We start from the raw sequence: 57671 nt of genomic DNA, 5'->3' as shown, positions 1-57671 counted from the left end.
AGCTCCAGAACGCCTACGACGTCGAGACGCTGGCGAAGCTGCCGATTATTGTCACGGCCCAGGGCGGTGATTACACCTCAGAGGTCTATCCCAAACTGCGCGACGCCGGCTGGAACGGCCTGTGGATCGACGCCGCGTCCACGCTGCGGATGGAGCAGGACTCCATCATCGTCCTGGACCCGGTAAACCGGGACGTGATCGATGCCGGACTGGCCCACGGGATCCGGAACTTCGTGGGCGGCAACTGCACCGTGTCCTGCATGCTCATGGGGCTGGGCGGGTTGTTCCGCAACGGCCTCGTGGAGTGGGGCACCTCCATGACGTACCAAGCTGCCTCCGGCGGCGGAGCCCGGCACATGCGCGAACTGCTCAACCAGTTCGGCTCGCTGAACTCCGTGGTTGCGGACCAGCTGGCAGACCCGGCCTCCGCCATCCTGGACATTGACCGCGCGGTGCTGGCCCAGCAAAAGAACCCGGCCATGGATTCCTCGCAGTTCGGCGTACCGCTGGCGGGTTCGGTGATCCCCTGGATCGACGCAGATCTGGGCAACGGACAGTCCAAGGAAGAGTGGAAGGCCGGTGCCGAAACCAATAAGATCCTGGGCCGGGAGGCTGCCGGGCGGATCCCGTTTGACGGGCTCTGCGTGCGCATCGGTGCCATGCGCTCACATTCGCAGGCGCTGACGCTCAAGCTCACCGAAGATCTTTCGGTAGCGGAAATTGAGCGGATCATCGACACTGACAACGAGTGGTCCAAGGTGGTTCCCAACACCAAGGAAGCCTCCATGGCGGAGCTGACCCCCGTAGCCGTCAGCGGCACCCTGGACATTCCGGTGGGCCGGATTCGCAAACTGGAGATGGGTCCGCAGTACATCAGCGCCTTCACCATCGGCGACCAACTGCTGTGGGGTGCAGCGGAGCCGCTGCGCCGCATGCTCCGGATTGCTACCGGCAACCTCTAAGCCCTGAAGGGCCGGTCAGCACCCGGCTCCGCCCAGCGGATCCGTTCCCCCCGGGACGGGTCCGCTTTTGCGTGTGCTGCGCAGTGTCGGTGGCAGGTGGGAGGGTGCGCTTATGGACAAGTTCAGCGTGGAAGAGATCCTCCGCACCTTCTTCACCCTCAGCGCCGAGGGCAAACAGACAGCCACGGCAGCGCGGTATGCCAGGGTCCTTGCACAGCTGCGGCTGTACCTGGAAACGGACGGCTGGATGTTCCTGACGCCGGACCGTGCCGCCCTGCTGGACCTGGAACGGGACTTCCTCGCGGAGAACGCCTTTGCGCGGATCTTCGACGCCGAGGACCTGCTCTATACACTGCACGGTTTCCTGGCCCCGAAGTGGCTGCTGCCCGGGCTGCAGGACCGGCGGACCCAGGTGAGCCTGACGTCCCGCCTGGTGCAGTGGCTGTGCAGCCGGGCGCTGGTGGACCGGTCCTGGCACAGCGGACAGGTGCGCGAAGTCCTGGCCGCCGCCGAGATCATGCGCCGGAACCGCGGCGGGGCAGCCTGACTACAGCGAGCAGTTGATGAGCAGCGGCTCCGGGTGCAGGCGAAGGCCAAAGGCTTCGTACACGCCGTCTGCCACTGCCCGCGCCACAGCCAGCAGGTCCTCGGCCGTGGCGTTGCCGCGGTTGGTTACCGCCAGGGTGTGCTTGGTGGAGAGCGAAGCCCGGCCACCGGCCAGCTCAGCTCCCTGACCGGTCTCCGGCAGGCCGAAGCCTTTGGGGAACCCGGAACGGTCAATGAGCCAGGCGGCGCTGAGCTTGACCATGCCGGGCTCTGCCACCGGGTAGCGGGGAGCCTCGGGCGGCAGATGCGCTGCTTCCTCCTCGGAAACCACGGGATTCGTGAAAAAGGACCCTGTGCTCCATGTGTCGGGATCCTCCGGATCGAGGACCATGCCCTTGCCTGCGCGCAGCCGCAGCACCTCGCGGCGGACGTCTTCGGCAGCGGCCCGCTCCCCCGCCTCTATGCCCAGCGCCCGGGCGAGCTCGGCGTAGCGCACGGGTGCGCTCTCCATGCCGCGGGTCAGGCCGAAGTCCACGGTCAGGACCACGTAACGCGGTGAGCCGTTCACCGTGGTGCGCTTGAGCACCGAGTCCCGGTAGCCGAACTGCAGCTCGCCGTTGGTGAACTGCACAATGCTGCGCGTTTCCCGGTCCCAGGCCCGGACGCCGGTAATGCTGTGCGAAACATCCGCACCGTAGGCACCGACGTTCTGCACCGGCGTCGCACCGGCCAGCCCGGGAATGCCGGAGAGTGCCTCGAGCCCGGAGCAGCCCCGGCGCAGGGTTTCACCCACCAGCTCATCCCACGGGTGCCCGGCCTGGGCCCGGACGGTGACCGTGTTTTTATCTTCGGTGAATTCCAAGCCGCGGGTGGCAACGTGGACCACTGCGCCGTCGAACCCCGCGTCGGAGATCAGCAGGTTGGAACCGCCGCCCACAATCAGCAGCGGTTCCTTCGCCTCATCGGCGGCACGGACCGCTCCGATGAGCTCGTCCTCGGTTTCGGCGTTGAGGTAGCGGCGGGCTGGCCCGCCCACGCGTGAGGTGGTCAGGGAAGCCAGGGGTAAAGAGGTCAGCGCGCTCACCAGATCCGTACAACCGCCTGCGCCTTGACCAGCACCTTCTGGCCGTTGAAGGTGACGGTGAGGTCCACGCGTGCGGTGGAATTGTCTGCGTCCAGGGCTCCAATGACTCCGGTGACTTCCACGACGGCGCCTGCTTTCCCGTCAATGTCCTCGACCGGTACCGGGCGGGTGAAGCGCGTCTGGTAGTCGATGACGGCACCGGGATCGCCGATCCAGTCCGTCACCAGCTGCACGGCCGCGCCCATGGTGAACATGCCGTGGGCAATGACTCCGGGCAGGTCCACACTGCGCGCAAACCGTTCGTTCCAGTGGATGGGGTTGAAGTCTCCGGAGGCTCCGGCGTAGCGGACCAGGTCGGCACGGGAAATTTCCAGCGTCGACGAGCCGATGTCCTGTCCGGTGGCGAGTTCACTCAATGCAATGGACACGGCGTTTACTGCCCTTCTCCGCGGACGAGGATGGATGACACGGCGGTGGCGACCTTTTCGCCCTCGGTGGTGGAGATTTCCGAGCGGGTGGTGAGGAGGGCGCCGTCGCCCATGGCCCGGACGGAATCCACATGAAGTTCTGCAATCAGCTCATCACCGGCGACGATGGGCCGGTGGTGGGTGAAGCGCTGGTCGGCGTGCACCACGCGGGTGAAATCGATGCCGGCCTCCGGGTCGGCGATCAGCTGCGCGTCGGCGCGCTGGGCCACGATGACGGCGAAGGTGGGCGGAGCCATCAGGTCGGCGTAACCCAGGCGCCCGGCTTCGGCGACGTCATAGTGGGCGGCGTGGGTTGCCTTGACCGCACGGGCGAACTCGCGGATCTTTTCACGGCCTACCTGGTAGGGCTCGCTCGCGGGATAGCTGCGCCCCTGCAGTTCGGGATTGATGCTCATTTGGTTCCCTTCATCCGGCGACGGGCGTCCCGGGCTCGAACCACCATACCGCTCAGGTGCAGGCACATGCCCGCCACAATTACGGGTGCGGCAATGTACATCAGCAGCGGAGAATCTCCGATGGCGCCGAAAACGACCATCAGCACGCCGGCTCCGGAAACCACCAGGGCGGATACCACCAGCTTTCGGTACAGGGCGGAACCGGTTTCCCACGGGGTGTTTAGCATGCCCCCAGAATACAGGCGGGGCGCCTCCGGCCGCGAAACGGTGCCCGGAGCCGGGCATCGGCTCCGGCCCTAGAAGAGCGCTGTCTGCAGGGCGGGAAGCCTGGTTTGGTAGGAACCGAGGTGGAGGCGGCGGCCCTTCAGCCGGGCCAGATCGGCGAGGAACGGGGTATCCGTGCCTTCCACCGCCACCAGCGCCGCTGCGCCCACCATGGCCTGAATGACCATGGCGTGCTCGCCGCTGCCCGGATCCAGCGGATAGGCAATGGCTCCGGCGGCGCCCAGGACCGTTTCGGCCTGATCCGGGCGGTGAAAGGTTTCGGCCGTCACGGTGAATCCTGGGATGTCCGTCCCGGCCAGCAGATCCCGGGCTGCCGCCGCATGCACGGAGTTGGTCCGGTCCAGGACGCCTGCTTCCAGCGGCTGCGCCAACGCAGCGGCCTTGACGCCCGAGCGCACCGCCTGCACCAGCCCCGCTTCATTGGTGACCAGGTCTTCCAGGACGCGGACCACCCGGCCGTTGTCCGCCCGGGCAACATAGCGCGCGGCAACCGCGCCCTGTTCAACGAGGCGCAGGTGTTTGCGTCCGTCGGCGGCGGTGCCCACTTTGGTGCTGCCGTCCGCAAAGGTGGCAACGTACAGCCAGTGCGGCTGCTCCAGGTACAGCTTGAGTCCCGGCGGCGCGATGCCTGAGCGGTGAACGTTGTGCACCAGCCGCCAGTCATCGCGGGCGAAGCAGGACCCGCACTGGTAGCCGCGCTCGGCTGCGCAGTGGCCCGGGCAGGGTTCGGCGGTACGGGTGTACCGGTCCTGCACCTTCACCGATCCCAGGCAATGCCGCAGCGCTCCGTCTTCGCCGGGAAGGACCCGGTAGGACAGGACCGTGCCGGCGTCGAGCCGCATCTGCCGGGTCTCGCCTGCGGGAGAGCGCAGCGCAAGGCAGGGACCGGCGTCGTCCCATGAAACTCCGGCACTCAAATAACGGCCGGTGTCAGTTCTCACGTGTATCTCCAGGGGCAGCAGCAGGCTCGGGGCGGAAAAAGGGCGGGAAAACGCTTCCGCGCTTTCCCGCCCTATTATCCCTTCGCCGTTAGGCGTGCTGGCCCTCATGCTCGCCCTCGGCGATTTCCTCCAACAGCTTGTCATTGAAAGCCGGCAGGTCGTCCGGGTTGCGGCTGGTGACCAGGCCCTGGTCCACCACCACTTCCTCGTCACTCCAGTTGGCGCCGGCGTTCATCAGGTCCGTGGCCAGCGTGTGGTACGAGGTCAGGTCCCGGCCCTTCACTACGCCGGCCTCGATCAGCAGCCACGGTCCGTGGCAGATGGATGCCACCGGCTTGTGCGCTTCGAAGAAGGCGCGGGTGAAAGCCTGCGCGTCCTTGTCCACGCGCAGGAAATCGGCGTTGACGACGCCGCCGGGGAGAACCAGGGCATCGAAATCATCCGCGCTGGCATCTGCCACGGGCAGGTCAACGGTGAACGTTTCGCCCTTTTCCACACCGTCAAAACCCTGGACCGTGCCGCTGGACGGCGAGACGAGAGTGGGGACGCCGCCTGCGGCCTTCACGGCCTCCCAGGGGCTGGTGAGCTCAATCTGTTCCACACCGTCGGTAAGGAGAAAAGCGACCTTCTTGCCGGAAATATCATGTTCGGACATGTTGCCTCCGTTTCGCAGAACTTCTGAGGGGCGGCTGCATGCCGCCTGGAATCGAAAGATTCCGTTGCCTCCACCCTAGAAAAAACCGGCAACAATAAGCAAGCTGACAATATTTTTCAGGCGGCGGTCCACCCGCCGTCGACATTCAGCTCGCTTCCCGTGATGAAGGTCGCGTCGTCACCTGCCAGGAATGCAACGGCCGCCGCGACGTCGGCAGCCCGGCCGAGCCGACCCATCGGTGTGTTTGCCACCATTGACGTGTGCCGGTCCGTGCCTTCGTAGCGTTCGAGCAGCTGTTGTGTTTCTATGAACCCTGGATGAACCGAATTCACCCGAACGCCCTTCTTCGCCCAGTACAGAGCAGCATTTTTCGTCATCGTGCGTACGGCACCCTTTGCTGCTGCGTAGGCAAAGCTGTTCCCCATCCCACCAACCGTTCCCAAGATCGAGCAGATGTTGACAATCGCGCCGCCGCCGGTCTGCTCGATCAGGGCCCCGCCGTGCTTCATCCCGAGCCAAGTACCGGTCTGGCTGACCTCAATGACCCTGTTGTACCGTTCCAGGTTTTCGTCGACGACCGTTCCTATGCTTCCTATCGCACCGTTGTTGATCACCGCGTCCAGTCGCGAGAGCTTTCGGTCGATAACAGCGACAGTCTCAATCCACTGCCGCTCGGAGGCAATGTCCAGGCCGGCCGCATGATGCCGTGCCGGCTCGTCCAGTCCGGATATCAGGTCCTCGCACGCTGCGGCATCGAGATCGGTGACGACCAGTGAGGCGCCTTCGGAAGCCAGCCGGCGTACGATTTCAACGCCGATTCCTCCGGTCGCCCCGGTCACGAGGACAACTTTGTCCTGCAACCTCAAATCTGCTCCGCGAACCATCCCAGCCGGCCTTTCGATCGTCACAGTTTGCTGAGCACGTTGCGGCCGCCGATCAACATGGCAACGCCAACGCCTGCCGTTGTCACAGCTGTCATCAGCAGTGCCATTGCGGCCACCAGCGGATAGGTGCCGTTCTGCCACATGTCGTACAGCAATGTGCCCATCACCTGGGTGGTCGAGGAACGCACCAGCAGTGATGCGGCGAACTCGTGTGTCAGCAGGATGAACATCAGTGCGACGGCGCTCAGAATAGTCGGGCGCATCAGTGGGAGCATGATCCTGATGTTCGTCACGAACGGGGACGCTCCGCTGGTTGCCGAGGCCTCCGTATAGGTGTTGCCCAGTGCAAGCATCGAGGTCATCTGCATCCGTGTTGCGAAAGGCAGCATCAGCACGATGTAGACCAGGACGATGACTGTGCGGGTGCCATACAGGATGAACGGCGGTTCTGTGTAGGTCAGCAGGAACCCGACACCAAAGATAACCGCCGGGACGGACAGCGGCAGGGCCGTGATCAGGTCGGCGATCATTGCAAGGATCCTAAACCGCCGCCCGCGGACGAGCAGATTGGCCATCAGATATCCGATGGGTACGCAGATGGCCACCGCTCCCAGGGATGTCAGGACGCTGGTCACCACGGATTCGACGATCGCATCCGTGGCAAACAGCACGCGAAAGTTGTCCAGGGTGAGGAGGCTCCAGGAGAGTGATCCAGACCAATACGGCGTCAGCGAAACGATGATGAGGCCCACCATGGGGATCACCAATGAAACCAACGCGAACAATGAGATGGTAATTGTGGCCCATGTACCTTTGCCTGTCGGGGGCGCAAAAGCCTTGCCGCCGTGCGTGACAAACCGGGTCTGATCACCGAGCATCGCCTTCTGGATCAAAACCAAGGCAATGCCGAAGATGACCAGCGGCGAGCCGGCCGCTGCCGCTGCCGCGAAATCGGACGGTGATTCCGAGACCCGTCGGTACATTTCGGTTGTCAGTACCTTCACACCGCTGTTTTGTCCGAGCAGCAGCGGGCCAGTGAACTGCCCGAGTCCCAGGAGGAACGCGATGCCGCCGCCGTAGATCAGGGACGGCCGAAGCAATGGCAGCAGCACCCTGAAGAACACGCCGAGGCTTGATGATCCACTAACCTGGGCAGCTTCAAGATGTTCTGAGCTGATACTTTCCATCCCGGAGTTGACGAACAAGTAGACGAACGACGTCAAGCCGAATCCAGTCAGGATGATGATCCACGGCAAGGTATAGACATCGATGGGTCCGGTGTCGGATCCGTTCCACCACGGGAGCATTCGCAGCAGGACGTTAAGGTAACCTGGCCCCGGCGAGAGCAGGAACGCCCAGCCGACGATATTGGCCACCGAGGGCATCACGATCGGCAGAATAGGGATAACGCGCAAAAAACCCGCCTTGGCTGGCAGCCTGCTCGCCGCAAACGCCAGCAGTGTGCCCAGCACCATTGCGATAACCAATGATCCAAGCGCAAAGGCGACCGTTGTTCCGATTGTCTGGGCGATGTCATAGCGGCCGTACTGGGTACGGTAACCCTGGGCATCGTTCTCGAAAGCCAGCAGCTGCAACCGGACCATCGGCAACAGGACCAAGTAGGCAAGAACGACCAACAGAGCCCCATACCAAATCCGTGCCCGCCAATGTACAGGGATCCCCTTGTGCCGGTGCGCCGGTGTCGTCGACGCCGTCGACGGCCGTTCCGTGGACAGGATTGCCATCAGGCTGCCGCCTCGGCAGGCACTGCTGTGAGCTGCCTTGCCGCGGCAGCGTCCCCCGTGTTGGCAGCGAATACCCGCAACGCCGACGGGGAAAAGCTCACGACCATCGGTTCACCTGGTTTGCTCGCGCGAAGGGCTGCGCTGTGTTCATAAGCATTCGCGCGCAGCGTCAATTCCTCGGTGCCGGTTTTCACGGTGACGTCAAAATGCCTGCCGCCGTACTCATACGTCACCAATTCGGCGTGAAGCGAAACGTTTCCAGCTGGGACCTCATTCATGGACCGGTGCAGCGTCAGGTCATCCGGGCGGAAACGGGCCACTGCAGTGGCGCCCTCATCTGCCAGTCCACGAACGGCGGCCCGCTTCAAATCAATCGGATCGCTTGCCGATGTCATCCAGCCGTCGTGACCGTTCCGCAGCTCGAGCCGGTTACCCATCCCGATGAATGCCGCAACGTATTCAGACACCGGATTCTCGAATACATGCTCCGGAGCATCGTATTGCTCGATCTTTCCGGACTTCATGATTGCGAGGCGGTCTCCGAGAGCGAAGGCCTCGGACTGGTCATGAGTGACAAAAACGGCAGTGAAGCCAAGTTTCTGGTGCAACTGATGAATTTGTGACCGCACCTGGTCACGCAGCCGGGCATCAAGGTTGCTGAGCGGTTCGTCGAAGAGGACCAGATCCGGACGGGACACCAGCCCGCGGGCAACGGCTACACGCTGCTGCTGGCCGCCGCTAAGTTGGGAAGGATAACGGTCGAGCAGCTTACCGCAGTCCACCATCTCGGCTGCTGCTTCAATTGCACCGCTGTCGATGTCCTGTTTCATATTCCGGACTTTGAGTGGATACCCGATGTTTTTCCGCACCGTCATATGCGGCCACAGCGCATACGACTGAAAGACCATGCCAATGTTCCGTTTGTGCGCCGGCACGTTCAGGTGGCTTTGTCCGTCAAAGACCATCCGGTCCTTAAACGTTATGGTGCCGTCCTGCGGGGTCTCCAGACCGGCCAGGCAGCGCAGCGTCGTCGTCTTGCCGCAACCGCTGGGTCCCAGCAGAACCAGGAATTCACCCTCTTCAATTTCCAGGTCGAGCTGGTCGACGACGATGTTCGATCCATAGGATTTCGTGAGACCGGAAACTCTGAATTTGGAGGTCATCTCATACCTTCTGGGTTGATTTTTTCGGAGTACGGGCGCCGGCGGCGGTGCCGCCGTCCACGAGGATGTCGGTCCCTGTGACATAGCCGCTGTCCTCTCCTGCCAGGAAGAGAATGACTTTCGCCACTTCCTCGGGCGTGCCCCGGCGCTGCATGGGGATGGTTTGGATATAAGCCTCGACGTCATCGTCAGCAAAGCCCGGCGAAGCGGAGATCTGGGTGTCAATACTTCCCGGGCAAACGGCATTAACGCGGATTCCGCGGTCAGCCAATTCAAGCGCGGCAACCTTCGTCAGCGCCCGAACTCCGAACTTTGATGCACCGTAGGCTCCGAGTTCTGCGGTCGCCAGCACACCCCGCAACGATGCGAGATTGATGATCGAACCGCCGGCCCGCATCTGTCCTGCGACAGACTTGGTTCCCAGGAAGGTCCCAACTAGGTTCAGCTCCAGCATCGCTCGAAACTGATCCAGGGAGGTTTCAAGCAATGGCGCCTTGATGGCAGCGCCGGCGCTGTTCACAAGGACGTCGATCTGTTGGCCAGTCTCGTTGATCTCCAGCAGCAAGGACTCCCACTCGGATTCTGCCGTCACGTCAAGATGCCGAAAATAGGTGTTCGGCCCGAGGACGCAGGAGAGTTCTGTGCCGGCCGCATCGTCTATGTCAGTCAGCCACACTGTTGCGCCGTGCTGCGCAAACAACCTTGCGCAGGCACCACCGATTCCCTTCGATGCACCCGTAACCAATACCGTGGTTCCGCTGAACTTCTTTGCCGCTTCATTCATGCTGTCGCTCTCTTCCGAAATTCTGGGGGTCGGATTTCCATCTCGAGGGTCAGCGCTGGAAGAGCTTCTGCCACTCCTCGGAATACTGTTCAACCTTTTCCGGGGTCAGGTTCGCGGCGTCGGGGGAGGCAATGTCCTGAGCTACCGCCACGGCTTCGGGGATATCGGGAAGGGCAGCTGCATAACCTGAATTGAGGGCCGTTTGTCCCTCGGTGGTCACCATGAAGTCCGCCAGGACCTGCGCTGCGTTCGGATGCGGAGCGATGGCTACGACATGGGCGTACCAAGGGGTACCCCAAAAACTGTCCTGCAGTTTCCAGTCGACCGGTGCACCGGCCTCGACTTCGGTAACCAATGGCTGCACTGAGGGAGTCACGACGACCTCACCGGAGGTCAGTGCCTGAGCCACCCCCAACGCGCTCGGATAGATGCGAGGTTCCAGAGCGGCCAGTTGCTCCCAGTAATCCTCGCCGTAGGTTTTGGCGTAGTAGCGGTAAAGATCCACATAGGAGGCAATTCCGGTCGGGTTTACAATGCCGATTTTGCCCTTGAACGCGGGGTCCAGAAGGTCTTGTGGAGTATTCAAGCCGCCAGGTACCGCATCCGTGTTCCATCCCAGCCCAAACACCGCTGCACTCACGAGGCAAAAGCGGTCCTTTATGACGCTCTTATCGGGCACATAAGCCGGCGAATCCAGTTCAGGGCCGAGCAAATCGGCCGAATAGGCACCTGAAGCTGCCGCGTTCTCGATCCAGGGGGCGTCCGTGAGCATATGAACGTCAGCGACACCCTTGCCGGTCTTCTTCTCGGTCTCGATCCGGGGAGTGATTTCAGCATCGGTTCCGCGAACGATCTCCATGGTGATCTCGGGGTATTCGGCATGGAAAGCCGCCTTCAGCGCCTCCAGATTGGCCGGCTTCTGCGTCGAGTAGAGCATCACCTTGCCCTCTTCGTTCGCTGCCTTCACGACGTCGTCCCAGGTTCCCTCCACCGGACCGGACGACGCCGCACTCCCCCCGCAAGCCGCCAGGCAGAACGTTGACGCGGCGATCGCGAGAGTTGCAACCACTTTCGTGAGTGATCTCATTTGTGCACGAGCTTTCCCTCGGAACCTCTAATGAGGTTCTCCGTTGTTGATTGAACGGGTGAAACCTTGTGTCGGGTTGCCTTCCAGCACTTCCCGAATCGACCATTCCGACACCATTCAACGACCGAAAACCTTACTGAAACTGAACTGATGTCAGTTAGAAAGCTAGTTGTCGAAATGTGTAATGTCAATCACCTTTCATGATGTGAATCGGCCATCTCCGCCGCGCCCAGACGCGCGCATAACGGCAGAAATCCGGTATCCGGCCCGGCCTGACATCCGTCATGCCGAGCCTTCCAGGATCCAGTGCGACGACGGCAACCCTTTGCCTCCGAACGCGCAAATCAGGGAGTTTTTGCTGCGGCGAGGACGTCAAGTCCTGCCCTGCGGCCCTCGCTGACCGCATGGCTGACGCGCCGGGGAATCACTGCGTCGCCGACTATCCGCACCGATGAATCCCTCCCGGCAACGGCCAAGGTTTGCGGCACCCGCAACCCCACGGTTACCACAATGTTGGCATTGAGGCGGGTGGACTCCCCCGAGTAAATGTGGCGGACGACGGCCGCGCCAGCAGGAGCACCCTCAAGCTCAGTGAACGGGATTATATGCAGAGGAACCCCTTGCAGCCGTGCCTGGAACTGCATCCTTGACTCGGCAGGAATGCCCCCGGCGAACCCTGCCGCCGGGGTCACGACACTGATCCGCTCGGCTCCTCTGGCTATGGCCGCCTCGATGGAACTGACCAGCGTCCACCACCCAAAACCATCGTCGACAATGACTATGTTCCCAATACGGCCGCTCCCGTGCTTCCCGTGCAGCCACTGGGAGGAGGTGCAAACAGTGCCGCCTTCAGGCACAGGTCCGACCTCTTCCCGGGCGCCGAGGGCCAGCACGACGTCGGTAAACCCTTCCAGCGACGCAGAGTCTGCGCGGACCCCGAGTTTGACGTTGACCCTGCCGCGCAACAGCGAACTCTCGTAAAACTCCAGCAGGTTCAACCAACCGGAACGGTTCGGTCCTGCCGCCGCAGTGAGCAACTGGCCGCCGATACGGTCGGCCCCCTCGAAAAGGACCACCTCGGCTCCTCCAGCAGCGGCAGTGATGGCGCATTCCAGCCCAGCCGGGCCGGCTCCGACCACCGCCAGCCGCGGAGAAACGCGGGTGGGTCCAAGCCTGAGGACAATGGGCGAGGCCGGCCGGAGGGTTTCACCCTGCGGCGCCAAAGCTGGATTCACGGTGCACAGGGCCGTCGGATCGAAGGCGCGGCAGTCCTCGTTGCAGGCCACGCAGGGCCTGATTTCGGATTCACGTCCGCCGAGCATCTTGGCCACAAAATCCGGATCAGCGATATGGGCACGGGCCATACCGATCAGGTCCGCTGACCTGGAGGACAGTGCTTGGTCAATGGAAGCCGAATTGCGGAATGCAGAGGAAACAATGAGTGGTACGTCAAGTACCGAACGCAAGCTGCCACTGTCTGGAACTAACCGGGGAACCTCCGTCGCCATGTCCGGCACATAGTGCCCCCGCACCCCGTAACTGAGGTTGATGTAGTCCACCGGAGCCCGGTCCTGCAGCACCTGCAGCAGCTCGCACAGGTCATCCATGGCCAGCCCGCTTTCCGAACCACCCTCAACTGACACACGCAGTCCCAAAGGAGCGTCCCCGGAGACGCCGCGAATAGCTTCAATGATTTGCTGCACGAACAGAATGCGCTGCCCGGCGCCTCCCCCGAAACGGTCACTGCGCGTGTTGACCAAACGATTCAGGAAGTTGGCAATGAGGTAGCCATGGGCTCCGTGAAGTTCGACAACGTCGAACCCTGCTTCATACGCATTGCGTGCGGATACTTTGAAGGCATTGACCAGATCTGAAATTTCCTCTGTCCGAAGAACCCGTACAGGCGTCTGCTCCCGGGGGGACTTGACAGCGCTGGGCGAGACAAAAGCGTAGCTCGTGTTGGCGCCCAGGGTCTCCCGTCCGAGATGGCCCAACTGCAGGGCTGCAACTGCCCCCCCGGATTTCATGGCCACAGCCCTGCGGCGCAGGCCGGGGAGAGTCTCGCGGCGAAAGGCCTCCGTCAGGTACCGCTGGCGCAACAGCGATTCCTTGGCCACCTGAGTCGCCCCGGCAACCAGCATGGAGGCTCCGCCGCGTGAGAGACGAGCCCAGTACTCGGCATCCCCCTCCAGCGGCTCGCCGTCCCTAACGGCGGCGAGCCCGTGAGCTGTGGCTGTCAGGCGGTTTCGGAGGATAAGTCCGCGAATCCGAACCGGGTCGCCAGCCTTGGGTGCACTGTCCCCGTCCGTCCGGTTCTTCTCCGGAGCCGCTGTCATGTTAGTTGCCTGTCCAGACCGGCTCACGCTTTTCCAGGAACGCGGAAACGCCCTCGGCAGCATCATTGGACTGCAGCACCACACCCACGGCCAGATGCTCCATAACCATCAACGACTGCGTGTCCGCATCCAGGGACCGATCCACCGTCATCTTGGTGATCCACATCGTCAACGGGCTCTTATCCGTCAGATCCGCAATGAACTCATCCACCCGCTTATCCAGCTCATGCGCCGGAGCGGAGAGATTAATCAGGTCCCACTGCGCTGCCTCCACACCGGAAAGCAGCTTGCCCGTCAGCATCAGCTCCTTGGTCTTGCGGATACCGATCATCCGCGGCACCCGGTAAATCGGGCCCGCGCCCCCGTAGAGTCCGCGGCGGATATGGAAATCACCGATCTTCGCCTCGTCATCGGCAATGGCAAAGTCACAGGAAATCATCAACTCGAACCCACCGGCGGTCACATACCCCTCCAACACCGCCACCGACGGAGTCTTCATCGAATACAGCCGGTCACAGACCTTCGCGGACTTCACCGCAACCTCGATGGCCAGGGACTGACCCACGAAATCCGCCTGCAGGGCATCGAGGTCAAAGCCCGAGCAGAACGTGCCTTCACGCCCCCGCAGCACCAGCACCCGCAGCTCCGGGTCAGCATCAATCTCGGTAATAATCTCATCCAGACGGTCCAGCACCTCAACCGTCACGGCATTGCGCTTATGCGGTCGATTCAGCCACACCCGGGCCACGTGCCCGTCACGCTCAAACTGGATCTCGTCTTCCACAGCCATGGCACTTCCATCCGTCGGTGAAGCAACTCCCAAAATGAAGTGACTTCAGTTTGTTTTGGTTACCCAAGTCTAGGTCCGCGCTGTGTTGTGTCAAGGCCTGGATGCGAGCGCACGGCAAGGAGCGAAGACAGGGGAAGCCACAGCTCACCTTTGCCGACGAATTTGGTTCTGCCGAAGGATGAGCCGCCCCTAAAAAGGGGCCGTGTCTCTGGGAATGGACAACGCCCCCCCGGAGCGTGGATGCGGAGGCCCGGGGCACCAGCGGTCCCGGCGGGCCAGGCGGGCCAGGGCACAGGGCAGGAGGGCGGGAACCGGATTCGGTCCATCAGGAGACGACCCGGACGCAACCCTGTGCCGGGCCTATTGCCCTCGCAGGCTCCCGAACATGCGGTGGCCGGCATCGTCCGCTCCCGGGCGTCGCCAGCCTGCATTATCGTTCCCGGGCAACATTCAAGTTGTTGTCAGTACTAATCGATAATCCGCCGAGCGGATTCCCGGTAGAACGCGCTGACCTTCGCCAGGCTCAGGGGCCCGTCGGGCCGATACCAGCGCCAAACACTGTTGAACAGACCCAACACGGCACGTGCCACCAGCACCGGATCGTGTTCGGATCCCGTCTGTTCATAATGTCTGCGAAAAAGCTGGACCCAAGCGTTTTCGATTTCCCGGGTCAGCTCGAGGCATGCCACACGTTCGGTTTCCTCCCGTGCGGAGTTCCGCGGGGCCGCCAGCACATCGCTGTTGGCCATCACGATGCGTGTCTGGATGATGGCTTTTGTGGACACGTCAAAGACACTCTCCAAGACCGCCTCGATTTCCTCCCCCGTCGTCGATCCGATCTGGGATGACCTGCAGAAACGTTGGTAGGACTGCGCCAACTCCAACCGGATGATCGTCAACAGGCAATGCGCCTTGGATTCGAAGTAGTGGTACAGCGCCGTTTGGCCGATCCCGACCTCGTCCGCGATAGTGGACCATTTGGTGGCCTCGAACCCGTCCGCTCCGAACTTGGTGACCGCGGTGTCCAGGATCGCGCTGCGCTTTGAACGCGGCCCCGGTGCAACTTCGTTGACTGCGGCCAGGTCGCTGAGGGGAACTCCCGCCACAATAGGGTCCAAAGCCGTCGCACCGTTTTCTCCCATGGCAATACCCTTCGTTGTCCCTAACTGGACTCAGTTTGAAAGCTAAATCATCCCATACTCAGGGCTGGCCGCCAGTGGCGGCGCCGACCCTGCAGGCACCGTGCCCAAGGCCTGTTCGGAGGCATTTCGTCCGGCCTCCCTGCCCGTCACCACTGCAGCGCACAAACCGCCTCCGTAGCCCTTATGGTAAATGTCCGACATATCGGCTCCTGCCACGTAGACGCCCCCTAGGACTTCCCCCGCGGAATTCAGGACCTCGCCGCGGGCGTCTGCCCTGACACCGCCGAAGGTGTAGGTAATGGCTGGAACGACTTCTGCAAAATAAATGGTCCCGCCTCCCAAACGCTCACTGACCACAGGATCAGAGGCCAGATCAGGGCTGATCGAGTAACCCCATTCGGCCGCCGCCTCCGCGACCTCCGCCAGAGATGAGCCCACGCCAACGCGGCCGCCGCGGTCTTTACTGATCTGCCAGCGATCCATTTGGGGGCTGCCCGCCACGAATGGTTGCGCCGCGGCCTCTGCCTGGACCGCCTCGGACCACATCAGCAGCCCTCGACCGCCATGGGCGGCAAGGGAGGTCGCATTGTTGTGGTCCCCGCGCGTCTCGTCGGCAAACCGGGTTCCTTCCGGATCAAGCAGAATACCCTGTTCGCTTTGATACAGGGCAAAAGCAATGAAGTCCACAGGCGAAACGGGAGTCACTCCGGCTGCGAAAAGGTGCCCGTAGAAACCCTTGTTTTCCAGATTCAGCATCCCGCCCAGCGATACGGCCAGGTTCATTCCACCTCCGGCCGAGTATGCGTTTCCGCGCAAAGCCATGCCGGCACCACCGGAGAGCTCTGCCCGGGCGTTGGGATCGGCCTGCCGCCCGCCGGTCGCCACAATCACCGTACGGCTCCGCCAGGCGGCGCTGCCGGCGTCGGTTGTGCCACGCACCAGGAACCCTCCGTCACTGTCGCGGACGATGTCCGATACCTCGACAGCGGGGAAAACCATGCCGCCCGCGCGCTGAATGATCTGGCTCATACGACTAAATGCCAGCGGGAGATCATATTTACGGCCACGTCCGGCGAGGGCGGGCCTTTCGGGAGTCAACGGCGCAGTAAACCCGCTGAGCCATGCATGGGCTTCGCTGTATCCGGCGACGACCTTCGCGCCGTGGATCTGGTATTCACCCCGGTCCTCCTGCCGAAGGTCTTCCTCGGTGGCAGGGGCCCATACATAACCGCCGGAGACAGCGGCGGAACCGCCAATCATGGGCGCACGCTCGAGGACGGCAACCCTGGCGCCGGCATTGGCTGCTTCCGTTGCCGCGGACAGGCCGGCCATGCCGGCCCCGAGTACGAGTACGTCAAAATCCTGAGTGTTCATGTGTTGATACCAGCCTGTCTGTAGTTCAGTGGTTCATGTTCAGTGTTCAGGGAGTAGTGAATTGCTGCCGAACCGGCCTGAGAAGTCAGCTGCTTCCGCGCCGCCAGAACGTCCAGATGTGCGATGGTTTCGTTGACCGCAATCATCTGGTTGAACGGATCCAGGGAGGCGAAGGAATGCTGCCTTGAGGTCCATGGCAGTGCTGCTGCTGCTTCCATCCCCGTGCAGGCACCATCCTTGACGGCGGCCAGGGTCTGGGCGAGCCGGACATCGTGATGATCCAACAAGGCCCGCGCTCTGGCATGGGAACTTCCGCCGGATGCTCCGTGTGCCGGCATCAAGGCGCAGTCCTCCAGCCGAAACATTGCCTCCAGCGAGGACATGTAATCACCAAGAGGCGAGGCTGCGGGATCAGGTTCGAACCCGATCGAAGGCGTAATGTGCGGCAGGATGTGGTCGCCGGAGAACATCAGCTTCGCCTCAGGATCATAAAAGATCATGTGGCCGCGTGTGTGGCCCGGAGTGCTGACAGCCGTCAGCGAACGCTCCGACAGCTCGATGACGAGGCCGTCCGACAACCACGAATCGGGATCCGCCCAGTCGCCGGCATCCAGCGGCGGTTGTTGCGGGCCCTTGCGCAGCTGTTCAACCACGGCACCGGCTCCGTGGCGGACCAGCCGGTCCATCAGTCCAGCGGGAAAATGCGTGAGATGTTGTCGGGTAAGACACAACGATGCCTGTTCACCGAGCCCCAGCCGGACGTGAGCTCCGGTCAGTCTGCGCAGTGCGACCGCCTGGGTGTAATGGTCGCGGTGTGAGTGGGTCACCAAAACTTGGGAGATGTCGGCAAGGCCGAAGCCGATCTCCCGCAGTGAAGCTTCCAGAACGCCGACTGAATTGCCGACGGCCCACCCGCCGTCGATGAGAACCAGCTGACCGGCATCCACCAGCGCGTAGACGCTGACCGCCCGCAGACCATCCTGGGGCATAGGCAGAGGAATGCGGTACACGCCATCCGCAACCTCGTGCGCACCGGGCTCCTCCCAGCTGTACTTGTCCTGGACGACGGGACGCTGCCCGGAGTGCCCCACTACGGGGTCTCGAAGCGGACGCCCGGCGTGCGTCCCATCAGCAACCGGCTCGCCTTGCCCTCAGAGTCAAGCCGTGCCACGGCACTGAAGGAAGCCTCGAATTCACCCTGCTGGCGCACCTCGCCGATCACCATTTCGTCGCCGCCGGAAGTAACGGCGTTCAAAACATGGTGGGTCCGGGTGTTCTTCAGCCGCTGTTCAAGATATCCCACCAGCGCCTGCCGATCTCCGGAGAAATCTGTCGCCGGACTATCGGTACCGCCCGAGAAGAGTACGGACAGCTGGAAATCGGAGCCGACCAGTTCGAGGACACGCTCAGGCTCGTCGGAATCCATATGTGAAAACCACTGGACCAAAAAGGGTGCGTTCATGGGTTCATCTCCACACTGTCAGCTGTGTCGGTAAGGTTGGTTTGAAAATGGCAGACGTACCTGTCTAGCTTTCCGTCGCCTGTCTCCCGGACAACCGCCAGGAATGATCCCATCGGGCGGCCCCCTTCGCGGACTTCTCCTAACAGGAACTCCAAGTCATTGTCGCGGGACCGGCGCAGCACATGGTGCGTTCGAGCCAGGCCTTCTGTCTTCCGGCCGGTGATGTACGCGGCCAGGTCGTCCCTGCCTTCTCCGTGCACGGTGGCCGCAGGTGTGTCCAGAAGGAAACGAATACTTCCGTCCGTGACACCGAGCGCATTGATGGGATGCGGTCCGTCCAGCAGCGCGTAGTACTTATCGATTGCCGATTCGCGGGTAACTTCCCGCGTTGATTCCGCCATGACCCTCATCCCTTCACTCCGGCCGAAGCCGTTCCACTGCGATTTCCCGCGCTCGTATTCTCGATACCTTGCCCACATGTGTCTGAGGCAGCTCTGCGACTTCCACAATGAACTCGGGCCATTTGGTTTTCGACAATCCCTGCCCTTCGAGCTCACGGCACACGTCCTCCACAGTGGGGAGTCCTCCGGTGGGGACCACCAATGCGACGACCCGCTCTCCCAGGACGGGATCAGGGACGGGCACCACGCACGCTCCGGCAATGCTGTCGATGCGGTGAAGGGCGGATTCAACCTCCGCAATGGAGATATTGCGTCCGCCGCGGATGATGACTTCCTTGATGCGGCCGGCCACCTTGATCGTCCCGTCCGGCGCAAAGGCCACCAGATCACCGGTCTCAAAAAAGCCGTCCTCGGTCAGGTCCAGCGGAACCACGCTGCCGGACCGCGCGTAGCCCAGGAACAGCGAAGGTCCACGGACCTGTGCTCGCCCGGGTTCCCCCACGGCAGCCTCTCCCCCATCCAGTCCAAGGACACGCATCTCGGTTCCGGGAAAGGGCCTCCCGTCCCGGCCCAGCCGGATCTCCGGAGGATCATCAAGGGCCGGGCTGGTGTGGCCCAAGCATTCGGCCATGCCGAACACGCGCAGTACCGGAGCGCCCAGTGCCAGCTCCGTTTCTTGAAGCGTAGCGATGTCCATGGGGCCTCCGCCGACGGTAATCGCCTTCATCGCGGACAGCGGCGAGGCGGCGCCGGCCGCAGCGGCCGCGGCGGCCAGCTGCAGGACCTGTGTCGGTACGCACATGAGCCATCGTGCCTGGTGATCAGCCAGCTGCCGCAGCGCCGCCGCCGGTTCCCACTTCGCCGACAGCAGCACGGCTGACCGCAGTTCCAAACTGGCGTAGATTCCGAACGTGAACGCCGGAGCGGCGGAAAGCGGCACAATGCCACCAATGGCATCGCCCGGCTGGAGGCCGGCAGCGGCAATTTCCTGACGCACCGCGTACTGCAGAGCTGCTTCCCGGTGCACCACGGCTTTGGACCGGCCTGTCGAGCCGGAGGTCATTCCCAGCAGCACCCCTCCGTTCCAGCGGTCAACCGCGGAACCGCTGAATCGCGGTCCGTGGTTCTCCTGCACAACCCAATGCTCCAACACCGGTTTGCCGGCTTCAGCCCCGATTCCCCAGCGCCCCAGTTGCTGCGGGTCACCGAGGATCAGGTCCGGGCGGACGTCGCCCATTACCTCGGCAACGTCCGCCGCTGTCAAGTGTGGACTAGCCAACGCCAGTGCTGCATCGATGAGACCTGCGGCAAGCGCCAGCACCACCATGCGATGGGAGTTTTCGGACTGGACGAGCAAAGTGGGCCGCCGGATGCCAAAGCTGTTTACCGCTTCGGCCAGAGCCGTGGCGACGTCCAGGACCTCATCCGAATGCCAGGTACCGGCGTCGTCAATGGCCGCCACCCATCGACGGTGTGCGGCTTCTTCCACAAAACGGCTTGTTACTTCCTTCATAACCCTGCCTTTCCGGCGGCGTCTTCGGGGGTCCGGACAATTTCCTCCCCCAGGAACGCCAACCGGCGGCCGCGCATATCGCCCACCTGCGCAACAGCGTCCTTCCATTCCTGGCTTGCGAAGGCAGCGTCAGCCGCTTCAGAACTGTCAAAGCTCAGCATGGAAACCCCGTCCCAGTCCTGGGACCTCTTGTCGAAGGCACGGTCGATTTCAATCTGCCGCCATGACCGAAGACCGGGGATCTTCAGAGTCGCCTGGGCATGCGGTCCCCGCCACCACTCGATAAACTCTTCATGGGTCCATTCGGGCGGTTTGCTGGAGACAATTACTAGGTTGTACATGTCGCTCTCATTCCCGCTCTGATAGTGGGACGCTGCTGGGAGGCTGTACTGTCATGCGAACCGTCTTCCCGCTTCATCTCACCACCAATAAGCCCTTGGCACCTTCCCCCGGCGCACCGTTGCCCCGGAGGTACTTCCCCTTATGGCCGCTTCATAGTTCTTCGAGCGGCCGGAGAGCGGGCGAATCTTCATCGCTCCCCTAAGACTCAAGTGAATTCACTTCGACATAGCTTGAGCCTAGTGTCGTGTGCCACCCTCCACAAGGGCTAAATGCGCTCGATAATCGTGGCGTTGGCCATGCCCCCGCCTTCACACATTAGTTGGAGCCCGTAGCGGCCGCCGGTGCGGTGCAGTTCGTGCACCATGGTCGTCATCAGCCGCGCTCCCGTTGCCCCCAAAGGATGCCCCAGGGCCAGGGCACCGCCAAGTGGGTTGACCCGGGTCATGTCGGCTCCGGTCTCCCGCTGCCAGGCAAGCACCACCGAGGCGAAGGCCTCGTTGATTTCGATGTGGTCGATGTCCCCCAGGTCCAACCCGGATTTTTTGAGTGCCGCGGCAGTCGCGGGGATAGGGCCGGTCAGCATCAGCACCGGATCGGAACCAACTACGGCCATGGTGTGGATGCGGGCCAGCGGAGTGAGCCCGTACTCCTTCACTGCACGTTCGGATGCAATGAGCAGAACCGCAGCTCCGTCCGAAATCTGGCTGGCCAGGGCTGCTGTCAGCCGGCCGCCCGCGGCAAGCGGGTCCAGACCGGCGAGCTTCTCCGGAGTTCCTCCCGGACGCGGCCCCTGGTCAGTGGTCACGTCTCCGTATGGCGCGATTTCCAGATCAAAGTGCCCGGCAGTGATTGCCGCCGCCGCGCGTTCGTGGCTCGAGAGGGCAAACGACTCCATCTCTTCACGACTGATGTCCCACTGCTCAGCGATGAGTTCGGCTCCGCGGAATTGGTCCATCTGCTGATCCCCGAAGCGTTCCAGCCACCCGTCCGATCCAAGCGGATTGCCCATCCCGGCCTGCATCCCAAGGGTGGCCGTCGAACCGATCGGGACCCTGCTCATCACCTCCACGCCGCCGGCCACCACCAGATCCTGGGAACCGGACTGCACAGCTTGGGCTGCGAAATGGATGGCCTGCTGCGAGGATCCGCATTGCCTGTCAATGGTGGTTCCGGGAACGGATTCGGGCAGACCCGCGCTAAGCCATGAATTGCGTGCAATATTGAAAGCCTGCGCGCCGACCGGTGAAACGCAGCCGAAAATGACGTCATCCACGCTTCCAGGTTCCACGCCGGTGCGTTCCATGAGGGCGCGCAGCACATGGGCGCCCAGGTCAACGGGGTGGACAGCGCTGAAGTTACCGCGGTTCTTTCCCACCGGGGTACGAACTGCTCCTACGATATATGCATCGCTCATGTGGAATTCCTCCTGTTTGTGAACATCTGGGGTGGGATAAGCCTGGCGGTGTCAGCGGGCGCTCCAGCCGCCGTCGACCACGAGAACCTGACCGGTCATGTAGCTGGAGGCCCGTGAGGCCAAAAACAGCAGCGCTCCGTCCAGTTCTTCCGGGGATCCTCCGCGCGACAACATGGTGTTGCGGTTGACCCATTTGGCACCCGCGGGGTCGCCAAAAAGTTCCTCGGTCATTTCTGTGTGGAACCAGCCCGGCGCCAGCGCATTGACACGGATGCCCCGATGGCCCCATTGGCCCGCCAGCTCCCGTGTCAGCGCGATCAGGGCTCCCTTTGATGCGGCGTAGCCTGCCCCGCCCAGTGGTGCGGTGGAAACCAGCCCAAGGACAGAAGAAATGTTGATGATGGCCATGTCCGTCGTCCCCTGAAGTTCACCCGCCCGTTTGGCCAGGTCGAACGCGGAAAGCACATTGATCTGCAGAACCTTCTCCACAACATCCGTGCTTTCATCCTCAACATGCAGCTCGCCCGGCACCCCTGCATTGTTGACAAGGACGTCGATTCTGCCTGACTCCCTACTAGCCGTTTCGATCAACCGCGCACGGTCCTCGCCGGAGGACAGGTCACAGGTGATCGGCACAACGCCGGGTGTCGTTGCCGCCAGAGCTTCCAGCCTGTCCGTCCGCCTTCCCGCGGCGTAGACGGTGGCGCCGGCCTTGGCCAACACTTGGGAAAACCTCTGCCCCAGACCACCCGATGCGCCGGTGACCAAAGCAGTTCGCCCGTCCAGCCTGAAGGTGGGCAGCTCTATGCCTTGGATGGCCCCGGCACTCATGCGTTGACTCCCACCGGCATGGACAGTGCCCCGCCGTCGATTACCAGGGATTGGCCGGTAATCCACGATGCCCGGTCCGAGCACAGAAACTTTGCGGCTTGGGCGATGTCGTCCGTGGTGCCAAGACGTCGCATGGGCAGTCCCTTGGACAGGATGTCTTCGCGGTCCTCCCACACGGCCCGCGCCAACTCAGTCTTTATCAACCCGGGGCACACCACATTGACCCGAATGTTCGGCCCCACCTCATAGGCCAGCTGCCGGGTCAGATGGATCAAGGCGGCCTTGGTCGCGTTGTAGTAACCAATATTGGGGTCGACGAGCAGTCCGCCAACAGAGGCAATGTTCAGCACCGCTCCGCCGTGTTCGGCCATCCAAGCTTCGCTGGCCAGCTTCGTCCACAGGATGGGTGCGTACTGGTTGACCTGCGTGGTCTTGGCCGCTTTGCTCTCCGTCAGCTCCGTCAGGGGTCCCATGTGGGGGTTGGTAGCTGCGTTGTTTACTAAGATGTCCAAGCTGCCAAAGCGCTCGACTGCGGTTGCCACGGCTGCGCGGGCCTGCTCCTCATCCGCAACGTGGGCAACCACGCCGGCAATCCGATCTGAACCGGTTTCCTCAGCCAGCTCACTGGCAGCAGCAGTAATGCCTTCGGGCTTGCGCGAGGCGATGACCACGGAGGCCCCGGCCCGCAGAAAGCAGGCCGCAATCTCGCGGCCGATTCCCCGCGACCCCCCGGTGATCAGAGCTACCTTGCCCTGCAGGTCCTGTGACGTCATGTCGCACTCTTTCTCTTTGGTTTGGAAGCTGATGGCGTGACTGGAGTGTCTGGGCTACTGAAAGTTGATTGACTCAACCCGGTTCAACTCCTGTTTGGCTATGGTTCGCAGGTGCACCTCGTCGGGGCCGTCCGCAATCCGCAACGCCCTTGTCAGGGCATACATCCTGGCCAAGGGGGTATCTTCGCTGACACCTGCTGCGCCGTGGACTTGGATTGCGCGGTCCAACACCTGCTGCGCCACCTGAAGAGCTGAAACTTTGATGGCCGCCACTTCGGTTCGGGCCGCCGCGTTGCCGACGGTATCCATGAGCCAGGCGGATTTGAGCACAAGCAGCCGTGCCTGTTCGATCTCAATGCGGCTGCGGGCAATCCACTCCTGCACCACCCCCTGCTGCGCCAGTGGGCCGCCGAAGGCTTCCCGGCTCCGAGCCCGCTGGCACAGCAGGCCAAAGGCCCGCTCTGCGAAGCCGATGGCCCGCATGGCATAGTGCATTCTGCCCGGACCCAAACGGCCCTGTGCCAAGGCAAATCCGTCGCCGGCACCTCCGAGCATGGCCGATGCCGGCACCCTGACGTTCTCGAACCTGACCTCGCCATGACCCAGCCGGTCGGTGTAGCCGAACGTGGTCAAGTCCCGAACCACGGTCACTCCCGGGGCATCCCTGGGGATGAGGATCATGCTTTGCTGTCGGTAAGTCTTAGCCTCATGATCGGAAACACCCATGAAAATGATGAACCTGCAGTCGGGATCGAGGACTCCGGAGGTGAACCATTTGTGCCCGTTGATGACGTAGGAGTCCCCGTCCTGCAAGATGCTGGAGGAGATATTGCGTGCGTCCGAGCTCGCTACGTGCGGCTCCGTCATAGCGAAACAAGACCGAATGGTGCCCGCCAGCAACGGCTTAAGATATTGCTCCTGCTGCTCCGGAGTGCCGTACATGGCCAGCAGTTCCATGTTGCCGGTGTCCGGCGCTGAACAATTAATCGTTTCCGGACCAATGATGGAGCGACCCACAATTTCCGCCAAGGGCGCGTATTCCGAATTTGTCAGGCCAGCACCCCAGTTTCCGTGCGTCATGAACAGGTTCCACAATCCCCGTTCCCGGGCCAGGGCTTTGAGTTCCTCCATGATCGGCGGTTGCGCGTGCGGATTCTGTGCGGACCGAATCTGTTCCTCGTAAAGGGCCTCGTTGGGTATGACGTGCTCTTCCATGAAGGTTGTCAATTCCTTCTGGAGCAGGAGCGAGCGTTCTGAGTAGCCGAAATCCATTACCGGCGTCCTTTCACCGCAGCCATGCTGCGTTCATTGGTGTGGTCCGCTTCGTTACGGTTATGGACGGGGCGGACCTCGGTATCCGTCATCAGCGTGGTGCCGTTGCTGATCAGAGCTGCGATGGTTGGAGGCAGCAGTTCCTGGTCCGGGTCGATGTGCCCGCCCTTGCGGTGCCGATGCAGATTGTGGGACATGATGGCGGCCATCCGGAACCGGCCCAGTGCGCGGAACCAGTTCGGTGCCGCCATCGGGGCGCGGGTTTTCTCTTCATAGAGCCTGATCAGCTCTTCCTCGGACGGGAAGGCCTCCACAGGGGAACCAAGCGCGGGGAAGTTGTGGTGATTGGCGAAAACTGCGAAGTAACCCACGTCAACACGCGGATCCCCGACGGACCAAATTTCCCAGTCAACAAGGGCAGTCGCATCCTCATCCTCAAAGAGCAGATTGCCCAACCGGTAGTCCCCATGGACGAGAGTTGAGGAAACGGGTGCCGGCTCTGATGCTCGGAGCAGCTCGGCCAGGCGGAAGCCCGGCTCGACATACTCAGCTACTCCTGCCCGCAGCACCTTGGTCCATTTATCCAGTTCGTCTGTCAGCGACACAGGCGGGGCATCGGGGGCTCCCAGTTCTCCGACGGGGACGCGGTGCAGCCGGGCGAGGATGTCCACGGCGGTCCGCGCGCGCGACCGGACCAAAGAGTCAGGCAGGGGGATTCCGTCCAACACCGGTTCCACGGCCTCGCCCCGCGCCCAGGACATTGCGAACCACGCGGGCTCCGTGTCGTCCACCGCAATGACCGATGGGACAGGGACGTCGGTACCCTGCAAGGCTGAAAGGATCCTGGCTTGGCGCAACATGTCGTGCCGTCCGATGGCAGCCCTGCCGGGAGGAACAGCCTTCACCACTGCAGCGGAGTCAAGGAAATCGATGCGGTACGTGAGACCGGAGTGCCCGCCGGGCAGCACATGCAGCTCAGCTGCCGTGATGCCCGGATCAAGCTCGGAGAGGCGGGCCGTAACCCGCTGCTGCAGGAAGTTGTCTCCGCTCACTGCGTCGGCTCCTTGGGCAGGCCAAGGACGCGCTCGCCAATGATATTGCGCTGTATTTCGTCGCTGCCGCCGGCAATGCGGTACCCGGGAGCACCCAGCAGGTGTTCGGACCAGCTGAACATTCCCCATTCTCCTGTGTCGGAGGCAATGCGGGGGCCCAACAAATGGGCGACCACTTCCGATGTCCTGCGCATGGTTTCCGTTGCGTACAGCTTTCCCACAGAGGCTTCTGCCCCCGGATCGGCACCGGCTGCCATCTGTGCCCGCACCCGCAGCCCGGTGAGGCGGCCGGACATCGAGCGAACATACAGGTCTGCCACCTGGTCAATTTCAAGCGCGTCGAGATCGCGTCCCAGGTGTTTTATCAATGCAAGGACTTTGTCAATGGTTCCCGATCCCAGACCGCCGGAATCCAGACGTTCAGCGGCCAATGTAGTCAGAGCAACCCGCCACCCTCCGCCTTCCGGACCCAGACGTGCCGAATCCGGGATACGGACTCCGTCCAGGAACACCTCATTGAAGGTGGCGCCGCCGCTCATTTGCCGGATGGGACGGATGGTGACTCCCGGTGCGTCCAGCGGGACCATAAACGCCGTAAGGCCGGCATGTTTGGCAGCTGTTGGATCAGTGCGGCAAATAGCCTCGCCGTACTCGGCTACAAGGGCACCGGATGTCCAGACTTTTTGCCCGGTCAGGACCCATTCGTCCCCGTCCCGCACCGCCTGGGTGCGAACACCAGCAAGGTCAGAGCCAGCCTCGGGCTCGGAGAACAGCTGGCAGGCCAGCAGATCCGTCCGCAGCAGGGCACGAAGAAACTTCTGTTTCTGTTCCTCAGTGCCCCAGCGCGCAATGGTTGGTGCAATGAGTTGCTGGGTAACGGCAATGAGTTCGTTGGGTTTCGGAACATCGTAGCCGGCAGTCTCTTCGGCGAATATTTGCTCATAGTGCTTGGGCAGACCCCGTCCACCGTATTCGGCGGACCAGCTCAGGGCCCCCCAGCCGGCATCGAACCGCTGTTTTTCCCAGGCACGCATCGCTCCCACGCGCTGGCGTTCCTCCTCGACGGTCCAGTTCTCAAAAACCGCCACGGAGTCATCTCCGGTGCCCCAGCCCCGATCGGCATCAACCGGTTCTGCTACTTGGTCCAGCCACCGTCTGGCTTCCTGCCGGAATGCGGCTGTACCGGTTACTTCCTTGATGAGGGTGTCCTCACTCATGACTATGCCTCCAATACTGTGCAGGCGCTAACCCCGGGTGCGCCGTAGACGTGGGTGAAGCCAACCCGCGGGTTGCCTGGAACCTGTCTGGCTCCTCCTCGGCCGCGCAACTGTGTGACTATCTCGTGGATCTGCCGCAGCCCCGACGCGCCGATGGGCTCTCCATTGGCCAGGCACCCCCCGTCCGTATTGACCGGGAGCTTGCCGTTTATCCAGGTGTGGCGTTCGGCCAGCAGCTTTTCCTGATCACCGTCCTCGCAGAACCCGCATTCGGCCATGTGCATGATTTCTGCCCCGCTGTCCGTGTCCTGCAGCTGTGCGACCTGCACATCCCCGGGGCCGATTCCAGCCATCTCGAATGCTTTGCCGGCCGTCCGGGTGGACACGCTGGAGAGGTCCCCCGGAGGCAGCCAAGGGCTGAAGACTTCAAAGGTTCCATAGGTGCGGCTGCTGGAGACCGCCCCCGCCACATGGACGGGGATGACCCCCTGTGCTTGGCTTCTTCCCCTCCGCGAGAGAACCACGGCGGCAGCGCCCTCTCCGGGGGAACAAAACATGTACTGCGTCAGCGGATCCGAGACCATCGCGGAGGAGAGCACCTGTGCCGGGGTGAGGCGATCCCGGCGCCAGGCGTTGGGGTTCAGGCTGCCGTTGTAGGACGACTTTTCCGGCACCAGGCCTAGAGTTCCGGTACTGATTCCGTGGTCGTACATGTAGCGCTGGATCTTGGCGGCGAAGAACTGGGTAGTCACCATGAGCCCGGCATGTCCGATCTCCTCGGGCAGTCCCCAGTCCATCGGCATCGGATCGAACGAGCCGCGCGGATGCTTATCGAAGCCAACAACGAGCACAGTATCTGCCGATCCGGCACGAATAGCGTTGTATCCGGCGACGAGGGCACTGCCCCCTGTGGCACAGCCGTTCTTTACATTGGTGAACGGGATCCCCGTCATACCCAAGTCGGAGACAAGCGTGTCCGCAAGGCCGGAGGAGTCGCTGCCCCCGTAGGCGGCCTGAACGTCCTTCCACTCCAGGCCGGCATCTGCCAGGGCCGCCACGATGGAATCCACCGCCATCGCGCGGCCGCTGACACCCGGCTGGCGGCCGAAACGGGACAACCCCACCCCAATAATGTCGACGCCGGTCATGACGTCCCGCCCCGGGCCGGCACGTAGCGAGGGACGTCCGTGCAGGACTCCAGACTCACCTCCATGCCGATATGCACATTGGCAGCGTCTACACCGGAGAGGATTCCCTCGATCCGAATCCCGTCCCCGGTCTCCACATAGGCGACGACGAAGGGGGCGAACTCCCCGGCGGGGGAATAGGGCGGCGACTTCGGAGGGAACCGCTGGACGGTGTAGGTCCAGATCCGGCCGTCCGCTGCGGCGCCGTATGTCTCCAGCTCTTTCATGCTGCAGCGTGGACAGATCGATGCAGTGCGCGGATAGATCACAAGAGTGCAGGCTGGGCATCTCAACGCCGGCAGCACCGCCCCGTCCGTCCGGTTCTTCTCCGGAGCCGCTGTCATGTTAGTTGCCTGTCCAGACCGGCTCACGCTTTTCCAGGAACGCGGAAACGCCCTCGGCAGCATCATTGGACTGCAGCACCACACCCACGGCCAGATGCTCCATAACCATCAACGACTGCGTGTCCGCATCCAGGGACCGATCCACCGTCATCTTGGTGATCCACATCGTCAACGGGCTCTTATCCGTCAGATCCGCAATGAACTCATCCACCCGCTTATCCAGCTCATGCGCCGGAGCGGAGAGATTAATCAGGTCCCACTGCGCTGCCTCCACACCGGAAAGCAGCTTGCCCGTCAGCATCAGCTCCTTGGTCTTGCGGATACCGATCATCCGCGGCACCCGGTAAATCGGGCCCGCGCCCCCGTAGAGTCCGCGGCGGATATGGAAATCACCGATCTTCGCCTCGTCATCGGCAATGGCAAAGTCACAGGAAATCATCAACTCGAACCCACCGGCGGTCACATACCCCTCCAACACCGCCACCGACGGAGTCTTCATCGAATACAGCCGGTCACAGACCTTCGCGGACTTCACCGCAACCTCGATGGCCAGGGACTGACCCACGAAATCCGCCTGCAGGGCATCGAGGTCAAAGCCCGAGCAGAACGTGCCTTCACGCCCCCGCAGCACCAGCACCCGCAGCTCCGGGTCAGCATCAATCTCGGTAATAATCTCATCCAGACGGTCCAGCACCTCAACCGTCACGGCATTGCGCTTATGCGGTCGATTCAGCCACACCCGGGCCACGTGCCCGTCACGCTCAAACTGGATCTCGTCTTCCACAGCCATGGCACTTCCATCCGTCGGTGAAGCAACTCCCAAAATGAAGTGACTTCAGTTTGTTTTGGTTACCCCAGTCTAGGTCCGCATTGCAGCTTGTCAAGAGCTGGTTCAGGGTTGAGCCGCCGGAGGGAACGCGGGGACTCCCAGCCGCCGCCCGTGCATGGGCGTTAATGAACAAGCGCCCCTCGCGAAGCGATGGGCGCCTGTGGTGAGCGTGTAAAGAAAGCGGGCCTCAGACAGTGAACCTGCCGCCATTGCTGAGCAGGACTGCACCGATGATGTTTGCTGCTCCAGGTGATGCTAAGTAGAGGATGTTGTCCGCCAGCTCCCGGGCCGTGGCGAAGCCGCGTGCACCGGTGTCCGACATGGCTTCGCGCAGGGCGACAGGAGTGCGAGAAGCCATCCCGGTGTCCACGGGCCCCGGCGCCACCGTGTTGATGCGGATCCCAAAGGGAGCAACTTCCTTGGCGGCAGCTTGGCTCAGCGCGTGGACCCCCGCTTTGGAGGCTGCGTAGTGGGGATATCCGGTCAGTGTGTCGAAGGCCGCCGAAGATCCGATCGTCACGATGCTGCCGGCCCCCTGCGGCTTCATTGCACGCACGGCAGCACGCAGCACAAAGAATGTTCCGTCCAAGTTCACGGAGATGATCCGCCGCCAGGCCTCATTACTCAACTGAGACAAGATGTCGACCGGCTCCTTGCGTTCGGCTGCCTCATAGATCTTCTGCTTACTCTGCGGATCATCTACGCCGGCTGCGTGGACGACGACGTCGATTCGCCCCTTCTCCGCGAGTACACGCTTGAACGCGGCATCCACCTCATCAGGGTTGCCCACATCCAAACCGATTCCCGTTCCACCCTCGATCGAACCAGCCACCTCCACTGCCGCGGCCGCATTGATGTCGCACAGATACACGGCGGCAGCTCCCCTCTCAACAAGGAGGCGCGCGGTTGCAGCACCGATCCCTGAGCCGGCGCCGGTCACTACTGCCACTTGTCCCTCAAAATCCCTGTCGGTCGTCATCGTCCGTCCGTGCTCCTGCTTCTTTTATTTTTGCGTTGGGATAGTCCGTGCTTTTAGCCGCGTTCAAACAGAACCACTACTTTGTCTGATCAGCCAAACCACCAATCAACGAGTCGAACCGCCGGCAGACGCGGCGAGCCCCAGCAGTTGCCCAATGTCGGCACGCTGCGCTTGGCCGTCACCGAAAAGCACTTCCATGCTCTTGGCCCGGCGGAAGTACAGATGGGCAGGGTTCTCCCAGGCGAAGCCAATGCCGCCGTGGATCTGGATCGACTCCGCGGTTACTCTGGTGCAGGCGTCCGATGCCGCGGATTTGGCCAGCGCAGCCGCCAGGGGCAGCGAGGTGTGGCCGCTCTGTGCCGCCCAGACAGCAAAGGCCACTGCCGAACGGGCTGATTCAAGCTCAACCAACAGATCAGCGCATTTGTGCTTGATTGCCTGAAAGGATCCGATCGGCCGCCCGAACTGCTGCCGCGATTTGGCATATTCCACCGCTGTATCCAGCGCAAAGCCAGCCACTCCGAGCTGCTCGGATGCGACAGCCACCTTGCCCAGGGCCAGCATGCGGCGCCATGCCGCGGCGGCAGCATCACCTTCAGCGAGCAACGCCGCTTCAGCCCCCTGGAACTCATACCGTGCCTGTGCCCTGGTCAGGTCAAGTGTCTGCAGCGGTGACCTGAGCAGTCCGACGGCGTCCGTCTTGCAGGCGAACAACGCGGCCCCGGGACCGCTGTCTCCGCACAGAACCAAAACAACATCAGCAGCCGCCCCATCCAATACGAATTCAGCCGTTCCCTCGAGCAGCCACCCGCCCCCGGAAGCCCGCGCGGAAACGTTGGACACCCCAGCTGCTGGCACTCCGGGCCCCGTGACCGCCATCAGGAGTTCCCCGGCCGCAATGGCGGCAAGCCACTCGGCCCGATGCACCCCCGGCGGCAGGGCAAAGAGTAGTTCAGCACCGAGCACCGCCGTTGTCAGTAATGAAGGAAAGGCCAGGCGCCGGCCGCATTCCTCTATTGCGACAACCAGCTCGGCAAAACCGTAGCCCATCCCGCCGTCGGATTCGCTGATCGCAAGGGCAGGCAGGCCCTGCTCCTCAGCCATCGCTTTCCAGGCCCTCCGATCGGTACCCGGATTCGATCCAAGCATTCGCCGAAGCTCGGCCTCACCGCGGGACTCAAGATAGTCACGCACCACAGTGCGCAGCTCTGCCTGTTCATCCGTGGGAACAAGCTCCGCTTCCCGGAGTCCTTCACGAAAATCAACATTGTGGTCCAAGATCTGGTTAGATAGCATAACTTGAAGTTAGTTCAGTTTGGTTTATCTGTCCACAGATCTTTCCCTTGGAACCACAGCCCAGAATTCTCACGATGAACGCAAGGAGCAAAATCATGCCCGGAGTTTCAAACAGAGTGGCCGTCGTCACCGGAGGCGCACAGGGAATCGGCGCCGCCGTCGCCGGCCACCTCGCTGCGGGCGGAGCCCGCATAGCCGTCCTCGATCTCAACAAGGACTCCGCAGAGCTCACTGCCAAGGGTATTGAGCAGGCAGGCGGAGAGGCCATTGGACTGGGAGCGGACGTTACCGACCGTGCCCAGATGCAGGAAGCGTTCGGTCGGGTGGTCGAAGAGTTCGGAAGCCTGGACATCCTCATCAATAACGCAGGCGTCCTGCGGGACAATCTGCTGTTCAAAATGTCCGATGATGACTGGACCACCGTCATGGCTGTCCATTTGCAGGGCGCTTTCATCGCCAGCCAGCTCGCCCAGAAGCACATGGTCAAAAACGGTTATGGTCGAATCATCTCGATGTCATCGTCATCGGCGCTCGGCAACCGCGGCCAGGCCAATTACTCGGCAGCCAAGGCCGGACTCCAGGGGCTGACCCGGACCCTGGCTATCGAACTGGGCCCGTTTGGCATCACGGCAAATGCAATTGCGCCGGGATTCATCGAGACAGACATGACCAAGGCCACGGCCGAGCGAATGGGCATCACCATCGAGCAGATGCGCGAAGCTGCAGCGGCCGCGGCTCCGGTGCGCCGGGGCGGGGTGCCGGCAGACATCGCCCATGCCGCCGCGTTCTTCGCTGCGGAAGAAGCAGGCTACGTCACCGGACAGGTTCTGTACGTGACCGGAGGTGCCAAATGACCGTCTTTGCTTCGGTGGAGGAAATCAAGGCCGCCCTTGGCCAGGAGGTCGGCCCCAGCCGCTGGTTCACCTTGGACCAGCAGCGGATCAATGATTTCGGCAGGCTTTCGGAAGATGAACAATGGATTCACACGGATCCCGAACGGGCTGCAACCGGGCCCTTCGGCACAACTGTCGCACACGGCTACCTAACTCTGTCCCTGGTCTCCCCCATCGTTATGGAAATCTTCCAGATGGAGAATTTGCACAGCGCCATTAATTACGGCATGAACAAGGTGCGTTTCCCTGCCCCGGTGGCTGCCGGATCCAGAGTCCGGGGTACTGCTGTCATTGGCGCGTGCGAGCCGATGGGCGATGCCCTGCAGATAACGTTGACGGTGTCCATTACCGCCGAGGACTCCACCAGGCCCGCCTGTGTGGCTGAGTTCCTGATGCGCGTGGTGGCCGGCAGCCGCCAGCCCGTACCCTGAAATCCCTGTGCATGCTGGTGCGGGTGACGTCAACGACATCACCCGCACCAGCATGCCGGCCCGGCCTAAAGCCGGCTCTTGACACGGCCGCGGGCGAAAGCATCGATCCGCTGCACGGTGTCCGGATTGGATCCCAACGTCGAGATCGTGCTGAGTTCTTTGTCCAGATGATCCGAGAAGGTCGAAAGCCGCTCCTCAGTTAACAGCCGCTTGGTGGGCCCCAGGGTCTGCGTCGCCCCGGCCGCCATGCGCTCCCCCAGCTCCCGGCCCCTCGTCCCCAATTCAGACGTCCGAATCAGCTCGCCGACCAATCCCCAATCGGCGCCGTCCCGGGCTGTGACCACATGGCCACCCAAACACATCTGGGCTGCACGCCCCGGACCAATCGCTTGCGGGAGCAGATACGAGACACCACAATCAGGTGTCAGCCCAACTCCGGCGTACGCGCTCCTGAACGTGGCATCGGGGGTCGCCAGGACGAAGTCGGCGGCGAGCACCAAGCCGAGCCCTGCTCCGGCGGCAGGACCGTGGACTGCCGCAACTATTATCAGGCGGGACCGGAGCATCGCCAGGATCACCTCATGCATTGCCCCCGCAAGCTCCTTCAGGTATCCGCTCTTGTCTTCAGCATCGGCCATCCCTGCGACGTCACCTCCAGCACAGAAGAATTTGCCCGCCCCTTGGAGAATGACGACATGACAGCCCGAATCTGCCTCTGCTAAGGCCAAGGCGGCAGCAAATTCCGCGGCCAGCGGGAGGCTGAGGGCATTTGCCTCGGTCGGCCGGTTCAGCGTCAGCCACATGATGGCACCGTCTCTGTTCGTTTTTACGCTGTCAAAGTTCATTGTGCTCCTTCGGTCTTGTAGTGGCGTTCCGTGCGGCCGCCCCCGTGGTGATCAGCCGGGGACGATGACAGCGCGGCCGTCAATCTCGCCTGCCCGCAGCTGCCGGTACACCTCCGGCGCACTCTCCAGCGGATAGCTCGTGGATTCAGCATGCAGAACGCCGGCGACGGCCAGGTCCACGACCGCTTCAAGCTCAGCCCGGGTGCCCCAGAACGGCGCACTGACCTGCCACCCACTGGCCAACCCAAGGTCTTTGCCCACGGTGACTCGGCCACCGCCGCTGCCTACCACCACCACCCGTCCACCGGGAGCCAGTGCCTCGGCAGCGGCCCCGACAGTTGACGGTGCGCCCGCGAAATCGAAGACGATATCGGCTGCACCCAACCCGGCTATTGCCGACGCCGCGTCCTCCATTGAGGAGTGGGCACTGGTGGCCCCGAGACGCCGGGCCAGCTCCAAGGCTGTCGTCCGGTTGTCTACGGCTACGATTTCTTTCACCTGCATGTACTTCAGGATTTGTATGGCCAAATGCCCCAACCCACCGACACCGATGACGACGGCGACAGTATTCCCATCGATAAGGCTGCGGTGGGAATTGATTGCATGGTAGGCGGTGAGGCCCGCATCGGCCAGCGGCGCAGCCTGCACCGCGGTCAGCGACTTAATGTCCACCAGCACCTCCGAAGACGGAACCAGCATCTGCTCCGCAAGTCCGCCGGGCCGGCCCAGTCCATTGCCAATGACAGGCAGAAGTCCATCCACCCGCGGCCGCAACTCAAGACAGTAGTTTCCTCTCCCGCGGCGGCAGTTTCGGCATTCCCGGCAGGCCCAAATGCCGTGCACGACAGCGGACCGCCCCATCCAGGAGGTATCGGCGTCGGGGCCTGCGGCAATGACGGTCCCAGCCACTTCGTGTCCGAGGGTGAGCGGCAGCGGATAACTGAAGGTGTCACCGGGTGCATCCATGACGTGCAAATCGGACAGACACAAACCCGCAGCCTGAACTCTGATCAGTAACTGCTCGCCCACAGGCTTGGGTTCAGGGACATCACGCAGATGCGGTAAGCCACCCCATTCCAAAAGCTGCACCGCACGCATCAGCGGCCCCTCGTTGTCACAGCCATGATTGACCTCTCTGAGTAATCAACGTTCGCTGACTTGGTGCCGGGAGATGCGTATTGGACATCTCCTAAAGTGCCACCGAAATGCAGTGCCGCTATGGGGATTTTGACCTTTCGTCTCAGCGGACGTTTCACCATCTGGACGAGGCTGCACAATTGGTGCCCACATAAACCAAACCTACTTCGGTTCAATATAGGGCGGGATGGCAACACAGTCAAATAACGCCTGCAGCATCCCCAATGGGCCCAACCAAAAGTCGTCCAGCCCGCAGTCCAAGGGGATCAGGCAACACCAAGTAAATATAGAAAGCCCTCCCGGAATCCCTAGAATTTCGGGAGGGCTTGCCCTGCAGCACCGGGCCGCGTCCGGCCTACTTCCCGCTCACGAATCCCCCCGCCGCCACGCGCCCCAGCAGCTCCGTCAACAGGTCCACTCCGGCCAGCATGTCTGCGTCGCTGGTCAGCTCCTTTTCATTGTGGGAAATCCCTTCAACGCTGGGGACGAAGAGCATGATGGTGGGCACCAAATCCTTCAGGTTGGTGGAATCGTGCCCGGCCAGCGTGCGGACTGTTCCGTACGGAAGGCCCAGCGACCGGGCACAGTCGGCAGCGAGCGCCATGCCGGCCTCGTCGTAGGCCTTGGCGGCCCAAACATGCTGGGCTCCCTGTTCGATGCGTACTGAGGCGAACTCTTCAATGGCGGCGATGCGGCGGTGCAGTTCAGCATCGGCTGCGGCCAGCACATCGGCGTCGGTACTGCGCACATCCACCAGCAGCTGAACCCGGCTGGCCACCACCACGGGAGAGTTTGGATAGACGGTGAATTCACCGCAGGACGTTATGACGGCGTGCTCATCGGTGCTGAACCCGTCAGCGATCTCCCGGGCGGCCACCACCAGGGCGCTGGCCCCCAGCAGGGCATCATGCCGGTCGGCAATGACGGTGGCACCCGTATGGGCCTGCTCGCCGTGGACCGTGAACTCGTATTTGTTGGCGCCCCAGGTGGATTCGACGAGGCCGATGGTCAGGCCGGCATCTTCCAGCGAGCGCCCCTGCTCAATGTGAATTTCCAGATACGCGGCCAGGTCCAGCGAGAAGTCCCCGATGGTGCCAATGCTTTCCAGTGCTTCCCGAACCGACGTGCCCCGGGGATCGGTGGTCGCCAGGACCCGCTCCGCCGGAAGCTTGCCCGTGAACACCGCGCTGCCCATCATGGAGGGTTTGAACCGGCAGCCTTCCTCGTTGAACCAGTTCACCACCGCTATGTTGAACAGCGGCTCGTCACCGCCGGCGGCCAGCTGCTGCTGCAGCCGGATGGCCGCATGCGCCCCGGCGAGGACACCGTAAGCGCCGTCGTACCTGCCGCCCAGAGGCTGGGAATCCAGATGTGAACCCACCGCAATGTACGGCGCCCCGGGAACCAGTTCCAGCAGGGCAAACTGGTTGCCCACTTCGTCATAGCGCACGTCGAACCCGTGGCCTTCGGCCAGGCCGCGGAACCAGTTCCTGGTTTGACCGTCCGCGGGGGTGCCCGCCTGCCGGTCCACTCCTCCCCCGGCTGTGGCTCCGAAGGTACTCATGGAGCGGAAATCCGCGAGGAAGGCTTCGGCGCCGCCGCCGAGCAGGGACGGGGACTGGGGTGCGGTGGTGGTCATTGGATAGCTCCTGTTGTCTGGGCCGCCGGTTCGATGGCCGGTGTTGCTCCGGCGGCAAGCCTGTTGTATGTGAATTCGCCGCCCACAAGCGTGGCGAGGACTTGAAGGGCTGAAATGTCCGGCGCATCCAGCGGTGAACCCGACAGCACCGCAAAGTCAGCGAGCTTTCCACGGCGCAGGGTGCCTTTGTCCGCGTCCGTGCCGGTGGCCCGGGCCGCCCAGTCGGTATAGGTGCGCAGCGCTTCCTCGGGAGTCAGGCCTTCGCCGGCACCGCCCAGGATTTTTCCCTTCTCGGTTTTCCGGTCCACGGAGGACTGCAGGGCACGCAGGACGTTGTTGTCCGCAACCGGCAGGTCCGAACTGCCCGCCACCAGGATTCCCGCGTCAACCAGAGACCGCCCCCGGTACAGCCAGTCCTCGCGCTCCGGCCCCACCATGGCAGCGAACTGGTCCCCGAGGGGACCAATGAACGCTGCCTGCGGGGTAACGGCAATGCCCGCGGCGGCGACGGCGGCCAGCTGGTCAGGGCGGGCGATGCCAAAGTGTTCAATCCGGTTGGGCAGGGCGTTGCGGCCGTAGCGTTCCTGGCACGCAACAATGATTTCGGTCGCCAGGTCGATTGCTGCGTCCCCGATCGCGTGCAGGGCGATGGGCCAGCCGGCCCGGTAGGCGGCGTCGACGCGTTCGCGGTAGACATCGGGATCATCGAGCAGGTACCCGGTGTTGTGCGGATGCCCGCAGTAGTCTTCGGTGACCGCCGCCGTCGCGCCCAGCAGCGAGCCGTCCATGAAGACCTTGACCGGCCCCAGGGATAACCGCTCATCACCAAACCCGGCCACCATTCCCAGGTCCAGCCCGCGGCCGGCTCCGGTGCCATGCATGTCGGTTTCATTGGCCTGCAGGGGCTGCAGCGAATCCAGTGCCGGCATCAGCTGAGCCCTGGCATGCAAACGTCCCGCGGCGGCAGCCTGCTGATACGCCGCAACTTCCACCGGACTGTGGCCAATCCAGCCGCCGCCCACGCCGGCTTCGGTGAAACTGGTGATGCCGACGGCGGCGTAGCGGGCGGTGGCTGCGTCCAGGGCTTTGACGATCTGTGTTACCGGATAGGGCAGCAGCAGCCCCTGCAGCAGCTGCTGGGCTGCTTCCTCCACGATTCCGTTGGGTGATCCGTCCTCCGCTCGGCGGACGGCGCCGCCGGTGGGATCCGCGAACCCCGGTTCAAAGACGCCCGCCAGCTGCAGCGTGGCGGTGTTGGTAATGGACAGGTGCCCGGAGACATGGCGCAGATACAGCGGCCGGTCGCCGGTGATCCGGTCCAGCCGGTCAATGTCGGGATAGGCTCCGCCGTGATGCTTGTGATTGAAACCCGTACCGTTGATCCAGGCACCGGGCGTGTCCGCCAGCCGCTGCACTTCGTTCTCCAGCAGTGCGTACAGCTCATCGAGGCCGCGGGCCTGCTCCAGATCGATGGCGTCCAGCCCCAGACCCCACCAAGTGGTGTGGCAGTGTGCATCGATGAAACCGGGCACCACGGCGGCACCGTCCAGGTCGACGCTCCGTTCGGCGGTGCATCCCTCCAGCTCCTCGTCAAAGCCGGCAATCCGGCCGTTGAGGACCCCCACTGAACGGGCAGCGGGCCGCTCCTGCTCCAAAGTGATGATGGTTCCGCCGTGCAGGATGAGGTCAAGTTTCATCGGATTCCTTCCAGCGCCGCCGGCTCCGCGCTGCGGCCGGGGACTGAGGCGGTGTCTCGTGTGAGGGTGTTTGCCGTGGCAGGAGCCATGGTGTCCGGATCTGTCAGCACATGCAGCAGCGCCAGGCGCCCGCTGTCCAGGGCCCGGTCCAGTGCCGGCCCGAACGCAGCGGTGTCCTCGACCCGTTCCCCATGTCCGCCGAAGCTGCGGATCCAGCCCGCAAAGTCCGGGTTGGCAAGCGCTGTGCCGGAGGGCCGGTCCGGGTACTTTTGGCGCTGATGTGCCACGATCGTGCCGTAGCCGCCGTTATCCACCACAATCACCAGCACAGCTGCGCCCTGTGCTGCGGCGACGGCCAGTTCCTGGGCGTTCATGAAGAAGTCACCGTCACCGCAAACCGCAACCACCGGGCGTTCGGGGTGGATCAGCGATGCAGCCACCGCGGCAGGCACGGCCAGTCCCATGGCCCCGTTGCGCGGTCCCACCAGGGATCCCGCACCGTGGTGACTGAGGTAGCGGGCACCCCAGATGGTGGCGTTCCCGGCTCCGTATGTCAGGATCCGGTTCTCCGGCAGCCGCGCTTCCAGAAGGCCAAAGGCCACCGCCAGGTCGACGCCGGAGCCTCCGTCCGGCCGCGGAACGGCGTAACGCCGCTGATCAGCGGCGAGTCCTTCCATCCACGAACAGTCCCGATTTCCGCGGGCCGCCAGGGGGTCCGGCAGGGACCGGGTGAAAGCCGCGGGGGCCACGGTCAGGTGCAGGTCGATGCGTCCGTCGTGGCCTGCTGCATCGGGATCGGGCAATACCAGGACGGTTGGTGTTCCCGTCCCGCGCGTGTAGCCGTCGCTGAGGACGTCGGTGCGCGCGCAGCCAACAAAGACCAGCAAATCCGCCTGGTCCAGCCGGGCCGCCAGGGTGTCCGCCCGTCCGTATCCCAGCCACCCGGCCCAGGCCGCAGAAGTGTGCGGCACGGCGTCGTAGGACCGGAAATCCGCAGCCACCGGAACCCGTGCCGAGACGGCCCAAGCTGCCAACCGCCCGCCGTCGCCGGCCGTCCAGCCATCTCCGCCAACGATCAGCAGCGGGCGCTCCGCATGAGACAGCCGGTTTGTCAGCTCGTCAAGGTCCGCTGCGCCGGGCTGCGCGGCGGCGGTTCTGCGGGGCGGGACGGTCCCTTGTCCGGCGGGACGCACAAGTACGTCCTCGGGCAGGCCGATCACCACCGGCCCGGGCCGTCCGGAGGCGGCCAGGTGCATGGCTTCGGCGACAGTTTCCGCTGCCCGGCGTTCGTCGTCGAGCACCATCACTTTTTTGGCCGTGGTGGAGAACCAGCCTTCCAGGCTGAACTCCTGGAAGGCGCCACGGCCGCGGTCCGCGTGCGGAATCAGTCCGACAAAGAGGACCAGCGCAGTGGCGTCCTGCCAGGCGGTGTGGACCGCGATCATGGCGTTGGCCGCTCCCGGCCCGCGGGTCACCATTGCCACGCCGGGTGTGCCGGTGAGCCGGGACTCCGCGAGCGCCATATAACCGGCTCCGCCCTCCTGCCGGCAGACCACCGTCCGGATGGCTGAATCATGGAGCCCGTCCAGGACGTCCAGGAAGCTTTCACCGGGGACGGTGTAGATCCGCTTTACGCCGTGCTCTTCAAGCTGGCGGACAATGAGATGGCCCGCTGAGCGCTGTGCCATAAGAAACTCTTTTCTGATTGACCTAGTGCTTGAAGCCGGGAAGGTCCACGCTCATGCGCGGGGCGATGGTTCCGGCGGCCGCAGTGAACAGGCTCAGCACCACCAGCAGCGCCGCAGCCGGCCACCAGTGATCGGACGCAGCCGCCACCATGCCGGTGGCCAGCAGCGGAATAAAGCCCGACACCATGCCGGCGGTGTTCTGCGCGAACCCGACACCCGTGTACCGGGTGCGGGCGGGGAAGAGCCCGGTCAGGATGGTGCCGTTTGCAGCGTACGGGAGGGACAGTGTGGCCACGGCCAGTGTCATGCCCAGGATCACCAGCACCGGTGTGCCGGAGGTGATGAGCAGGAACGAGGGCACGGCTGCGACGGCGGATCCGAGGCCGCCGTAGAGGATCACACGGCTGGAGCCGAAGCGCTCGCCGAGCCGGCCGCCCAGGATGAGCACGGGGATTTCCACCGCCGCGGCCACCATGCCGCCCAGCAGCATCAGCTGGGAGGAGTAGCCCAGGATGGACACGCCGTAGTAGACCACGAAGGCGGTCACCAGGTAGAAGCCGCCGACGCCGAGCAATGCAGCGGCCATGCCGACGATGATCTGCTTCCAGGAGTCCTTCAGGGTGGTGCGGATGGGGGTCTTTTCCACCTGCCCGTGTTCAAGCAGTTCCGCAAACACGGGAGATTCCTCCAGCCGGCTGCGGATGTACACGGCAACAAGGAGCATCGGAATGGCGGCGAGGAAGGGAATGCGCCAGCCGAAGCTGTCAAAGTTTTCCTGTGAGAACAGCAGTGTCATCAGGAAGAATCCGCCCGAGGACAGGATGGTTCCGATGGGTGAACCAATCTGCGGGAACGCGGCGTACCGGGCACGGCGCTCCAGCGGTGCGTTCTCCACCACGATGGTCATGGCTCCGGACCATTCCCCGCCCACGAACAGGCCCTGGGCCACGCGCAGGAGCACCAGGAGCACCGGGGCGGCGATGCCGATGGCCGCGTAGGTGGGCAGCGCACCGATCAGGCCCGTAATGATTCCGATTCCCACGATGGTGATCATGAGCGTTTTGCGCCGGCCGATCCGGTCCCCCATGGCGCCGAAGAACATTCCGCCCAGCGGCCGTGCCAGCAGCCCAACGCCGAAAGTCGCGAACGAGGCCAGAGCCGCCGCCGTGGCATTTTCATTGGAGAAGTACTGGACGTTGAAGATGAGCGCCGCAGCGGCGCTGAACAGGAAGAAGTCGTACCACTCCATGGCGGTGCCGATCAGGGCTCCGACAGAAACCTTCATGGCCTCTTTGTCGGTGAGAGTACGGGTTGCCCCGGCCTCGAGGTTCAGTGGTTGTGTCATGCCTGCCTCCGCAGCGGATGGTGTCCGGGCCGTGAAATAGATCCCTCAACGGGAACGAAGCACCAGCATGTCAGGAGAGGAAATGGAACGGCCGCAACAAATTCAGTGGATTTCCGGAGCTAAAATGTGCAAAAGCACAAGAATCGGGGCATCAAATACAGTGGCAATTACTCCGAAACATGGAATTAACACGGACAGCTCAGCAAGGCGCTGGAACGCACTGCTGGATTGCCTGAGCGTGGAGCGGCTGACCAATCTCTTCCTGGAGCGGGTGCTGCAGCTGAATGACTACCACGACGGCGCCCTGCCGGCCAGCGAAATCCGGCGCACCGCCACCGCATCCTTCGGGGCACTGATCGAGAGCCTGCGCCCCCGGGAAGATTCCGCGCAGCTGCAGGCGCAGCGCAGTCACATCGCCTTGGACGTGGGTGTCTCCCGGGCACGGGCCGGAATCCCGGTGGAGTCCCTGATGACCGCCATCCGCCTGGACTTCACCATCCTGTGGGGTGACCTGATGTGTCTGGCCGATGCCACCGATGCCGAACTGCTGGTTCAGCGTGCCGAGACGGTCTGGGAAGTGGTCGACTCCTACGCGTCACAGGCGCAGACCGCCTACATCCATGAACGCCAGCGCATGGCCCAGGAGGCAACGTCCGTGCGGCAGGGTTTCGTGGCGGCACTGTTTGGCCCGGTGAGCGCCCCGCCGGAGATGCTGGACCGGATCGCCGGGAAGCTGGGGGTCCCAGCGGACGCCATCTTGAACGTGGCAGCCGCCGGCGCTGCCAACAGTGCGTCCCTGCACCTGGCCGTGGCCGCGGCGTCGCGGCGCGGATGTGACCTGTTTACCCATCCCCTGCCTGACGGCCTGGTTGCCTTTTGGGTATCGGATGAACGGTCAGGGTGCCCCGCCCGTGAGGCAACTGAACAGGTGCGCGGCATCCCCTGCGGCCTCGTGGAACAGGTGCACGGTCTTGCAGGACTGAGGATAGCGGCGCAGACAGCCAGGGCACTGGCTGCGCTCGGGGATGAAGGAGACGCCGGCGCGCTGACCATGCGCAGCGCCTGGGCCAGGCTGGCCAAGCACCAGCTCGAGGAGACCGGCGTGCCGATGATTCCGGACGTCGAAGCCGCCCTGAAGCGGTGCGGTCCCGTTGAACGCGAACGGCTGCAGGAGGCGGCCCTGGCGTACCTGGCCACCGGCAGCATTGCCCGGTCCGCCGACCGGTTGTTCTGCCACCGGAATACCCTGATGAACCGGCTCCGGCGCTTCGCCGAACTCACCGGCATCGACCTCATGGTTCCGGAACAAGCTGCCCGCCTGGTGGTGGCCTGGGCCTGACGGGCAGCTGAGCCGAGGATCCTATCGGCGTACCGGCGCCGTTGGCTTACCGGCGCCGCACGGCCAGGCGTGCCAGCAGATCTTCCTCAGCGTGTTCCCCGGGGGTAATCCCGCGGGGAATGCGCAGCAGGAAGAAGAGTCCCAGCGTCCACCACAGGCCGAAGAGCAGCCATGGGACAGACCCCAGTGCGGCCGGCATGCCGGGCAGGTACAGCGAGAGCAGTCCCAGGCACAGCACCACGGCGGCGACGCCGATCAGCTGGCCGCCGTTGCCCTTGCCGCCGATGCGCAGCGGCCGGTCCATCTTCGGTTCGCGGCGGCGCAGGAGGACGAACACCAGCGAAACCAGCGCATAGGCAATAACGATGCTCGGTGACCCTGAATCAACCAGCCAGCCGAGCATGTTCTGCCCGAAGAACGGCGCCAGGACGGACAACACCCCGATGAACAGCAGCGCATTGACCGGGGTGCGGTACCGGGGGTGCAGCTTGCCGAACCAGGCGGGCAGCATTCCGGCCCGCGCCATGGAGTACATCAGCCTGGAAGCACCCAGCAGCAGGGAGTTCCACGAGGTCAGGATGCCCGCGATTCCGCCCGCGATGAGGATCTTGGCCATGATGTCGGAGCCAAACAGCTTGCCCATGGCGTCCGCCGTCGCAATATCGGTGCCGGCGAGCTCCTGCGCGTTCATGGCGGAGGAGGTGGTGAGGATGGTGCCCACGTACCAGACAGTGGCCAGGGCGACGGCGATGACCACCATGCGGCCAATCTGCCGGGCGGGGATGTGGGTTTCCTCCGCGGACTGCGGAATAACGTCGAAGCCCACGAACATGAACGGAACCACCACCAGAACCGCGAAGAAGCCGCCCATCCCGCCGGTGAAGAAGGGCTCCATGTTGGCGGTCGATCCGCCGGTGAAGGAGCCAAAGACCAGCATCATTCCCACAACGATCAGCAGCAGGACCACAAAGGTCTGCGCCGCGCCGGCGTGCCTGACGCCCAGGATATTCACTGCCGTAATGACGACGGCGGCCACCGCGCCCACCAGGGCCCAGGTCAGGTGCACCTGGTCCCCCGCGATCTCCCACAGCGGAACCGCGTTGAGGTTGGGGAACAGATAGGTGGCGGTCCGCGGCAGTGCCACCGCCTCGAAGGCCACGATGGTGATGTACCCGCCGGCTATCCCCCAGGAACCGATGAAGGACCACCGCGGCCCCATTCCGCGCAGCAGGTAGTTGTGCTCGCCGCCCGCCTTGGGCATGGCTGCCACCAGTTCGGCGTAGGTCAGGCCAACCACTGCCATGATCAGGCCGCCGGTGACCATGGCCAGAACCGCGCCCATGGTGCCCGCCGAGGTGATCCAGTCACCGGTCAGGACCACCCAGCCGAAGCCGATCATGGCGCCGAAACCCAGGGCGAGAACATCCCAGTTGCCGAGAACCTTAAGGAGGGACGGCTCTGCGTCCCGGGTGGACTTCACTTCTGTTCTGCCCATTTATGTACCTATCTGTGATGACCTCGTGTGAGTGTTGCGGTTAGGTGGTGATGTGGTGCCCGGCGCCGTGCTGTCAGCCCGGATTTCCCCCGCGCAGATAGACGGTGGTGGTGTGGCTGAAGAATTCCTTCGCCGCACCGCCCTGCTCCTTCGGTCCGTACCCGGATTTCCGTGCCCCGCCGAATGGAACGTGCGGATCGGCGCCGGCGGATTCCGAATTCACGTGCAGGATGCCCACGTCAAGGCGGTCCACGGCGTCAAGCACACGGGTGACATCCTGGGTGAAGACGGCGGCGCTGAGCCCGAATTCGCTCTGGTTGGCCAGTTCAAATGCCTGTCCGGCACCGGCAGCGCGCCGCATGCTCAGCACGGGGCCAAAGAACTCCTCCCGCCATGCAGTGTTGACTGCCCCGGCCGCCGGATCGCCCGGCAGCTCCAACACCGTCGGCGGGAGGAAGAACCCGCCGTCCGGGTCGGCACGGCCCGGGGCTTTGCCCTGATAGGCCAGTTCCGCACCTTCGGCCAGGGCCGCTTCCACTCCGGCGCTCACGCTCTGCGCAGCCGCTGCGTTGACCAGCGGCCCCATGTGAACGCCGTCGTCAACCGGGTCACCGGTGACCCAGTCATCGAGACGGGCACGCAGCCGGTCCAGGAAATCATCGGCCACCGCTTCGTCCACTATCAGGCGTGAGGTGGCGGTACATTTCTGGCCGGTGGAACGGAACGCTCCCAGCAGGACCTGCTCGGCGGCCAGGTCCAGATCCGCATCCCGGAGCACGACGGCGGCGTTCTTGCCTCCCATCTCCGCCTGTACCGGAACGCCGCGGGCGGCACCCGCTGCGGCAAGGCGCCGTCCGATGCCGGTTGACCCGGTGAAGGTCAGACCGTCCAGGCGCGGGTGTTCCACCAGGGCGCTGCCCAGGTTCCCCGGTCCGATGATTAGGTTCAGCACACCCGCAGGAAGCCCCGCTTCCGCCAAGGCACCGGCGAGCCGCAGCGCCAGCAGCGGTACGGTGCTGGCGGGTTTCCACACCACCGTGTTTCCGTACGCCAGCGCCGGGGCGATCTTCCATGCCGGAATGGCGATCGGGAAGTTGAAGGGTGTCACCACACCCACCACGCCCAGCGGCTTGCGGACCACCAGGATCCGCTCGCCACGGCGGGGCGAGGAGAAAATCTCACCGGCCGAACGGTCCCCTTCGTTGCCGTAGTACCGCAGGATCTGTGCTGCCCGGAGCACCTCGCCCTGGGCCTCGGCGCGGGTTTTCCCTTCCTCCCGCGCCAGTTCCAGGCCGAGGCGCTCCTGATCCCGTTCCAGCAGGCCGGCGGCCCGGAGCAGGATTGCCCCGCGCTCATGCATCGGAGTGCCGGCCCATGCACCTGCCGCCGCCGACGCCGCAGCCACCGCACGGTCCAGCTGTTCCGGTGAGGCCTGCAGGCCCTGTGCCACTGTTTCGCCGGGCCTGGCCGGGTTCACCGAGGACAGGACGGAACCGGTGCCTTCTTCCCATGTTCCGTTGATGTAATGCCGCAGTGCGGCGACTGGTGCAGAGTGCGTCAAGGGAGCTCCTGGTGTGGGACGGCGGTGAGGCTGAGAGTGGGATTCGCGGGCGGTTAGCGGAAAGCGGGGATGCCGGTGAGTTTCTGCCCGAGGATGAGGGTGTGCACTTCATCGGTGCCCTCGTACGTGCGCACCGACTCCAGGTTGTTGGCGTGGCGCAGCGGTGAGTAGTCCAGGGTGATGCCGTTGCCGCCGAGGATCGTCCGCGCTTCGCGGGCAATCGCGATCGCTTCCCGTACGTTGTTGAGCTTGCCCACGGAGATCTGGTGCGGCTGCAGGGTTCCGGCGTCCTTTAGCCGGCCCAGGTGCAGTGCCAGGAGGAATCCCTTGTTGATTTCCAGGGCCATGTCCACCAGCTTCTGCTGGGTCAGCTGGTACCCGGCCAGCGGCTTGTCGAACTGCAGCCGTTCCTTGGAGTAGGCCAGGGCGGCTTCGAAGGAATCGCGTGCGGCGCCCATGGAGCCCCAGATGATTCCGTAGCGGGCTTCGTTGAGGCAGGAGAAGGGACCGCGCAGGCCCTTGGCGCCGGGCAGGACTGCGTCAGCAGGCAGGCGCAGGTCTGTCAGTTCAATTTCACACTGGATGGAGGCACGCATCGAGAGCTTCGGTTCAATCGGAGTAGCGGCAAAACCCGGAGTATCGGTGGGCACAACAAAGCCGCGGACGCCGTCGTCGGTCTGCGCCCAGATGACGGCGACGGCGGCAACGTTGGCCAGCCCGATCCACCGTTTGGTGCCGTTGAGCACCCAGTCATCCCCGTCCCGGCGGGCGAAAGTCTTCATGGAGGACGGGTCGGATCCGGCCGTGGGTTCCGTGAGCCCAAAGCAGCCAATGAGTTCACCGGCTGCCATCCCCGGAAGCCACCGGGTCTTCTGCTCCTCCGAGCCCCACTTGGAAATGGCGCTCATCGCCAGCGACCCCTGCACGGAAACGAAGGTCCGCAGACCGGAGTCACCGGCCTCCAGCTCGGCTCCCGCCAGGCCGTATTCAACTGCGGAACCGCCAGCGCAGCCGTAGCCGTGCAGGTGCATGCCCAGGAGGCCGAGCTTGCCCATTTCGGGAACAATCTCCAGCGGAAAATGGGCGTCCTCGTACCAGCGGGCAATGTTCGGGCGGATCTGATCATTGACGAAACCGCGCACCCGGGCTCGCAGTTCCAGCTCCGCCGGGGTAAGGAGGGAGTCGAAGTTGATGAGGTCGGCGGGTTCCAGGGCTGCTTCGGCGGATTCCTGGGCGGCAAGGGCGGACATGATGCTCCATCTCTGTAGGGCGTTAAGGTTGTGCTGCGGGACCGGCCCGTCCCAGCGGGCCGGGTGAATCAGGAAATGCCGGCGGCGGGTGCGGCGGAGGAAGCCCCCTGCAGGATGGCTGTGCGGAGGACCTCCAGCCCGTCGCGCAGCAGCTCGCCGCTGATCACCAGGGGCGGCAGGAGGCGGATGACGTTTCCGTAGGTACCGCACGTCAGGGTCAGGACGCCCTCGGCGTGGCAGGCCGCAGAGATGCTGCGGGCCAAATCCGGACGCGGTTCGAGGGTTTCGGGATCGGCGAACTCCAGGGCCAGCATGGCTCCCCGGCCGCGGAACTGGGCGACGGCGCCGACCTCTTCCACCAGCGGTTCCAGCAGTTCACGGGCTGCAGCTTCAATGGACCTGGCGTTGGCCAGCAGGGTTCCGTCTTCGAATTCTTCAAAGACTGCCAGGGCGGCTTCGCAGGCCAGCGGGTTGCCGGCGTAGGTGCCGCCAAGTCCGCCGGTATGCACGGCGTTCATCAAGTCTGTCCGTCCCGTGACGGCGGACAGCGGCAGGCCCCCGGCCAGCGCCTTGGCGCTGAGGGTGATGTCACCGGCCACGCCTTCATACTCGCTGGCATACAGCGTGCCGGTGCGGCCCATGCCGGCCTGGATCTCGTCCATGACCAGGATGATTCCGTGCCGCTCGGCGATCTTTCGCAGTCCGGCCAGGAAACCGGGTGCCGGAACAATGAACCCGCCCTCACCCTGGATGGGCTCGATGACCATGGCAGCGAAGGTTTCCGGACCGCTTTCGGCCAGAGTCTGTTCGACGGCGGCCAGTGCAGCTGCCGCGTCCCCGGCCCCGGAGCCCGCGGAGGGGCGCAGGGGGTTGGCCGAGGACGCCCGGATTACCTCGCCGGGCAGCGGGCCGAAGTTGAGCCGGTACGGGTTGACCTTGGCGGTCATGGCCATGGTCAGCAGGCTGCGCCCGTGGTAGGCCTCATCGAAAACCAGCACGTTCGGCCGGCCGGTTGCTGCGCGGGCTATCTTGACGGCGTTTTCCACTGCCTCGGCCCCGGTGGAGAACAGGGCGGTCCGCTTGTCGAAATCGCCGGGTGTGTGTTCGTTGAGCCAGCGGCATACCTGGGTGAACGAGTCATATTCGGTAACCATGAAACAGGTGTGGGTGAACTTTTCCAGCTGCGCAGCCACCCGCTGCCGGACCCGCGGGTTGGCGGCGCCCACGCTGGTCACGGCAATTCCGGAGGCAAAGTCGATGAACCGGTTGCCGTCCACATCCTGGAGGATCCCGCCGTCGGCCCGGTCAATAAACACCGGCAAGGTGACGCCGAACCCGGCGCTGACGTGGGCCTCGCGTTCCTGGTGCAGCGCCAGGGAAAGTGGGCCCGGCACCTCCGTTGCCAAGTGCCTGGACTGGGGAACGGGTGCGGCTGCGGAGTCAAAAGTCATCTCGGTCATGCGCACACGCTACGGAGCAATGCGACGTGCGTCATTGAACGTTTGAGCCAATTTAGGCCGTCGTACTGGATGATTTGTCTATGGTCTCCCTCACTGAACTCAGCAATGCCCTGGGCCCCCACCTCGTCTTCCACTCCGGACGGCAACAGCCGAACCGGCAGCTTACCGGCGTCCATGTGTCCGAGTTGGAGGACCCAACGCCGTATCTGGAGGGAGGAGAACTGCTGCTAACCACCGGCATGCCGCTGGTTCGCAACGATGCCGCTGCCGGCGAGTATGTGGCACGGCTTCGGGACAAGGGCATTTTGGCCCTTGGCCTGGGTTTGGGTCCCTGGCTGGAGGAGGTGCCTGTCATGGTGGCCGAGGTCTGCGCAGCAGCGGGCATCGACCTGCTGACTGTTCCCGACGGAGTGCCGTTCCAGAACGTCTCGCGGGCGTACTGGCGGTTGTCTGCCCGAAGCGGCCAGGCGGACCTCATGGGCAGCCTGGGCACCCAGACGGCCCTCGCCCAGGCGGCGATGCGCCCGGATGCCACCACCGCCGTCGTCCGCGGCCTGGCGCAGGCGCTGGGCGGCTGGGCCGCGTATCTGCCCGCCGATTCAGGCCCGTCAACCTTTTGGCCGGCCAGCGCCGAAGGGTACATTCCCCCGCTGCGCGCCGAGACCCTCCGGCTCAACCGGTCCGGAACGCACTCTGCGGCTACTTTTGAAATCCACGGGCAAGCCGTTGTGGAGTATTCCATCGGCACCAGCGGACGCATCCACGGCTTCCTCGCGGTGGGCCCGGGACGCACACTGACGGCTGCGGACCGCCAGGTGATCCTGACCGTCTGCACGCTGCTCGCTCTCAAGGCACGGCAGCGGGAGGTGGTCTCCGGCGCCTCAGCGACGCTGGGAGCTGCCGTGGCCAAGCTCGTCCTCCACGGACACACTGAGGCGGCGCGCATCCTCGCTGAAGACGTGGGGCTGCAGGAGCTGCCCGGCCGGGTGCGCGTGCTGGGACTTACGGTCCGGGGAGGCGAGAACCAGGGAACGCTGATTCGGGCCGCTTCCGTCCTGGTTCCCGACGCCGGACTGCCTCCTCTCCCGGACTATTCGGCCACCTGCCTGCTGCGCCACGAGGAGGAATCGGCCCTGTATCTGGTACTTCCGGACTCCGATATGGCGGCTGCGGGGCGGGAACCGGAACCAGCCGGTTCAACCGCGGCGCATCCGCACCTGGCCGGAGCCCTCAGCGAGCCGGTGCCGCTGGGAGAAGCGGCGTCGGTGATGCCGGCCGTGCGGCGGGCACTGCGGCAGGCACCGCCGGGATCGCTGGTGGGGACCGGAAGTGACAGCAATACCCGGGCGCGTGAATGGGTGAAGATTCTGCAGGGCCACCCGCGGTCGGACCTGGTGGGCACGGTGACCGAGTATCTGCGCCATCGCGGCCACTGGGAGAACGCCTCCCGCAGCTTGGGAGTGCACCGCAACTCACTGCGGCACCGCATCAGCCTTGCTTCCTCGCTGCTCGATGCGGACCTGGATGATCCCGATGTCTTTGCACCTCTGTGGATGGAACTGCGGCATTACGAAAGATGATCGGAAGGCTGCTTCGCCGTCTCTTCGGCGCGCAGCCAGGCGAGCACGCTGTCCGTGTGCTCGCCCAGCCGGGGCGGGGCCTGGACGCGCGGTGCCAGCGGCGGCTCCCAGACAGCGGGGTGCCGCATCTGCCGCCCGCTCACTGCCCCGGAGGCGTCCCGGACCTCGATGGTGGGTTCCAGTCCCAGTGACTCGGCGTAGGCAATGCCGTCATCGATGCCGGCCACCCTGCCGGCGGGTACGCCCGCTCCGGTCAGCCGTTCCTGCCACCGCTCGGCAGGGGCCGCGGCCAGCAGCTCCTCCAGCAGCGGCACCAGTACCTCCCGGTGCTGCACACGGGCACTGTTTGTAGTAAAACGCCCGTCGGCTGCGAGGTCCGGCGCTCCCAGCTCCCGGGCCAGGCGGCGGAACTGGGCGTCATTGCCGCAGGCGACGGCAAGCGGTCCGTCAGCGCATTCAAGGAGCTGGTACGGGACGATCGACGGGTGGGCGTTGCCCATTCCGGCCGGGACCACTCCGGCCCCCAGGAAGGCCTGCCCCTGATTCGCCAGGGCTCCCTGCAGACTGGAGAGCAGATTAAGCTGGACGTGGCTGCCGTGCCCGGTCGCGCGGCGGGCCTGAAGGGCGGCCAGCACGGCAATGGCGGCGTCCTTGGCCGTCAGCACGTCCACCAGGGCCACGCCGGCCTTGTACGGGGCGCCGTCGGCCTCCCCGGTGATGCTCATCAGTCCGCCAAGAGCCTGGACGATGAAGTCATATCCGGGAAGGTCCCGCCCGCCGGCAGTTCCGAAGCCGGAGATGGAGGCATAGACCAGCCCCGGATTCGCAGTGCTGAGCTCGGCGTAGCCCAGGCCTAGCCTGTCCAGTCCCCCGGGTTTGAAGTTCTCCACCAGAACGTCTGCACGCAGTGCCAGTTCCCGCGCCGCCTGCAGGTCGTCCGGGTTGCTGAGGTCCAGGCACACGGACTCCTTGTTCCGGTTCACCGATTCAAAATACGTTGAGCCCGTTTCGGACCAGGGCGGCCCCCAGCTGCGGGTGTCATCACCGGCGCCCGGGCGTTCCACCTTCACCACCCGGGCGCCGAGGTCCGCCAGCGTCATGGTGCACAGCGGACCTGCCAGCACGCGGGAGAAATCCGCAACAAGGATCCCGTCAAGCGGCCGCTGGCCAGCGGCCTCCGCTGCGCTGCCCGCCGCTGATCCGCCGGGTCCCTCCGGCGATGCTGAATTCACCATGCGTATGCTCCCCTGTTCCCCGGCGGACCGTCTTCAGGGATTTTCCCCTGTGTTCCCGGTCATGCCGGACGGTGCACCCAGCTTAGACAAGGCCCGGACAGGCGTTTTGGACGAATTATCCTTCCCCGGGGCGCTCTGCACACCGGGCACGGCGCACCGGTCCGGCGCAACACCGATGCTGCGGGACCGGCGGGGAACTGCGGGAAAAAGAAAAACCCCCGGAAAACCGGGGGTTTTTGTCTGTAGCGGTGGGGAGGCTCGATCTCCCGACCTCACGATTATGAGTCGTGCGCTCTAACCAACTGAGCTACACCGCCACTAAATGAGGAAAGCCCGCGTCCCTAAATTGGCCTCTGCATAACAAACAGCCTTAGCAACACGGACCCTCTCATTCAGAGCCCCGACCGGGAATCGATCCCGGGACCTCCATCTTACCAAGATGGCGCTCTACCACTGAGCTATCGGGGCAACGAGTAAATACTCTACCAGCACTTTTGGAGAACATGAAATCGGCCAAAAACCGCCCGAATAAAGTGATCCAGGCCACTGCGGAAGGGAGGCGAATCCCGCCCCTTTCCCTCACGGAACCGGTGCAGCAAAGCAGGGCGTGCCCCCATTTATCAGTATGCTTAGAACTCGAGAAAGCAGGCATAGGTGACAGATTCGCCGCAGCACCCGAACGGTGCCCTTCTGGGCGGCCGCTACCGTTTGGAGAAACAAATCGGTGCCGGTTCCATGGGCACTGTTTACCGCGCCAGGGATGAGTTTTTGGGCCGCGACGTAGCCGTCAAACTGGTACGGACCTCCGCCGCCACACCCCACGAACAGCAGCAGGCGGATGCCGAGGCGAAAATCCTGGCCCGGCTCAACCACCACAGCCTGGTTACCCTGCTCGACGCCGGAACCCGCCTGTACACCCCCGAAATCCAGCAGGTGTACCTTGTCATGGAACTGGTGCAGGGTGCCGATCTGCGGCTCCGCCTCCAGGACGGTCCGCTCTGCCCGCGGAAGGTGGCGCAGCTCGGCTACGACCTTGCACTGGGTCTGGATTACATCCACGGTGCGCACGTGGTGCACCGGGACGTCAAACCGGCCAACATCATGCTCTTTGACTACCGCGGTGACGACGCCCGCATCCGTGCGAAACTCACGGATTTCGGTGTGGCTCTGATTGCGCGGGAACCCCAGCCGCAGCACGGAACATTTACGGGCACCGCCGCGTATATGAGCCCCGAGCAGGCCCGCGGCGAAGCAGTGGGCACCGAATCGGACATCTATTCGCTGGGCCTGGTCCTCCTGCAATGCCTTACCGGCGTCCCCGCATATCCGGGACCCGCCCTGGAAAGTGCCGTGGCACGCCTTCTGCGGCCTCCTGCCATCCCCGAGGACCTTGAGACAGGGTTCCGGAGGCTCCTGACAGCCATGACGGCTCTGGAGCCCCGCAGCAGGCCGTCCGCCCACGAGGTTTCACTGGCCCTGTTTGAACTCGCAGTGGCTCCGCGCGCACGCCACCGGATGAATCCGCCGCTGATTCCCGCGTATGAATCCGAACGGATGGAAGCGGTGCACCGCTACAACCTGCTGGACACTCCCCCGGACGGCACTTTTGACCGCATCACCGCGCTGGCTGCCCGGCTGTTTTCCGTCCCCGTGGCCATTGTGTCGGTGGTGGATACGGACCGGATCTGGTTCAAATCCCATTATGGAACGGACGTCCGGCAGATCGGGCGGGACCCGGGCCTGTGCGCCTCGGCAATCCTGCAGGACGACGCGTGGGTTGTCTCCGATGCCCGGGTTGATCCGCGGACGCTGGTCAACCCCCTGGTGGCCGGCGACTTTGGGCTGCAGTTCTACGCCGGCGTGCCGCTGCAGACCCGGGACGGGTACAACCTGGGCACCCTGTGCGTCCTGGACCGGGAGCCGCGGGAATTCACCGGCGATGAGGTCCGGACGCTGGAGGACCTTGCCGCAATCGTCATGAATGACCTGGAAATGCGCCTGGCGAATCAGCGGATGCCGGCTGCCTGACCCGTCGGAGCTTGGAACGCCCTCCGCTGAAAAGGCGTCCCGCACAGAAAAGGCACCCCCGATGATTCGGGGGTGCCTTTCCTATGGCTGCTTAGTCGCGGAAACGCGGTGCGCGGGTACCGGCCGGCTTGAAGCCGCCGCGGTCGCCGTCGCGCTTCTTGAAGCCGCCGCGGTCGCTGCCGCTGCGGTCACCGAAGCTGCGCTCGCCGTCGCGCTTCTTGAAATCCTTCTTGTAGCCGCCGCGGTCACCGCGGTCATTGAAGCCGCCGCTTTCACGGTCGCGGTTCGGCTTGCGGCCGTTGTCCAGCTCGAGGTGAATCAGCTCGCCGCCGATCCGGGTGCGGGACAGGGCGCGCAGCTGGTCCTGGCTGAGGTCCGCCGGGAGCTCTACAAGCGTATGGTCGGCGCGGATGTCGATGCCGCCGATCTGGGCGGAAGACAGGCCGCCTTCGTTGGCAATGGCGCCAACGATGGAGCCGGGCATGACGCGCTGGCGGCGGCCGACGGCGATGCGGTACGTTGCATTGCCTTCGGTCAGCGGGCGTGTCGGGCCGCGGGATCCGTTGCCGTCATTGCGTCCTTCGGAGCGCTCGCGCTGGCGGGCCGGAGCCTGCGGAATTTCTTCCATCAGCAGCGGGCGGCCGCCCTGGGCCATGACAGCCAGCGCAGCAGCAACTTCTTCGGCGGTGACGTCGTGGTCAGCGATGTAGGTGGTGACCAGGTCGCGGAACACCGAGACGTCTTCGGACGCCAGGGTTTCGGTGATCTGCTCGGAGAACTTCGCCAGGCGCTTGTTGTTCACGATGTCGATGCTCGGAAGCTGCATGTGCTCAACGGGCTGGCGGGTGGCCTTCTCGATGGCCCGCAGCAGGTACTTCTCACGCGGGGTCATGAAGAGGATCGCGTCGCCGGTGCGTCCTGCGCGGCCCGTACGGCCGATGCGGTGGACGTAGGACTCCGTGTCGTGCGGGATGTCGTAGTTGATGACATGGCTGATGCGCTCGACGTCAAGGCCGCGGGCCGCGACGTCGGTGGCAACCAGGATGTCGATCTTGCCGCTGCGCAGGGCCTCGACGGTGCGCTCGCGCTGCTGCTGCGGGATGTCACCGTTGATTGCTGCAGCCTGGTAGCCGCGGGCCTTGAGCTTGTCAGCCAGGTCCTCGGTGGCCATCTTGGTGCGGACGAAGGCGATAACGCCGTCGTAGTCTTCGCTCTCCAGGATGCGGGTCATGGCGTCCAGCTTGTGCGGGCCCATGACCTGCACGTAGCGCTGGCGGGTGTTCGCACCGGTGGTGGTCTTGGACTTGACCGTGATTTCCGCCGGGTTGTTCAGGTACTTCTTGGCGATCTTGCGGATGGCGCCCGGCATGGTGGCGGAGAACAGTGCCACCTGCTTGTCGGCGGGGGTGGTTGCCAGGATCTGCTCGACATCTTCGGCGAAGCCCATGCGGAGCATTTCGTCGGCCTCGTCCAGCACCAGGTACTGCAGGTTGGACAGGTCCAGGGAACCCTTGGAGATGTGGTCGATGACGCGTCCCGGGGTACCGACAACAACCTGGGCGCCGCGGCGCAGGCCGGCCAGCTGGGGGCCGTAAGCGGAGCCGCCGTAGACGGGCAGGACGGTAAAGCCGTCCATGTGCTTGGCGTAGGAAGCGAAGGCCTCGGCGGACTGCAGGGCCAGTTCGCGTGTCGGCGCCAGCACCAGGATCTGGGTGTCCTTGGTGGCGGGCAGGCCGGCCATCAGGGACAGGGCGGGAACGGCAAACGCGGCAGTCTTGCCGGTACCGGTCTGCGCCAGGCCGACGACGTCGCGGCCTTCAAGCAGAAGGGGAATGGTGGCTGCCTGGATGGGGGACGGCTTTTCGTAGCCGACGTCAACCAGGGCCTGCAGCACGCGGGGATCAAGACCGAGATCGGTGAAGAGAACCTGCTTCTCTTCAGCTGCTTCGGGAGCGGCGGTTGCTGCGGTGTCAGTGTTTTCTACAGTGTCAAGCAAAAGAATTAATCCTCATTCATTGGGACCGCGCGGCCGGTATAGGCCGCAGGACGTAAGTCCGGCGCTGTTGCAATCCCATGGCAGGACTTTCCGTCACAGCTGTAGGCCAATTTCACTGGATTGTGAGGCGTGGCCGGTGTGACGATTTCTTTGCCGGCGCTCCCAAAAGATGAATCTGCCCGCATTCGAGAATGCGGGCCCCAACACAACGTACCAAACGGTCAGAAACCGCAGGAAAATAAGGGAATACCGGAGTGGGGGATGTTTCAAGTGTACGGCATACCGGGGGCGGCCCGTCCACAGTTGCCGGTGAGCTTGGGCACACGGGCCCGTCATCCGCAGTTTCCTCCGGCTTCCCGGGGCGCCCGCTTCCCTGGTTTTGCAGTGTCTCTGCAGGTGTGCGGCGGGGTTTGTGGTTTATGTGAAGGACACCGCGGTTTCCCGGGACTGCCGCGTTTTCAGGGTGTGCAGGACTTTCCTGATTTCCGGGGACAGTACCAGTCCCCCGGCAGACTCCGCCTCCGTCAGCAGTGCGGCCTGGGTTGGACTCAGCCCGCGGAAAACGTCGCCGGAAGTCACGCCGTGTTCCGGCCGCCGGAGAACGGTCACCGGGTCTCCCGCGCTGATGGTCCCGTTGCGGACAACACTCAGGTAGGTTCCCGTCCGGGCGGCCGCCGTAAACCGCTTCACCCAGCCTGGCTGCTTCATCCGCTGGGCAAAATTCCGGCAGGGCGTGCGCGGACAGGTCACTTCCAGGACGGTCCGGTCCCCGATCTGCCACCGTTCACCGATGACGGCCTCGGATACCGGAAGGCCCGCGAGCCGCAGGTTTTCACCAAAGAGCCCCGGAGGAATGTCTCTGCCCAGTTCGCCTGCCCAGTAGTCGGCGTCGTCCTGCGAATAGGCGTACACGGCCTTGGACTCCCCGCCGTGGTGTTTACGGCTGGCCTGGATGTCCCCGGTCAAACCCAGGCCGTGAACTTTCACGGGCCCGGCGGCGGGACGCTTGTCGATTGCCGTTACACCGGTGGAGTCGGTGGTGGGCAGCAGCTCGTGGACGCGGCACACGGCCAGCAGGGTTCCCGGGGTCATGCCGATGATTCTACGAGGCAGGTTTGTGTTCCGCACGGTGTGTGAGGTGCGTCGGGTGTGGAGCTTTCGCCCGTATCCCGCCCGCCACTGCGCCGAGAGTGCAGGTCACCCCGCAATAGGCCGTTCGGAACGTCACTTTCTCTGCTTTCGACTGCTCGAATCAGCACGACGTCGACACTGGGCAGGGACGCATCGCTGCCCACACCTGCTCAATTGTTCCTGCACAGTTCGCTATGAGGCGCGACGGCCCGCACGAAGTCCACCAGGCCGGCCTGTCAGCGTGCAACCAGGTTCAGCGGTGCAACCGTCGATGCATGCGCAACGCTTCAAGTCTCCCTCCCGCTTTGACCAGACGCTCCTTTGCCCTGCCTGAATCCGACGCCTGCGGGGTTTCCCGCGGAAGAACCCGGGCCCGTGACCTCACAACCCTGAGCCGCGGGGTCCGTGCTCCGGCCGGAGTCGAGCAGACTCTCCTTCAACAGGTGCACCCGCATCTTGTTCTCCTCCCGGATGCTGTGGCCAGCGATGAGACTGCTGCGATGCTCCACGGGATGCCGCTGCCTCCTTGGCTGCAGAGCGGGGACATGCTGCACCTCACCCGGCCCGCCGCAAGCGCCGCAATACGCCGGAACGGAATTCACGGCCATCGGCGCAGCCTCCGGGCGACGGAGGTTGTCCGGGTTGGCGGTTTACCCGTCACCAGCATCGCCCGTACATGGGTTGACATGGCGGGACAGCTGGGTATCGAGGATTTGGTTGTGGCCGCGGACTGGATGGTCAGCGAGCACCGCCGGGACTTCGGTGATCCGCGCGTCGCCAAAGTCCCCCTCGCTGAGCTGCACGCGTATACGTCTTCTCTTCGCGGCACTCGTTACCTGCGGCGGCTCGAAGAAGCGCTGGAGCTGACACGCGTCGGAGTCGATTCTCCGCCGGAAACCCGTCTCAGGCTCATGATGATGCGCGAGCACCTGCCGGAGTTCAGCGTGAACTGCCGAATAGACCCGGCCCGGACGCACCGCCCTGTGTGGACCGATTTGGGCAGCAGTGAGTATCGGGTCTGTGTCGAGTACGACGGCCTGCATCATCTGACACCGGAGCAGCAGGCGCTGGACAACGAACGCGACGCCCTCACCGCGCTGGCTGGATGGCGCCAAATAAAAGTCAACCGGCTGCAGCTGCGCCGCGGCTCCGCAGTCGTTGTGGATCCGATCCGCAGGGCTCTTCGCGACAACGGCTGGCGCGGCTAACGTTCGACCGGACAGACGCTGCCGCTTTGAGCCATCGACTGTGCCGACGACGTGTGAACGACGCGCGGAAAGCCGCGCTAACGGGACACTCGATGGGGCCAAGGGACAGGCGGGGCAGCCCAGGGGGAGGGGATGGAAAG

Annotated in this window: 52 protein-coding genes and 2 tRNA genes (1 of these 54 running past the window's edge); 8 read left to right on the top strand and 46 right to left on the bottom strand. The window is 63.9% G+C overall.

The annotated features are described in order from the left end of the window. Both asd and QMA10_RS12450 read left to right on the top strand, forming a co-directional pair. Positions 1-962 carry the 3' portion of an aspartate-semialdehyde dehydrogenase gene (asd, locus tag QMA10_RS12455; RefSeq protein ID WP_290168801.1) on the top strand. Its footprint begins 178 nt before the window's first position, so only the last 962 of its 1140 coding nucleotides appear in the window; the start codon falls outside the window, past its left edge; its stop codon occupies positions 960-962. A 112-nt stretch (positions 963-1074) separates the two neighbouring features. Beyond that, positions 1075-1509, top strand: coding sequence for a hypothetical protein (locus QMA10_RS12450; protein ID WP_290168799.1), 435 nt, complete (start codon positions 1075-1077; stop codon positions 1507-1509). On the opposite strand, the gene QMA10_RS12445 is transcribed toward QMA10_RS12450, so the two are convergent. The 31 genes from QMA10_RS12445 to QMA10_RS12295 all read right to left on the bottom strand — a co-directional run bounded on the left by QMA10_RS12445 (position 1510) and on the right by QMA10_RS12295 (position 31573). Next, positions 1510-2583 (bottom strand): UDP-N-acetylmuramate dehydrogenase, encoded by a 1074-nt coding sequence (locus QMA10_RS12445; RefSeq protein ID WP_290168829.1) that lies wholly within the window; start codon positions 2581-2583, stop codon positions 1510-1512. A gap of 5 nt (positions 2584-2588) precedes the next feature. Further along, positions 2589-3020 (bottom strand): MaoC family dehydratase, encoded by a 432-nt coding sequence (locus tag QMA10_RS12440; protein WP_290168797.1) that lies wholly within the window; start codon positions 3018-3020, stop codon positions 2589-2591. Positions 3021-3025: 5 nt separating this feature from the next. Then, complete coding sequence (locus QMA10_RS12435) at positions 3026-3475, bottom strand: MaoC family dehydratase N-terminal domain-containing protein (protein ID WP_290168795.1); 450 nt, start codon at positions 3473-3475, stop codon at positions 3026-3028. After that, positions 3472-3702 (bottom strand): hypothetical protein, encoded by a 231-nt coding sequence (locus QMA10_RS12430; RefSeq protein ID WP_290168794.1) that lies wholly within the window; start codon positions 3700-3702, stop codon positions 3472-3474. Before QMA10_RS12430 ends, QMA10_RS12435 begins: the two co-directional genes overlap by 4 nt. A 69-nt stretch (positions 3703-3771) precedes the next feature. Further along, a complete protein-coding gene (locus QMA10_RS12425) occupies positions 3772-4701 on the bottom strand; it encodes a DUF2797 domain-containing protein (protein ID WP_290168793.1) in 930 nt (309 codons plus the stop codon). A gap of 88 nt (positions 4702-4789) precedes the next feature. Next, positions 4790-5356 carry a type 1 glutamine amidotransferase domain-containing protein gene (locus QMA10_RS12420; protein WP_290168792.1) on the bottom strand — a complete coding sequence of 189 codons (567 nt, stop codon included), beginning with the start codon at positions 5354-5356 and terminating at the stop codon, positions 4790-4792. A gap of 116 nt (positions 5357-5472) precedes the next feature. Next, positions 5473-6222 carry an SDR family oxidoreductase gene (locus QMA10_RS12415; RefSeq protein ID WP_290168790.1) on the bottom strand — a complete coding sequence of 250 codons (750 nt, stop codon included), beginning with the start codon at positions 6220-6222 and terminating at the stop codon, positions 5473-5475. A 38-nt stretch (positions 6223-6260) separates the two neighbouring features. Continuing rightward, positions 6261-7985: an iron ABC transporter permease gene (locus QMA10_RS12410; RefSeq protein WP_290168789.1), complete on the bottom strand. Its 1725-nt coding sequence runs from the start codon at positions 7983-7985 to the stop codon at positions 6261-6263. After that, complete coding sequence (locus tag QMA10_RS12405; protein WP_290168787.1) at positions 7985-9148, bottom strand: ABC transporter ATP-binding protein; 1164 nt, start codon at positions 9146-9148, stop codon at positions 7985-7987. Before QMA10_RS12405 ends, QMA10_RS12410 begins: the two co-directional genes overlap by 1 nt. A gap of 1 nt (position 9149) precedes the next feature. Then, positions 9150-9932, bottom strand: a complete 783-nt coding sequence (locus QMA10_RS12400) for an SDR family NAD(P)-dependent oxidoreductase (RefSeq protein ID WP_290168785.1) — start codon at positions 9930-9932, stop codon at positions 9150-9152. 49 nt (positions 9933-9981) lie between these two features. Further along, entirely contained in the window at positions 9982-11019 is a 1038-nt protein-coding gene (locus QMA10_RS12395; RefSeq protein WP_290168784.1) for a substrate-binding domain-containing protein, read from the bottom strand. 344 nt (positions 11020-11363) lie between these two features. Further along, positions 11364-13355 (bottom strand): NAD(P)/FAD-dependent oxidoreductase, encoded by a 1992-nt coding sequence (locus QMA10_RS12390; protein WP_290168783.1) that lies wholly within the window; start codon positions 13353-13355, stop codon positions 11364-11366. A 1-nt stretch (position 13356) separates the two neighbouring features. Beyond that, positions 13357-14145, bottom strand: a complete 789-nt coding sequence (locus QMA10_RS12385) for an enoyl-CoA hydratase/isomerase family protein (RefSeq protein WP_290168759.1) — start codon at positions 14143-14145, stop codon at positions 13357-13359. Positions 14146-14612: 467 nt separating this feature from the next. Continuing rightward, positions 14613-15287 (bottom strand): TetR family transcriptional regulator, encoded by a 675-nt coding sequence (locus tag QMA10_RS12380; RefSeq protein WP_290168782.1) that lies wholly within the window; start codon positions 15285-15287, stop codon positions 14613-14615. A 42-nt stretch (positions 15288-15329) separates the two neighbouring features. Further along, on the bottom strand, positions 15330-16661 hold the full coding sequence (locus QMA10_RS12375; protein ID WP_290168781.1) for an FAD-binding protein: 1332 nt from the start codon (positions 16659-16661) through the stop codon (positions 15330-15332). After that, entirely contained in the window at positions 16658-17752 is a 1095-nt protein-coding gene (locus QMA10_RS12370) for an MBL fold metallo-hydrolase (protein ID WP_290168780.1), read from the bottom strand. Before QMA10_RS12370 ends, QMA10_RS12375 begins: the two co-directional genes overlap by 4 nt. After that, positions 17752-18123 carry a hypothetical protein gene (locus QMA10_RS12365; protein WP_290168778.1) on the bottom strand — a complete coding sequence of 124 codons (372 nt, stop codon included), beginning with the start codon at positions 18121-18123 and terminating at the stop codon, positions 17752-17754. The genes QMA10_RS12370 and QMA10_RS12365 overlap by 1 nt, the downstream gene beginning before the upstream one ends. After that, a complete protein-coding gene (locus QMA10_RS12360) occupies positions 18120-18524 on the bottom strand; it encodes a hypothetical protein (protein WP_290168776.1) in 405 nt (134 codons plus the stop codon). The genes QMA10_RS12365 and QMA10_RS12360 overlap by 4 nt, the downstream gene beginning before the upstream one ends. Before the next feature lie 13 nt (positions 18525-18537). Beyond that, the gene (locus QMA10_RS12355) at positions 18538-20037 is read right to left on the bottom strand and encodes a class I adenylate-forming enzyme family protein (protein WP_290168774.1); all 1500 of its coding nucleotides are present in this window, start codon (positions 20035-20037) and stop codon (positions 18538-18540) included. Continuing rightward, positions 20034-20378, bottom strand: a complete 345-nt coding sequence (locus QMA10_RS12350) for an EthD family reductase (RefSeq protein WP_290168772.1) — start codon at positions 20376-20378, stop codon at positions 20034-20036. Before QMA10_RS12350 ends, QMA10_RS12355 begins: the two co-directional genes overlap by 4 nt. A 266-nt stretch (positions 20379-20644) precedes the next feature. Continuing rightward, positions 20645-21793 carry an acetyl-CoA C-acetyltransferase gene (locus QMA10_RS12345; protein WP_290168770.1) on the bottom strand — a complete coding sequence of 383 codons (1149 nt, stop codon included), beginning with the start codon at positions 21791-21793 and terminating at the stop codon, positions 20645-20647. Positions 21794-21844: 51 nt separating this feature from the next. Further along, positions 21845-22624: an SDR family oxidoreductase gene (locus QMA10_RS12340; protein ID WP_290168768.1), complete on the bottom strand. Its 780-nt coding sequence runs from the start codon at positions 22622-22624 to the stop codon at positions 21845-21847. Next, complete coding sequence (locus QMA10_RS12335) at positions 22621-23397, bottom strand: SDR family oxidoreductase (protein ID WP_290168766.1); 777 nt, start codon at positions 23395-23397, stop codon at positions 22621-22623. The genes QMA10_RS12340 and QMA10_RS12335 overlap by 4 nt, the downstream gene beginning before the upstream one ends. A 54-nt stretch (positions 23398-23451) precedes the next feature. Beyond that, a complete protein-coding gene (locus QMA10_RS12330) occupies positions 23452-24669 on the bottom strand; it encodes an acyl-CoA dehydrogenase family protein (protein WP_290168765.1) in 1218 nt (405 codons plus the stop codon). Then, on the bottom strand, positions 24669-25721 hold the full coding sequence (locus QMA10_RS12325; RefSeq protein WP_290168764.1) for a phosphotransferase family protein: 1053 nt from the start codon (positions 25719-25721) through the stop codon (positions 24669-24671). The genes QMA10_RS12330 and QMA10_RS12325 overlap by 1 nt, the downstream gene beginning before the upstream one ends. Continuing rightward, positions 25718-26938: an acyl-CoA dehydrogenase family protein gene (locus QMA10_RS12320; RefSeq protein WP_290168763.1), complete on the bottom strand. Its 1221-nt coding sequence runs from the start codon at positions 26936-26938 to the stop codon at positions 25718-25720. The genes QMA10_RS12325 and QMA10_RS12320 overlap by 4 nt, the downstream gene beginning before the upstream one ends. 2 nt (positions 26939-26940) lie before the next feature. Beyond that, positions 26941-28086, bottom strand: coding sequence for a thiolase family protein (locus QMA10_RS12315; protein WP_290168762.1), 1146 nt, complete (start codon positions 28084-28086; stop codon positions 26941-26943). Further along, entirely contained in the window at positions 28083-28352 is a 270-nt protein-coding gene (locus tag QMA10_RS12310; RefSeq protein ID WP_290168761.1) for an OB-fold domain-containing protein, read from the bottom strand. Before QMA10_RS12310 ends, QMA10_RS12315 begins: the two co-directional genes overlap by 4 nt. A gap of 118 nt (positions 28353-28470) precedes the next feature. Beyond that, complete coding sequence (locus QMA10_RS12305; protein WP_290168759.1) at positions 28471-29259, bottom strand: enoyl-CoA hydratase/isomerase family protein; 789 nt, start codon at positions 29257-29259, stop codon at positions 28471-28473. A gap of 226 nt (positions 29260-29485) precedes the next feature. Further along, complete coding sequence (locus QMA10_RS12300) at positions 29486-30277, bottom strand: SDR family NAD(P)-dependent oxidoreductase (RefSeq protein ID WP_290168757.1); 792 nt, start codon at positions 30275-30277, stop codon at positions 29486-29488. 105 nt (positions 30278-30382) lie between these two features. Next, complete coding sequence (locus QMA10_RS12295) at positions 30383-31573, bottom strand: acyl-CoA dehydrogenase family protein (protein WP_290168756.1); 1191 nt, start codon at positions 31571-31573, stop codon at positions 30383-30385. Between the two features lie 95 nt (positions 31574-31668). Between QMA10_RS12295 and QMA10_RS12290 the strand changes: the two genes are divergently transcribed. Together QMA10_RS12290 and QMA10_RS12285 are read left to right on the top strand one after the other, a co-directional pair. Next, entirely contained in the window at positions 31669-32427 is a 759-nt protein-coding gene (locus QMA10_RS12290) for an SDR family NAD(P)-dependent oxidoreductase (protein WP_290168754.1), read from the top strand. Continuing rightward, complete coding sequence (locus QMA10_RS12285) at positions 32424-32897, top strand: MaoC family dehydratase (protein WP_290168752.1); 474 nt, start codon at positions 32424-32426, stop codon at positions 32895-32897. Before QMA10_RS12290 ends, QMA10_RS12285 begins: the two co-directional genes overlap by 4 nt. Before the next feature lie 65 nt (positions 32898-32962). Here the strand turns inward: QMA10_RS12285 and QMA10_RS12280 are convergent, their stop codons facing one another. The 6 genes from QMA10_RS12280 to QMA10_RS12255 all read right to left on the bottom strand — a co-directional run bounded on the left by QMA10_RS12280 (position 32963) and on the right by QMA10_RS12255 (position 41248). After that, the gene (locus tag QMA10_RS12280) at positions 32963-33742 is read right to left on the bottom strand and encodes an enoyl-CoA hydratase/isomerase family protein (protein ID WP_290168750.1); all 780 of its coding nucleotides are present in this window, start codon (positions 33740-33742) and stop codon (positions 32963-32965) included. 51 nt (positions 33743-33793) lie between these two features. After that, positions 33794-34840 (bottom strand): NAD(P)-dependent alcohol dehydrogenase, encoded by a 1047-nt coding sequence (locus QMA10_RS12275; RefSeq protein ID WP_290168748.1) that lies wholly within the window; start codon positions 34838-34840, stop codon positions 33794-33796. 394 nt (positions 34841-35234) lie between these two features. Then, positions 35235-36518 (bottom strand): M20 family metallo-hydrolase, encoded by a 1284-nt coding sequence (locus QMA10_RS12270; RefSeq protein WP_290168745.1) that lies wholly within the window; start codon positions 36516-36518, stop codon positions 35235-35237. After that, a complete protein-coding gene (locus QMA10_RS12265; RefSeq protein ID WP_290168742.1) occupies positions 36515-38215 on the bottom strand; it encodes an amidohydrolase in 1701 nt (566 codons plus the stop codon). Before QMA10_RS12265 ends, QMA10_RS12270 begins: the two co-directional genes overlap by 4 nt. Continuing rightward, positions 38212-39903, bottom strand: a complete 1692-nt coding sequence (locus QMA10_RS12260) for a thiamine pyrophosphate-dependent enzyme (RefSeq protein ID WP_290168741.1) — start codon at positions 39901-39903, stop codon at positions 38212-38214. The genes QMA10_RS12265 and QMA10_RS12260 overlap by 4 nt, the downstream gene beginning before the upstream one ends. A gap of 22 nt (positions 39904-39925) precedes the next feature. After that, positions 39926-41248 (bottom strand): MFS transporter, encoded by a 1323-nt coding sequence (locus tag QMA10_RS12255; protein WP_290168739.1) that lies wholly within the window; start codon positions 41246-41248, stop codon positions 39926-39928. Between the two features lie 160 nt (positions 41249-41408). On the opposite strand from QMA10_RS12255, the gene QMA10_RS12250 reads away from it, so the two are divergent. Next, positions 41409-42587, top strand: a complete 1179-nt coding sequence (locus QMA10_RS12250) for a helix-turn-helix domain-containing protein (protein ID WP_290168737.1) — start codon at positions 41409-41411, stop codon at positions 42585-42587. Between the two features lie 46 nt (positions 42588-42633). On the opposite strand, the gene QMA10_RS12245 is transcribed toward QMA10_RS12250, so the two are convergent. The 4 genes from QMA10_RS12245 to QMA10_RS12230 form a co-directional block, all read right to left on the bottom strand. After that, a complete protein-coding gene (locus QMA10_RS12245) occupies positions 42634-44082 on the bottom strand; it encodes an APC family permease (protein ID WP_290168736.1) in 1449 nt (482 codons plus the stop codon). Positions 44083-44155: 73 nt separating this feature from the next. Beyond that, positions 44156-45643: an aldehyde dehydrogenase family protein gene (locus tag QMA10_RS12240; RefSeq protein WP_290168735.1), complete on the bottom strand. Its 1488-nt coding sequence runs from the start codon at positions 45641-45643 to the stop codon at positions 44156-44158. A 53-nt stretch (positions 45644-45696) separates the two neighbouring features. Further along, a complete protein-coding gene (locus tag QMA10_RS12235) occupies positions 45697-46893 on the bottom strand; it encodes an acyl-CoA dehydrogenase family protein (RefSeq protein ID WP_290168734.1) in 1197 nt (398 codons plus the stop codon). A gap of 68 nt (positions 46894-46961) precedes the next feature. Further along, a complete protein-coding gene (locus tag QMA10_RS12230; protein WP_290168732.1) occupies positions 46962-48353 on the bottom strand; it encodes an aminotransferase class III-fold pyridoxal phosphate-dependent enzyme in 1392 nt (463 codons plus the stop codon). Positions 48354-48433: 80 nt separating this feature from the next. Here QMA10_RS12230 and QMA10_RS12225 point away from each other — a divergent pair, with 80 nt between their 5' ends. Continuing rightward, a complete protein-coding gene (locus QMA10_RS12225; RefSeq protein ID WP_290168730.1) occupies positions 48434-49933 on the top strand; it encodes a PucR family transcriptional regulator ligand-binding domain-containing protein in 1500 nt (499 codons plus the stop codon). Here QMA10_RS12225 and QMA10_RS12220 read toward each other — a convergent pair. The 3 genes from QMA10_RS12220 to QMA10_RS12210 form a co-directional block, all read right to left on the bottom strand. After that, positions 49921-51168 carry a CoA transferase gene (locus tag QMA10_RS12220; RefSeq protein WP_290168728.1) on the bottom strand — a complete coding sequence of 416 codons (1248 nt, stop codon included), beginning with the start codon at positions 51166-51168 and terminating at the stop codon, positions 49921-49923. The two genes, QMA10_RS12225 and QMA10_RS12220, sit on opposite strands and share 13 nt — an antisense overlap. Positions 51169-51411: 243 nt before the next feature. Continuing rightward, positions 51412-51485 (bottom strand) — tRNA-Met (locus QMA10_RS12215). Positions 51486-51564: 79 nt separating this feature from the next. Then, positions 51565-51636: transfer RNA gene (locus QMA10_RS12210), tRNA-Thr, on the bottom strand. A 186-nt stretch (positions 51637-51822) separates the two neighbouring features. Here QMA10_RS12210 and QMA10_RS12205 point away from each other — a divergent pair. Then, positions 51823-53196, top strand: coding sequence for a protein kinase (locus QMA10_RS12205; RefSeq protein WP_290168725.1), 1374 nt, complete (start codon positions 51823-51825; stop codon positions 53194-53196). Positions 53197-53287: 91 nt separating this feature from the next. On the opposite strand, the gene QMA10_RS12200 is transcribed toward QMA10_RS12205, so the two are convergent. Together QMA10_RS12200 and QMA10_RS12195 are read right to left on the bottom strand one after the other, a co-directional pair. Next, positions 53288-55192, bottom strand: a complete 1905-nt coding sequence (locus QMA10_RS12200; protein ID WP_290168724.1) for a DEAD/DEAH box helicase — start codon at positions 55190-55192, stop codon at positions 53288-53290. 417 nt (positions 55193-55609) lie between these two features. After that, positions 55610-56284 (bottom strand): MOSC domain-containing protein, encoded by a 675-nt coding sequence (locus tag QMA10_RS12195; protein WP_290168723.1) that lies wholly within the window; start codon positions 56282-56284, stop codon positions 55610-55612. 725 nt (positions 56285-57009) lie between these two features. On the opposite strand from QMA10_RS12195, the gene QMA10_RS12190 reads away from it, so the two are divergent. After that, entirely contained in the window at positions 57010-57531 is a 522-nt protein-coding gene (locus tag QMA10_RS12190) for a hypothetical protein (RefSeq protein ID WP_290168722.1), read from the top strand. Positions 57532-57671 lie beyond the last annotated feature (140 nt).

Origin of the sequence: Arthrobacter sp. APC 3897, assembly GCF_030407495.1 — a bacterium.
Taxonomy (GTDB): Bacteria; Actinomycetota; Actinomycetes; order Actinomycetales; family Micrococcaceae; genus Arthrobacter_B.
Note: the sequence above shows the minus strand (reverse complement) of the source record. Positions and strands in the feature narration are given on the sequence as shown.

Excerpts from the sequence above, each read along its gene's own strand:
- QMA10_RS12450 (WP_290168799.1), top strand. The coding sequence starts at position 1,075 with ATGGACAAGTTCAGCGTGGAAGAGATCCTCCGCACCTTCTTCACCCTC.
- QMA10_RS12435 (WP_290168795.1), bottom strand. The coding sequence starts at position 3,475 with ATGAGCATCAATCCCGAACTGCAGGGGCGCAGCTATCCCGCGAGCGAG.
- QMA10_RS12430 (WP_290168794.1), bottom strand. The coding sequence starts at position 3,702 with ATGCTAAACACCCCGTGGGAAACCGGTTCCGCCCTGTACCGAAAGCTG.
- QMA10_RS12420 (WP_290168792.1), bottom strand. The coding sequence starts at position 5,356 with ATGTCCGAACATGATATTTCCGGCAAGAAGGTCGCTTTTCTCCTTACC.
- QMA10_RS12410 (WP_290168789.1), bottom strand. The coding sequence starts at position 7,985 with ATGGCAATCCTGTCCACGGAACGGCCGTCGACGGCGTCGACGACACCG.
- QMA10_RS12405 (WP_290168787.1), bottom strand. The coding sequence starts at position 9,148 with ATGACCTCCAAATTCAGAGTTTCCGGTCTCACGAAATCCTATGGATCG.
- QMA10_RS12400 (WP_290168785.1), bottom strand. The coding sequence starts at position 9,932 with ATGAATGAAGCGGCAAAGAAGTTCAGCGGAACCACGGTATTGGTTACG.
- QMA10_RS12395 (WP_290168784.1), bottom strand. The coding sequence starts at position 11,019 with ATGAGATCACTCACGAAAGTGGTTGCAACTCTCGCGATCGCCGCGTCA.
- QMA10_RS12390 (WP_290168783.1), bottom strand. The coding sequence starts at position 13,355 with ATGACAGCGGCTCCGGAGAAGAACCGGACGGACGGGGACAGTGCACCC.
- QMA10_RS12385 (WP_290168759.1), bottom strand. The coding sequence starts at position 14,145 with ATGGCTGTGGAAGACGAGATCCAGTTTGAGCGTGACGGGCACGTGGCC.
- QMA10_RS12380 (WP_290168782.1), bottom strand. The coding sequence starts at position 15,287 with ATGGGAGAAAACGGTGCGACGGCTTTGGACCCTATTGTGGCGGGAGTT.
- QMA10_RS12375 (WP_290168781.1), bottom strand. The coding sequence starts at position 16,661 with ATGAACACTCAGGATTTTGACGTACTCGTACTCGGGGCCGGCATGGCC.
- QMA10_RS12365 (WP_290168778.1), bottom strand. The coding sequence starts at position 18,123 with ATGAACGCACCCTTTTTGGTCCAGTGGTTTTCACATATGGATTCCGAC.
- QMA10_RS12360 (WP_290168776.1), bottom strand. The coding sequence starts at position 18,524 with ATGGCGGAATCAACGCGGGAAGTTACCCGCGAATCGGCAATCGATAAG.
- QMA10_RS12355 (WP_290168774.1), bottom strand. The coding sequence starts at position 20,037 with ATGAAGGAAGTAACAAGCCGTTTTGTGGAAGAAGCCGCACACCGTCGA.
- QMA10_RS12350 (WP_290168772.1), bottom strand. The coding sequence starts at position 20,378 with ATGTACAACCTAGTAATTGTCTCCAGCAAACCGCCCGAATGGACCCAT.
- QMA10_RS12345 (WP_290168770.1), bottom strand. The coding sequence starts at position 21,793 with ATGAGCGATGCATATATCGTAGGAGCAGTTCGTACCCCGGTGGGAAAG.
- QMA10_RS12340 (WP_290168768.1), bottom strand. The coding sequence starts at position 22,624 with ATGAGTGCCGGGGCCATCCAAGGCATAGAGCTGCCCACCTTCAGGCTG.
- QMA10_RS12335 (WP_290168766.1), bottom strand. The coding sequence starts at position 23,397 with ATGACGTCACAGGACCTGCAGGGCAAGGTAGCTCTGATCACCGGGGGG.
- QMA10_RS12330 (WP_290168765.1), bottom strand. The coding sequence starts at position 24,669 with ATGGATTTCGGCTACTCAGAACGCTCGCTCCTGCTCCAGAAGGAATTG.
- QMA10_RS12320 (WP_290168763.1), bottom strand. The coding sequence starts at position 26,938 with ATGAGTGAGGACACCCTCATCAAGGAAGTAACCGGTACAGCCGCATTC.
- QMA10_RS12315 (WP_290168762.1), bottom strand. The coding sequence starts at position 28,086 with ATGACCGGCGTCGACATTATTGGGGTGGGGTTGTCCCGTTTCGGCCGC.
- QMA10_RS12310 (WP_290168761.1), bottom strand. The coding sequence starts at position 28,352 with ATGAAAGAGCTGGAGACATACGGCGCCGCAGCGGACGGCCGGATCTGG.
- QMA10_RS12305 (WP_290168759.1), bottom strand. The coding sequence starts at position 29,259 with ATGGCTGTGGAAGACGAGATCCAGTTTGAGCGTGACGGGCACGTGGCC.
- QMA10_RS12300 (WP_290168757.1), bottom strand. The coding sequence starts at position 30,277 with ATGACGACCGACAGGGATTTTGAGGGACAAGTGGCAGTAGTGACCGGC.
- QMA10_RS12295 (WP_290168756.1), bottom strand. The coding sequence starts at position 31,573 with ATGCTATCTAACCAGATCTTGGACCACAATGTTGATTTTCGTGAAGGA.
- QMA10_RS12290 (WP_290168754.1), top strand. The coding sequence starts at position 31,669 with ATGCCCGGAGTTTCAAACAGAGTGGCCGTCGTCACCGGAGGCGCACAG.
- QMA10_RS12285 (WP_290168752.1), top strand. The coding sequence starts at position 32,424 with ATGACCGTCTTTGCTTCGGTGGAGGAAATCAAGGCCGCCCTTGGCCAG.
- QMA10_RS12280 (WP_290168750.1), bottom strand. The coding sequence starts at position 33,742 with ATGAACTTTGACAGCGTAAAAACGAACAGAGACGGTGCCATCATGTGG.
- QMA10_RS12275 (WP_290168748.1), bottom strand. The coding sequence starts at position 34,840 with ATGCGTGCGGTGCAGCTTTTGGAATGGGGTGGCTTACCGCATCTGCGT.
- QMA10_RS12270 (WP_290168745.1), bottom strand. The coding sequence starts at position 36,518 with ATGACCACCACCGCACCCCAGTCCCCGTCCCTGCTCGGCGGCGGCGCC.
- QMA10_RS12265 (WP_290168742.1), bottom strand. The coding sequence starts at position 38,215 with ATGAAACTTGACCTCATCCTGCACGGCGGAACCATCATCACTTTGGAG.
- QMA10_RS12260 (WP_290168741.1), bottom strand. The coding sequence starts at position 39,903 with ATGGCACAGCGCTCAGCGGGCCATCTCATTGTCCGCCAGCTTGAAGAG.
- QMA10_RS12255 (WP_290168739.1), bottom strand. The coding sequence starts at position 41,248 with ATGACACAACCACTGAACCTCGAGGCCGGGGCAACCCGTACTCTCACC.
- QMA10_RS12245 (WP_290168736.1), bottom strand. The coding sequence starts at position 44,082 with ATGGGCAGAACAGAAGTGAAGTCCACCCGGGACGCAGAGCCGTCCCTC.
- QMA10_RS12235 (WP_290168734.1), bottom strand. The coding sequence starts at position 46,893 with ATGTCCGCCCTTGCCGCCCAGGAATCCGCCGAAGCAGCCCTGGAACCC.
- QMA10_RS12230 (WP_290168732.1), bottom strand. The coding sequence starts at position 48,353 with ATGACCGAGATGACTTTTGACTCCGCAGCCGCACCCGTTCCCCAGTCC.
- QMA10_RS12225 (WP_290168730.1), top strand. The coding sequence starts at position 48,434 with ATGGTCTCCCTCACTGAACTCAGCAATGCCCTGGGCCCCCACCTCGTC.
- QMA10_RS12220 (WP_290168728.1), bottom strand. The coding sequence starts at position 51,168 with ATGGTGAATTCAGCATCGCCGGAGGGACCCGGCGGATCAGCGGCGGGC.
- QMA10_RS12195 (WP_290168723.1), bottom strand. The coding sequence starts at position 56,284 with ATGACCCCGGGAACCCTGCTGGCCGTGTGCCGCGTCCACGAGCTGCTG.
- QMA10_RS12190 (WP_290168722.1), top strand. The coding sequence starts at position 57,010 with ATGGCGGGACAGCTGGGTATCGAGGATTTGGTTGTGGCCGCGGACTGG.